Genomic DNA, 56,199 nt, shown 5'->3' with positions numbered 1-56,199 from the left:
CTAGTTGTGGGTTTCGGGTTGTCCGACGTTAACGATATGAAGAAGGCGTTGCTTGCGGGCGCAGATGGGATTGCCATAGGGACTGCATACATAGAGGAAATCGAGAAGCATGGAGTCGAGTCTGCAATTTCCCTCGCTAAGAGTTACAGAGGGATTCTCGATGGAAGCTAGGGAGATCTTGAGGAAACTCACGGAAGGAATATCATTAACTGAAGAGGAGAGCAGGGGGCTAGCTGACATGATAATGGAAGGGTCCATACAAGAGTCGTTAGTTGCAGCCATACTTGTTGCGCTCAAAATGAAGGGAGAGACAGCTGAAGAGATAAAGGGATTTGTGAAATCCATGAGAGAGCATGCCATAAAACTTGATCTTAAAGATACCTTGGATACAGCTGGAACTGGAGGGGATGGTTTCGGAACCATAAATGTTAGTACAGCAGCTGCTTTAGCCATAAGTAACGTCTTCCCGGTTGCTAAACATGGGAATAGGGCCGCCAGTAGTAAAAGCGGAAGTGCGGATTTTCTAGAAACGTTGGGTTACAACATAACCGTTCCCCCAGAAAGGGCTACTCAACTGATTAAACGCGACAACTTCGTTTTTCTTTTCGCTCAACTTTATCACCCTTCCATGAAAAATGTAGCCCCAGTTAGGAAGCTCCTGGGGATAAGGACCATATTCAATCTCCTAGGTCCTCTAGCTAACCCAGCAGGTTCCAAGAGGCAGGTAATGGGAGTTTACTCCCTATCCATAATGAGGAAGATAGCCCAAACCTCAGCAGGTTTAGGTTACTCCAAGCTCTTAATACTGCACGGAGAGCCAGGACTAGATGAGGTCAGTCCACAAGGAAAGACGTACATCACGGAAGTGAAGGGAGATAAAATGGAGGAGATGGATGTAGATTTTAGAGACATTTCCAAAAAGGAAGTCCCTCCGTCGAGGCTACTAGTGTCAGATTCAACAGAATCTGCCGTGAGGGTTTTGAGGGCATGCAGAGGGAAGGATCCGGATGTAAATCATTTTATCAGGATAAACGTGGCTGTTGCCCTTTATGCGGCGGATGTAGTAACAGATTTCAAGGAAGGGTACGAGTTTTCAGAGGAGTTAATCTTGAAATTACCTGAAAAAATAGAAAGTATAGTGAAAAATAATGGTGATCTGTCTAAATTCATGAAAATAAAGGAGATCTCATATGGTTAAGGTAAAGATATGCGGTATATCCATCCTTTCCGACGCTGTAACCATATCCGCTCTAGGGGCGGACATGTTGGGATTCTTAACCGATCCGATCAGTCCTAGATTTGTTAAACCAGAATTTTTGAAAATTGTAAAGAATCAGGTTCCGTCTCCAATTGTATCTGTTAACGTCAAATCTAACCTAGAGGAGATGCTTGTTAGATCAGCCAATGCCGACATTCTTCAAGTTCATAGGGTACTCAACCAAGAGGAGCTTGAGATGATAACTTCCTTCCAAAAGAAGGTAATACTATTTGTTCCAATTTCGGAGAAATATCTTCCATATCTGAAAAAGGCGATAGATTTTACGGAAATGGTTCTCCTGGATCTGGAGAGGAAAGAGGATAGACCAAACATGGAACTAATCTCTAAGGTGTTAAGGGACTACCCAGGTCTTGGGGTAGGTGGGGGAATAACCTTAAGTAACGTTTCCTCATTCGTGGCCTTGGAGCCGGGCTGGATTGACGTTTCGAGGGGTGTAGAATCCTATCCTGGGAAGAAGAACCTAGAGCTCGTGAAGAAACTTTTGGAGGTGGCTAAATGAAGACCTTTCCTATAACCGCTTTTGCCCAGCCCTATGAGGTTTTTCAATGCGTTGAAAAAGATCAGGAAATCGCAGCTCTAATGGAAAGTGTAGAAGGTTCACAAAACAACGCTAGATATAGCGTAATTGCCTGGGGAGTTAAAAGGAAGCTAGTCATATCTAGGGAAGACGATTTGGAGGACTCAATTAATCAATCTTTGAAAGGAACTGAAGAGGGAGAGCTAAGGTTTACGGGAGGCCTATTGGGATACATATCGTACGACGCAGTGAGGAGATGGGAGAGGGTCAAAGACATAAAACCGGTGGCAGAGGACTGGCCTGATGCTGAGTTCTTCATCCCTGAGAACGTCTTAGTCTATGATCATAACTTAGGTAAGGTTTTTGTTGAAGGTGACATGCCGGAAGTTAGTAATTGCGTTAACGATGACCATTTCAAAGTCTCGCCTTACGACGAGTCCATGTCAAAGCCCGAATTTGAATCCGGTGTAAATTCAATATTAGAGCAGATTAGAGCAGGTTACGCTTTCCAGGTGGTGTTATCACGGTTTTACAGGTATTCAATTGAGGGCGATCCCATGAGGTTCTACAGAGCTCTTAGAAAGATAAACCCTTCACCCTACATGTTTTACATGAAGTTTGGGCAAAGAAAATTGATAGGCTCTAGCCCTGAGCTCCTCTTTTCCACGCAGAAGGGAATAGCTGAAACTTTTCCGATAGCAGGAACTAGACCTAGAGGGAAGACTAAGGAGGAAGACTTTGAACTTGAGCAGGAACTTCTCTCATCCGAGAAGGAGATGGCCGAACATCTTATGCTTGTGGATCTAGCTAGAAATGATATGGGTAAGGTCTGCGTACCAGGTACGGTTAAGGTTCCGGAATTTGCCTATGTGGAAAAGTATAGTCACGTTCAGCACATAGTCAGCAAAGTGGTCGGGACTTTAAGAAAGGATGTTAGTTCTATAGACGTGTTGAAATCCATGTTCCCTGCAGGAACGGTCAGTGGGGCGCCAAAGCCGATGGCCATGAATATTATAGAGACACTCGAACCCTACAAGAGAGGACCATACGCCGGAGCTATAGGGTTCCTCTCTAAGAATAGCTCAGAATTTGCAATCACAATAAGATCTGCGTTCATTAACGGTGACCTTTTACGTATCCAGGCCGGAGCCGGAATAGTTTTCGACTCAAACCCTGAGCAAGAATATAGAGAAACCGAGCATAAAATGAGGGCTTTGAAAGTATCGTTAGGTCTGGGGTGATTAGATGGACATCACGTTAATAATTGACAATTATGATAGCTTCGTGTACAACATAGCTCAAAGTGTAGGGGAGTTAGGGAGTTACCCGATAGTTATCAGAAATGATGAGATTTCGGTAAAGGGTGTAGAGAGATTGAGACCGGACAGGATTATCATTTCTCCGGGTCCCGGATCACCTGAAAATCCTGAGGATATAGGGATCGTCCCACAGGTAATTAAGTATCTCGGGAAGAGGACGCCCGTTTTAGGAATTTGCCTAGGACATCAAGCAATAGGCTTCACCTTTGGGGCTAAAATAAGAAGGGCAAAGATCATCTATCACGGCAAGCTAAGTACCATAGAGAAAGTCAACGAGACCCAGCTTTACTCCGGATTACCTTCTCAATTTAAGGCCACTAGGTACCATAGCTTAGTAGTGGACAAAGTATCTTCCCCTCTTGTTGTAGATTCCATTTCAGCAGAGGACAGAGAGATAATGGGGATTCATCATGAGGAGTTCAGGATATTTGGGGTTCAATTTCATCCGGAAAGCATAGGGACATCTAATGGACAAAAAATATTTTACAACTTTCTCAACAGAATCTGACAATGCCAAGATATCTCGAAGGATGGATCAAAGACGTTGTGGAAAATGCCTTAAGGAGACCTTATTTATCTAGAGCTAGAGAAAAACCAGTTTTGCCTTTGATCCCTAGAATTAAAAAAATGAAGGAATCGGGTTTAAACCCCATAATTGCAGAGTTCAAAAGAAGATCCCCCTCTGGTTTTGCCCAGGACAGGGACCCTGTGGAGTATTCCAGGTTGATGGAACAGAATGGAGCAGTTGCAATGAGCGTCATAACTGAAAACACAGTATTCCAAGGATCTTACGATTATCTATACACAGTTGGTAAAACGGTCAAAATACCTGTTCTAATGAAGGACTTTGTTGTTACTGAAAACCAGATTGATACTGCTTATGATCTTGGTGCTGACGTTGTACTCCTCATAGTCAGGATCCTCACTGAGAGGGAACTTAGCGGTTTGTTGGAGTACATTAACTCCTATAACATGGAAGCTCTGGTGGAGGTTCACGACGAGCAGGACTTAGAAATAGCCCTTAGATGCGGAGCTAAGCTAATGGGCGTTAATTCAAGGGATCTGATATCTCTCTCGATCCAGAAGGAAAAGATGATGAAGATCCTGGAGATGCTACCAAGGGATGTAGTTAAAGTCGCAGAAAGTGGGATAGAGACTAAAGAGGAGATAAGCCTACTAAAGGAAAAGGGTGCTGACGCCTTTCTGATCGGCTCGTCCCTGATGAGGGATCCGGATAAGATAAAAGCGTTTGTTAGTGGTTAGTATAGGGAAAAATGGAGAGTTTCGCAAGTTCCCTCTCAAAACTTACGGGAGAGTCCACGCTCCTCTACCAGGAAATTGCCAGGAAGGTTGAGAAGACCAAGGGAATCAAAACTATAAATTTCGGAATAGGCCAACCGGATCTTCCTACTCCTCAAAGGATAAGGGATGAAGCTAAGGTGGCTTTGGAAAAAGGCTACACTGCCTACACACCAGCATTGGGTTTGGATGAGCTCCGATCTAAAATAGCTGAATTCCTTTCACAGAAATATGGCGACAAAATAATAAAGGACGAAATAGCCGTGACTCCTGGAGCCAAAACTGCCCTTTTCTTGGCTTTTCTGGCTTACGTTAACCCAGGCGATGAAGTGATATTATTCGATCCTTCATTTTATTCCTACGCTGAAGTGGTTAAGCTGTTGGGCGGAAAACCTGTCTACGTTCCGCTTCATTTCGATCAAGGGAAGGGTTTTTACTATGTTACAGACGAACTATCATCCAAAATTTCCCCCAAGACCAAAATGATAGTTTACAATAATCCACACAACCCTACAGGGATGACATTTGATGCAGACCTTTCCAAGACCGTAGCAGAAATATCTCAGGAAAGGAAAATAGTTCTTATCTCAGATGAAATCTATGATTACTTTGTGTTTGATAAGAATTTCTGGAGCGTTCTTCAGACTCCCTCCTGGCGGGATAATGTTATTTACATCAATGGATTTAGCAAGACCTTCAGTATGACAGGATGGAGGTTAGGATATATAGTAGCTAGAAAAGAGGTGATAGGAAAAATGGGCATTTTAGCATCAAACATCTATACTTGTCCAACTAGTTTCGCGCAATATGGTGCTCTAGCATCCTTCGACTCCTTTGCTCAGGTTAAGGAAATGATTGATTTGTTCAGAAGAAGGAGAGACGTAATGTACAATGAGCTGTCGGGGGTCAAAGGGATTAAGGTATACAAATCCTCAGGTGCGTTTTACATGTTCCCTGATTTCAGTGAGGTTCTTGGGGCTGGCGGAATGGACTCCAAATCTCTTGCAGTCAAGCTCATAGAGGAAGCTGGAGTAGTCACGATACCGGGAGAGGTGTTTCCTGAACGTGTGGGAAAGAACTTCTTGAGGCTTAGCTTCGCTTTGGGGGAGGAGAAAATTAAAGAAGGTGTTTCAAGAATGAAACTGTTTGTGGAAAAGGTTCTCTCAAGCTGATGAGAAAGTTACTGGGTGACCGATGATCAAAACTCCCATGGTCTGAGCTTAACCAGGGATTATTTCCACTGAGGGCTCTTCACCTTTGTTAAAGGTAATTTCCGTTATCTTTAATGTCTTTTTAATGTCCTCCTCTACGATCCTTATATCATCCAGGAATTTTTCTGGGGCGCTTAGTTTTACCCTTATTGAAGCGTTCATGGGAAGCTTCATATTAACCTTACCCGTCCTTACCAAGGAATTGAATTTCTTTACAGTTTCCCCTACCCTCACGGCATTCTCGTTGACCTCTATATCATCTGTTGACGGCAATCTTTCCATTAATACGGTCTCCTTCTCTCCGAAAAGCCTAGAGTAAATCTCTTCAGTAATGTGCGGTGCTATTGGATGCAGTATTATTATAATATCTCTTAAGATTCTGCTCAGCGTGTAAATAGCCGACAGGTCATCCGCAAATAGTCGGTGTTTGATCAGTTCCAAATACTCGTCTGCCACAGTTTCCCAGAAATAGGAATAGAGCATAGAAAGGACTATGAAGAAGTCCTGGTTTTCGTAAGCAGAAATGGATCTATCCACGAACTCCTTATGTTTCGCTAAAATCCACTGATCAACTACATTTAGTGAGTTAGGCTTGGCTAAGTTTCTCTTAGCGATGAACGGGTACGCAAGTCTGCTGGCGTTCCATAGCTTCTGTAAGAGCAGCTTCTTCCCCTTAACGGTCTCCCACTTGAATGGGAAATCGTCTCCCAAGGACGCATCAAGTAACGTCATCCTTATTGCATCTGCCCCAAACTCGTCTATTTTGTCCATGGGGGATACAACGTTCCCTTTGCTCTTGCTCATCCTTGTCCCGTCAGGACCTAAGACTTGACCGTGAATAACGACCTTTTTGAATGGAACGTCCCCTGCTAACATCAAGGTCCTAAATAACGTGTAGAACAGCCAAGTCCTTATTATATCCGTACCTTGTAGTCTGACGTCCGCAGGGAACGCTTTGGTAAATCTAGCTTTGTTTCCATAGAAACCTGAAAGATAGAGAACAGTTACGCTCGAGTCTATCCAGACGTCAGCTACATGAGTGACAGGTTTTAACTGTAAGCCACATTGCGGACACCTCTCGCTAGGAGGAGCGGTCTTGGTTGGGTCGACCGGGAGTGAATCTTCCTTGGCTGGAACCAAATGAGAGTTGTCGCAGTACCAAAAGGGTAACGGAGTCCCGTACAGCCTCTGCCTGCTTATGTTCCAATCCCACTCTACGCTTTTTATCCAGTCCTCAAGCTTCTCACCCATTCTTTGGGGCTTAAAGACCATCTTTTTAGACTCTTCGAGAAGCTTTCCCTTATACTCCACGACATCAATATAAACCTGTTCTTTTACTAAAAATTCGATTGGTGATAGACAATCGCTTCTTTCAGTGTGGGAGAGAACGTTGTGTTTTAGGGTTTCTACCTTCTTCAGATAGCCTCTCTCTTTGAGAATTTCCACCATTTTCTTTCTTGCATCTTCCACCTTCGTTCCATCTAGAAGACCTGTTCCTTTAATTCTGCCCCTTTCGTCAAGGAGTTCCGTCACTGGAAGGTTATACTTTAATTGCCACCTAATGTCCTGAGGATCACCGTAAGTACTTATCATTACAGCTCCTGTCCCAAATTCCTTTTCTACAGCGTTATCAGCTATAATTTCTACCTCTTTATTGAAAATTGGAATAATAACCTTCTTACCTATTAGGGATTTATAGCGCTCATCCTGCGGGTTCACTGCCACTGCTTGTGTAGCACCGAGTAGTTCTGGTCTAGTTGTAGCAATTACGATCTCTCCACCTTCCTTTAACGGGAAGCTTATGTATGCTAGAATTCCCTGTCTCTCTATATACCCTACCTCGCTTTGTGCCACCGCCGTTTCGCATTTAGGGCACCAATACACTGGTCCCTTTTTCATTTTTACGAGTCCTTTCTCGTGCATGTCAAGTAAACTTTTCTGGATAACCTTCCTATACTCAGGGTTGTACGTTCTATACTCAAACTGTTCCCAGTTGGGTCTATATCCAAGTCTAATCATCGCAGATTTCATTTTTCCTATCATTTCCTCAGTCCATTCAACGCATTTCTTTAGGAACAAATCTCTATTTTCCTTTGGGATTCCAAGTTTATACTGTACCTTTAGCTCTGTTGGAAGGCCCTGGGTATCCCAACCCTGAGGTATAAGCACGTTATAGCCCTGAATTCTTTTGAACCTGGTCATGGCATCAGCTATAGCTACCCAGTATGCATGCCCCATGTGAAGTTCTCCGCTGGTAAATGGTGGAGGTGTATCTATGAAAAATATCGGTTTTTCTGAGTTTTCATCGAACTTGAGAACCTTCTCCCAAAATTGTGGAGTTAGCCATATGGTTTGCCATTTGGGCTCTATTTCCTTAGGATTGTAATGCTTAGGCCATTCCTCCATTTTCTTTAAAATATCTTCCTGGGATAACAATAACAGATCACCGTATGGTAAACAGTTAAAAGGAGTCTTGCAAAGAATCTTTTATACTTTTCGACAATTTTTAAATGATGCTTAAAGTAGCGATTAGAGGTGGAGGCGTAGGAGGGTCCCTGCTTGGCGCCCTCCTTCAAAGCGTGGGGCATGACGTTACCCTATTTGATATCAAGGATAAGTACATAAAACCATGTGGGGATATTGTACCTAACGTTTATAGACCACCTTTTCAATGGGACGTTAAGTACGAGATAAAGGAGTTCGCGTTTTACCTTGATAATGAGAGGTTGTACGACGTTAGATATAGGAGTCCCAAATGGCTTACCATAGATAAGAGTGGTTGGATAAACTCAATGAGAAGTAATCTCAGACAGATAGTTACCAATGAGAGACCTAACCTTGAGAACTATGATCTCTCGATAGACTCCCGAGGTCCCTATCCAATGGATAGAGAAGTGGTTTACACCACGAGGGCATTGGTGAAGGTAGACAAATTCAATCCTGAGGCTATCCTTGAATTCGACACTAAGCTAACTGGGTTCTATTGGATATTTCCTGCCGAGGAAGGGTTGCTCAATGTTGGTTCTGGCTTTCTTGAAAACAAGAACTCCAGAGCTCTCTTGCTTGATTACATGAGGCAGAGGTTTGATAAATTTGAGGTCATAGATCTAAGAGGAGCTCCGATATCCGTTGGGAAGGTCCCGGTTAAGGAAGGAAGGATTGGTGAGGCGCGTGGCCTAGTTTTCCCATTGAGCGGTGAAGGAATAAGGCCGTCAGCCATTTCGGCGGAAATAGCTTTTAGGGCAATTCAGAGAGGAAAGTCCATGGAAGAGGAGTTAAATGAGGGCTTGAGAAGGATAGAGTCCAGAATATGGATCCAACGGCTCCTCTTGGACGCCTATAGGAAATCCAGCTTAGTAATAAGGAAATCTATGCTAAGACATTTCTTAAAGAGTGAGATATTAATAGACGCATTCCTTGAAGATAAATTGGATCTACAAGGGATAAAGGAGTCACTGGAGTTGATCAGAAGTGGTGGAATTAATAGTTGAGCAGTCCAAGAGCAAGACCGGCAAGCACGCTATCAGATCCCTTCTTTTTAAGTGGGAAAACGGCGTAAAGCAGGCGAGTATAAAGGGAACTAGAATCCCACCTGTGTATAAAGAAGGAGATGCCGTTCTGGTTAACTTAAGGGAGAGAGGGACGTTTGTCTATGCAAGGTTCATTAAGAACGTGAAGGGTAGGGTCTTTGGCAAAATTCTGATAATAAAAGACGGTACTATCTCTTTAGAGATGAACTATAGGAAATTGAAATTAAAGAAAGTCTCCGGAGACCCCAGTCTTTACAACGTAGTAAAGGACGTTATGGATTACTTAAAAATACCAGTCAAGAGAGTAAACTTAAAGTGACCTAAGGTGTTTTCTGTAACACTGAGTACCCAAGCTGACCCCCAAAAATTGAGAGAAGTATTTAAGCAGATGGAGGATGTACTAAAGGACGTTTGCCCCCCAGTCAGAATAGGAGCCTCCTATCTATGCTCTCCTTCGTCCAACTCACTGGTAACTGTTTATTTCTCAGATCAAGAGATGCGTCCGCTATTCCTGGCGGTTAGGCTAGAATCGAGAGACTCAGAGGAAATAGTCAGCCTATCTTATAAGATATATTCTAAGCTCAAGGATTATGGAGTACATCCTACCCTGTTGAGTGCAGATAGGATGTCCCGATAGATTTCTTCGGGGGTAGGTTGAGATTGGGAGTTCAACTCCACTACCACGTTGCAGATTATAGTGCCCAGGTCTGTGGGGCATAAAATTATTTTCACAATCTCCCCGTATTCTAGAGCGATTTTCGTATCAATATATTCGATTTCATGGATCTCTTTCTCGCAAAATATGGCCACATCAGCAAAAACTATCCTTCCTTGCTTACCCGGTATCCTTAGGAAGGATACCCCGAAACGATCAACCTTATGACGTTCTATCATACTGCAGGTACCAGTTCGGTGTTACAGTAGGGGCACTTTCCCTTTACCCCTCTCTTGTCAGCTTCGCAGAAATAAGCCTTATATTTCCTTTCGCATTTAGGGCACTTAAAAACTACGTCTATACCCAGTTTTAACGTTCTGTGACATATACTACAGTAAACCTCGAACCACCCTAAGTGACCGTAAGAGTTTGTTCCCTTAAGCCTCAAACTCATTTCTTATCCTTTTTTGAGTGTCACTAACGGTGTTATATATTTTCCTATACCTAAGCTATACATACGGTCACAGTCTAAACCAGACGGCCCAGTATTTTTCTTCTATTCCAGACGAATATGTTTTCAGCTCCATCCACAGAGCGATGAGGAAAAAGATTCTACGACCTGCTGTCAATTAGCTTTCACGGGAAGTTTAATATCGTATTACACCATAGATTAGGTTGATAGAGATTGGACGCTGTCGTTATCCATTACGATGTGGTTCCCTTCGATGTGGTACCAAATGTGAGGTTGTACGGAGTTAGATATGAAAAGGAGGAAAGAATCTCAGTAAATTCTCGAGAAGAGGCTGAGAACATTCAAGTTCCAGGTAAGGTAATTCTAGTTAGGATGAAAGATGACTTTGTGATAAACATTGGTGTCAACATGGCTTACAGTTTTCATAAAATAATTAACGTCAAAGGTATTGCCATACCGGTTAAGATAACTGGAGAAGCTGTTCAACTTAGTTATAAACCTATTTCGGAGGCGTTAGGTTTCATTGGATTAGATATCGAATTCACTCCTGACGTGCCCTTTATAACGATTGAAACCGAGGAAGGTAGTAAGATAATCTCAGTTTCAACTATACGTGATATTAAGCCGGAAATTCCGAGAGATTCTAAAACTCCGGAAAAGAAGAAGAGGAAGAGAGCACGTGCTAAGAAAAGTCGTAAAAGACGCAAGATTAAGAGCAAAGGTTCTAGAAAGAGCTGAAGAATTTAAGCTAAATAACAGTGCGGGAGAATCTACGTGGTATAGGGAACTCGTTCTGTGCATATTAACCTCAAACTCAACTTTCATTTCTGCCTTTTCCGCTCTCCAGTCCTTAAACAACCTAATCTTCGCTGGTACAGTGGATGAGATCTCAGCAGTCCTGAAGAAGGAGGGATACAGGTTTCCCAACCTGAAAGCCAAATACATTGTGAAAAGTAGATCATATCTTGGGCATTTGAAGCGTGACGTCAAGGAACTCGCAGATAAAGACCAGATTGAAGCGAGGGAGTACTTGTTGGAGATCGATGGGATAGGAATGAAGGAGGCGAGCCACTTCTTAAGGAACGTGGGTTACTTTGACGTGGCAATTATTGACAGGCACATTCTGAAGTTCTTTTTTGATTATATAGCTGAAGTAGACAGGAAGTCCCTAAGTAAAAACCAATATTTGTACTATGAAAATATTTTAAAATCTGTGGCTTATAACTTCAATATCCAGGTAGGTATAATGGATCTTTATATTTGGTTTATTAAAACTGGAAAGATCGCCAAATAAACTCTTTAGCAAGGATTCACTGAAAAAAGTATATTAACTAGTATTTTAGGATAAGAGTGACTAAACATGAATAATGAATACAGAACCGGGAACCGTGCTGTTAATTTTAAATTAGCTTTTAGTTCTATTTCTATCTCCAAGCTGGTTCTTTCATCATCACTTTCATCCTGTTAAACATTATTCTAAATGAGGTGAGATGTAATGGAGAAGAACGTTATCAATATTTCTCTATCTAGAGAAAACCTAGCGATCCTAATTACGGATCCAGTTGACGAGTATATGATAAAGGCTTTGAGGTCTAAAGGTATCAAGGTAAATTACAGACCAGATATAGAAAGAGAGGAGTTATTGAAAACCATAGAAGACTACAACGTCCTTGTAGTAAGGAGTAGAACCAAGGTAGATAAGGAGATTATTGAACGGGGAAAGAGCCTCAGAGTGATCGCAAGGGCAGGAATAGGGGTGGACAATATAGACGTAGACGAGGCAGAAAGGAGAAACATTAAGGTAGTTTATGCCCCTGGTGCTTCCACCGAATCCGCCGCAGAACTGACAATTGGGCTGATGATAGCTGGGGCCAGAAATATGTTTACTTCCATGTCTTTGGCTAAATCTGGAATTTATAAGAAAACGGAAGGAGTAGAACTTCATGGAAAGACTATAGGAATTATAGGGTTTGGAAGGATAGGGTATAAAGTGGGCCTCATAGCGAAGGCTATGGGAATGAACGTAATTGCGTATGATGTGGTGGACGTGAGTGCAAAGGCTGCCGAAATAGGTGGTAAGGCAGTTACCTTAGACGAGCTCGTATCTGCGTCTGATGTTATTAGCATCCATGTAACTGTGGGAAAGGATGCCAAGCCTATACTTACAGCTAGGGAGTTTGAAAAGATGAAGAATGGTGTAATCATTGTAAACACAAGCAGGGCTGTAGCAGTGGATGGGAAGGCCCTGCTGAAGTATATAAAGGAAGGCAAGGTTAGATCTTACGCTACCGATGTGTTCTGGCATGAGCCCCCCAAGGAGGAATGGGAAGTCGAACTATTGAGACACGAAAGGGTTACTGTCACTGCGCACATAGGGGCTCAGACTAAAGAAGCTCAATATAGGGTTGCCGTGATGACGACCGAGAATCTGCTAAAGACACTCCAAGATCTCGGTGTTAAACTTTGATGCTAATACCAGGTCCAGTTAACGTCCCCAGGAGCGTTGCCCAAAGTTCCTCTATTATAGTCAATCATAGGTCGGACAAGTTCAGGAGAGTAGTGGAGGACTTAGAACTCTACCTAAGAAAGGCCTTCTTCTCATCTAGAGTTGCACTTTTAACCGGCTCAGGAACCCTCGCTGTGGAATCGATGGTTTTCTCTTTACTAAAGAGAGATGAAAAGGTCATTGTGCTGACTTACGGAGAATTCAGCGAGAGGATGCTTGAGTCCATCGTAAAGAGAGGAGCGCTTCCCATAGTCTTCAGGAAACCTTTAGGACAGATGTTTTCACTGGAGGAGGTTAAGAAAGTTTTAGACAACAACAAGGATGCAACAGCAATTGCGTTTGTGCATAACGAGACTAGCGTAGGGATGGCGTTCAGGGATCTAAAGTCTGTTGTATCTTTAGGTAAACAAAGAGGTCTCAAGGTTCTAGTGGACTCAGTCTCCGGCTTCGGGGCTTATGAATTAAGAGTAAACGATTGGGGGATAGACGCTGTCGCCACAGGAAGTCAGAAGGCGTTGGCTTCAGTCCCAGGACTGGGGTTAGTCGGGCTATCTGAATCTGGGATTAATGAATTGTTGGAAGACGTTCCAAACTACCTTAACCTGAAGCTTCATCTCAAGTTTCAAGATAAAAAGGAGACCCCATTCACACCTGCGGTAGGCGCATTTTTCGCTACGTTGAGGGCTGTCGAAATACTACATGAAGAAGGAGTAGAGAGGAGGTGGAGGAGACATGAGGCTTGTGCAAGGTTCATAAGGGAGATTACTAGGAATGTCGGTTTTAATTTACTCGGAAATGAAGATAATTTCTCAAACACAGTTGTTGCAGGATCTCCTCCCATATCTGCTAAACAGACAATTCTTGAACTTGCGAAAAGGGGAATAGAAATTTCAGGAGGTATGGGGGAGCTCAAAGACAAGATCGTGAGAATAGGTACTTTAGGCGTTGTGGACAGTAGGGCTGTGTCTAGGCTAAAGTACGCGTTATCTGACATTCTGAAGACCGATATACCAGAGGAACCTCCAAAGGAGTGTGAATTACCTGAGTCAATCAGAGAAGAGGTAGACTGGGATAACTAATTTTATTTTAGAGTGGAGATGAAAAAACACCATGAGCCAGACAAGAGAAGGCGTTAATCCTCTTACGTCAACTTTCATAGAAAGCTGGAAGAATAAGCTGACGGCGTACGAAAAGGCGAGAATAATTAGTTCTAGGGCATTACAATTGGCTATGGGCGCCTCACCGTTGATAGATATATCATCCATAGGTCTTACAAGCCCGAGCTCCATAAGAATAGCTGAGGAGGAGTTCAGGAATAATTTACTACCCATAACTGTCAGGAGGAGATTCCCAAACGGTCAAGTGATGCTTTTGTCCATTTTGAAATTGAATAGTTCTGATATGTCCAAATGATCTAACTTATCAGAACTTCAGGGATTAGGCCAGAGCACGCACCTATCTAAATGAAGTGGGGGCATTGATCGGAAAAGCTTTTAGATTTAAATCCTCACAGTAGAGTTGTATTTTGGAAGACATTAGAAAAAACGAAATGATGTGAGTCGTGCCAAATGACCGATGAAGATAAACCCGAGGTATCTGATCAAAGAGCTTTGAACTTTTCATGCCACGCTGCATATGCCTTAAGCATATCTTGATTTACGCTCGGTTTTCTTACCTTCAGAACTTCCTTGAAATCTTCCATGGTGAGAGGTCTTGGCTCCTGCAGACCTCTTTCGAACATCTCCTTTACCACCCTCATGTGAGCCGACTGCACTATGTCCCTTATATCGCTGGCTGTGTATCCATCAGTTAGGTCAGCCAACTCCTCAAGACTTACTCCTTGTTCCAACTTCACCTTTGAGGAGTAGTGCTTAAGTAACTCTAGTCTATGTGCCCTGTCAGGCAGTGTAACATATATCCTCTTCTGGAACCTCCTCAAGAATGGTTCGTCTAACCTCCATGGTTTATTGGTAGCGCCTATCACGTATACTCTAGATACCTCATTTTTATCCAATAAGCCGTCCATCTCCTTTAAGAACTGGTTTCTCACTCTCGCTTCTCCTCCGACCTCTGAGGTGTAGGAGGCTAGGAGAGCGTCAAGCTCGTCAATGAAAATTATTGCTGGTTTATTTTCCTTCTTAGAAATCTCTCTAGCTGTCCTGAACGTTTTAGCCACGTTCTTCTCTGCCTCCCCAAGCCACTTTGACATGATGGAAGCCGCATCCACGTGTATAAATTCCGAGTCCAACTCGTTCGCTACCGCAGCCGCTATCATCGTTTTCCCACAGCCAGGAGGTCCATAAAGAAGTATTCCCCTAGGCCAGCCTAGAGGAAATAGATCCGGTCTTTTGCTTGGATATACTACAGCCTCTTTTAATGCCTCCTTAACATCCTCTAGTCCCACAATTTCGTTAAGCGATACCTTAGGTTTCTCCTTCATCACTATTTCCTCATCCGGCTTTTCTCCTTCATTCCCACCTTCAGGTAAAGCTTGGTTTAGAACCTCCAGTCTCTTCTTGTACTCACTTATCATCTGCTCGTAAGCGTTCCTAGCTATCATATCGGGATACAGCGTGACTATTTGTGTTAGTATTTCTATAGCCTTTTTGTAGTTATTTATTGCGTCCTCCCTTCTACCTTCTTTGTCTGCCCTAACTGCAGCCACAGCGTACTTCCTAGCCATTTCCTCTAACATTACTTGAGCGCTCATGGTAGATCACGCGTCTAGAACGATTAACCCTTTCTTGGCTAAACTATTCAACACATTAATCACATCGTCCTTGTCCACGCCGTATTGGGTTGAGATTGAGTTAACATCTAAAACTCCGCCGCTTCTCTTGATATGGTCCAAGAGTTCATTTTCCGATATCTTGTTGACCTTTATCTTGAACTCTGAGGCAGATGGAGGATGCGGGAACGGAAGGTCAGTGGGGGGATGTGGTAAATCTAGTTTTGGTAACCTCTCGTTTATCTTTGCCTCTGCAGCTTTTCTGGCCTCGTCCAGAATCTTCCTCGCTTCATCGTCAGTCGCAGGTATTATGCTTCTGTCTGTCACCGTAGTTCCGGTCTCTACAGCTATGCTGTTAACACTAGTTGTAATGGAATCCAAAGAAATTGCCACTTCTGGAGCTATTCCTCTTATCTGTTCCTTCAAGTTCTCTAATATCCTTCCTACGGGTGCCAGGACCAAAGAGATGCCTTGTAGTTCGTGAACCGTGTCGAGTTTCAGTCTTACCTTCTCTATGGCTAACCTAGCGGTATAGATTATTTTCATTATTTTCCTTATATCCGATATTTCCTGAGCGTATATTGTAGCCCTGGCAGACTCCCCGTTCATGTGAGATCTAACGGCCTTATCAAACAGATCCTTATCTCTATCCTCCAATCTTCTTAGAGCTTCGTCTAACCTATCTTGTTGATCCTTCAATTTCAAAGAAACTTCCGTTATCTTAGCGGACAAGTCCTCCTTCCTTTTCTTATTGCTAGAAGTGAAAATTGGTAAGCTTATCTTCATTCTAAATAAATAGGTTCATCACTGAGTGTTTAAGACTTTTACAGGTATAGGTGTTGGTAATTCCGCCCTTGGTATATCCGACTTGGCTAACTGCTCAGCTCCGCTAGTTAGGGGCCCAGCTCCTTTTATATCCAAACCACTATCCCTATCACTTAGGTCTAACTTTTCCATGGTCTTCCTTATATCGTCCTTCTCCACAGTATAACTCTCCTTAGCCTGCCTAAGGATCTCTATCGAGTTCTTATATGCAGTTTCGCCAAGTTCAGCAGCTATGTAACTCATTTTAACAGCTATCATTGCTCTATCAATGTGAGCTATTTGATCCTCGACCTCATTAAGCCTATTCTTTAGCTTGCTCTTTATTTTAGCGTAGTCCTCTCTTATTTTTACCATTTCTGCATCTAATTTTCTTTTCATTTCATCATAAGAGGATTTAGGTATTTCCTGTTTGCTATATAGTTCTTCTAAAGCTCTCTGTCTTTTCCTTATTTTTTCCATCTGTAAGATCGATTTCATAGACTCAGCTTTCCAGTCAGGTAAAACTACAAGTACGTCATTGTTTAGGTTGATCTTGGAGGGTTCTATAGTGGAAAAGGAGTTTCCGTAAGCTACCTCCACTCCAGTAACAGTCCCATCGACCTCAGTATATACGTGAACTAGAAACCCAACTTCTCTTCCATAAACATCTTTGACCTTCTGACCTATGAATTTCGTAAGGTTCTCAAACGATATAGACATAGGTAATACTCCTCAAAAGTATTAGCTAACTCTCAAACTGTTTAAAAGCATTAGTGCACCTCAGCTCAGGTCTATCTTCATCTAATACGCGCTTTTAACCATCATCATTGGCGCAAAAATATTGAGCAATAATTCAAATAAAGTTTCCCCGAGCTAATAAGAAGTTTGAACATGACACTACAGACACTCCTAAACGTAACCACACATATATTCCATCCATTGGGCTTTAATGCGGAACCGCTGTCAATAAGCCTAGTAGCAGCAGGCTTAATACTATTGCTTATAGTGGCTGTGGGTGGGATGGCTTACGGGCTCTTTAAGGCAGTTAAAGCTGTACCCAATTTAACCACTAAGCAGTTCATATTGGCATTGCTATTGATTGCAGTATTCATGGTAGTGATAGGAATAATCTTACCATAAATTAATATTTATTTCCACGATATTTCAAGCTATACTCTTCTTCTATTTCTAGAATTCTATTGTATTTAGACGTCCTCTCTCCTCTTGACGGGGCACCAGTTTTAATGAAGTTGCTGTTGAGTCCTACCGCCAGATCCGCGATGAACCCGTCCTCCGTTTCTCCACTTCTATGGCTTACAACAGTCTTAATGGAATTCTCCTTGGCTAGATTGAGAAACTCTATAGTTTCGGTAAGGGTACCGATCTGGTTAGGCTTCACTATTACACCTTTGGTGGCTCCTAGCTCCATTCCCCTTTTAAGGTACTTTATATTCGTGGTATACAGGTCGTCGCCAGTAACGATAACGTCCTTAATCTTCCCCTGAAGTTCAGAGAAGCTTTTTATGTCATTTTCCTCGAACGGATCTTCTAAATAAACCAAGGGGTACCGATTGGCTAGATCTACGTAGAAGTCCATGAGTTGTTGAGTGGTCTTTGTTACGTTATCTATCTCATATATTTGTTTCTTTTCGTTGTAAAAGTCCGAAGCAGCCGCGTCCATGCCAATCATTATCTTCCCTTCCATTCCGGAGTTCTTGATCGCGGTGTAAACTAGGTCTAGAGCGTCTTCCGTTACGCTAAGTGGAGGAGATATCCCGCCTTCGTCTCCCAACGCAGTGTAAATTTTCCCGTACTTCTCAGTTACCAAATTTTTGAGCGTTTTGTAAACAGCTATCGAGCCAAGCAAAGCTTCCTTAAATGTGTCGAACCCTACAGGTACGATAATGAATTCTTGAATTTTGAGCATGTTCCCTGCATGAAGCCCCCCATTTAGTATATTAAGTAAGGGTACTGGAATGTAGTGTGGACCTGCGCCACCTATATATGTAAAAATCTCTACGTCCATGGCTTTGGCTGCAGCCTTCGCTATGGCTATGGACGTAGAAATGGTAGCGTTGGCTCCAAGTCTAGCCTTGTTCTCCGTCCCATCTAGTTCTATCATCATATTGTCAGCGTAAGATTGGTTCCTTGAGTCGACACCTGTTAGGGCCGGAGAAATGTAATAGTTTATTGAGTTTAGAGCGCCCCTGACTGAACCGTTGGGATCCCTAATTTCAACGGCTTCCCTTGTACCTTTGGAAGCTCCCGAAGGGGCGTCTCCTGTAGCCTTAATGCCAGATTCTAATGTGACCTTAGCCCTGACAGTGGGGTTTCCTCTAGAATCGATTATTTCAATCCCTTGTATTCTAGCTATGGAAAATCCGTTCAGCATTTTAATTCGTTGTGTTAGACTACAACTAGGCTAAAATGTTTATGGTGCCTACAATTTTATTCCTATTCTATGGAATTATATCTCCATTGTACTATAGGTTGCTAAAGGGTAAAATAAGTAACAGTGTTGCGTTTACGATAACGTGGGTTACCGCACCTTTCCTGGCCTCCTATCCGTATTTAATATCATCCTATTATCTGTCGTCGTTGATAGTTATTCTAAATCTAATTGGATATATTCTTATCATAAAAAGAAACTATAAATATATATATAACGGGTTATTGTTCTTTAGTGCCTTTGTTATAACGATACTATTTTTTAAACTTTCACCTATCATATAATCTGACATGCCAAAGAGGAAACAAAGTGATCCAGATATTTGTCCCAACTGTGGAACTAAAGCAGAAAAGCCAATAAAGACTTGGAACCTTGTATCTCCTTTGCCTGACGCGTACGGTAGAATAACTATCACGGTAATGGGATCCTACGAATGCTCCAAATGTGGCCACAGATGGCGCACAGTTGTATCCAAAATCAGGGCCGGTGGCTCTGACGTAGAGGTTGAGGGGAAGAAAGGTGTAAAGAAGATAGGCGGAGAAAAGGGAGCAGAGAAACAGGAAGAAGGCGAAGTTATAGAGCTTGATTTAGGGGATTTAGATGAAGATGAAGAAGAGTGACATCGCCATAATTCTTCTTATAGCGCTAATTTACATAGTGTTTTACTCCAATCTAATCAGTTCTGCCAGCGTCGAGGGAGTTTCTATGTACCCGATATTCCAAAACGGAGCAATGACTTTTTATGAATCTCCATCAAATATTCAATACCATTCAATAATAATTTACAAATCACCGCAGTTACATACATATGTGATACATAGAGTGGTAAGGGTGGACGGTGAATTTTACGTTACGCAAGGCGTAGATAAGATCTCTAATCCTCAACCAGACAACGAGATAGGACTAGAGCCTGCCCCAGGGGTACCAGCTAACTATGTCATTGGAAAAGTGGTAGAAGTTAACAATTACGTTATTTCCATACCTTATCTAGGATACCTTTCAATCTTGATATCATCTCTAGCCAAATAAATGGCTATTGAAAGTAAGGAATAGAATTTCTTTATATTTTCAATATACTTTTGTTTCTAAAGAATTCGTATGGAGAGCTCTGATAGAGGTCTGGCAGGATCTTAAACGTCATTCGGTATAACTACTTAGTTATTCTAAAAAGAATTAATTACATCCAATTTATATTAGAGGCTCTAAAATTAATGGGAAGCGCGATAGACGCCTTTCAATAGTATAAATTAACCTTAGAGATAATAAAGCAACTTATAATTTCTTTAGGTTTTTCCTCGTGTCTTAAGCACCTTGAAGGAGGGAGCTAATGTGCTGGGATGATTCGCTTTAACTTGATCTAATCTTGATACAGACGTTTGTTTAGGTGCAGAAGATATTGAAGAGGGATCTGAGTAGGCCTTTTCTATAATCTCCTTCAGAGCGTTAGCGAAGTCATCTATGGTCTCTATGGTCTCGGTCTCCGTGGGCTCTATCATTAAGGCCTCTTCAATGTTAGGCGGGAAATAGATTGTGGGAGCGTAGAAGCCTCTATCCAGTAATGCCTTAGCTATATCGAAGGCAGTTATTCCTGTTTCTTCTGAAACTTTCTTGGCGCTAAACACAACTTCGTGTTTCCTGAACCTATGAGGAGCAATTAACTCTAGTCCCCTTACGTCTCTTAGCTTAGCTATCAGATAGTTAGTAGCTAATGTGCTCATCTTACCTATTAAGGAAACGGCATTCCCGAGCCCTAAGATGTAAGCATATGATCTCATGACATTTCCGAAGTTTCCGTGGAACACTGAAATTTTACCTATGGTTTTTGGGGGCTTGGTCATGGTGTACTTGTCGGTCTTCTTAATAACTGGGTAGGGTAGGTAGTCAACCATTTTTCCTTTGGCGCATGTAGCACCAGCACCAGGGCCTCCTCCTCCGTGGGGAACGCCAAAGGTCTTATGTAGGTTCAGATGGACAATATCAAAACCCATGTCTCCAGGTCTCACCACCCCCAAAATTCCGTTCAAGTTAGCTCCATCATAGTAAAGTACTCCGTCTATGGAATGTACCAAGCCTGCAATTTCCTTGATATTCTCCTCGAAAAGTCCTAGAGTATTTGGATTAGTGATCATAAAGCCTGCTACCTTATCGTTAATTAAAGTCCTGAAGATCTCCATGTCCACGAGCCCTTCTTTGTTGGATTTAACATATACAACCTCAAAATTAGCCATAGCTGCACTTGCTGGGTTGGTTCCGTGGGCGGTGTCCGCGACCAAGACCTCTCTTCTTTGCCTGTCCAAATCTTTATGGTATTTCATCATCATCAGGACACCACTTAGTTCCCCTGCTGATCCTGCAGGAACTTGTAATGTACACTCATCCATGCCAGTGGCTTCTGAGAGCCACCTTTGCATTTCATAAATCGTCTCTAGGTTTCCTTGTACGGTTTCCTCATCCTGTAACGGGTGAACGTTTTCCGTAATCCTTGCGGCTTCCTCCTCTATTTTTGGGTTATACTTCATTGTACAAGATCCAAGAGGCATCATTCCAAGGTCAACCCCGAAGCTCATTTGAGACAGTCTTATGAAGTGTCTTACCACCTCTGGTTCCGATACCTCAGGAAGCTCAGGTTCTTTACCCCGTTTTATTTCTTCAGGTATCCTTACATCTAAGTCTATTTCTTCTTTAGGTATAAGAAACCCCTGCTTACCCTTACCTTTGTATTCGGTTATGAGGGGTTCGTCCCAATAAGCCTGCTTCCACATTTACATGACCTCCTTAATTGAATTTATCAAGTCATCTATAGCCCTTTTAGAATGTACTTCAGTTACGCAGAATAGGGCGTCCCTATCTCCTATTATTAGTCCACCATGAATTCCTTTTTTCAGAAGTGCTCTGTAAATCTTGGGATAATTCGCCTTAAAAGAGAAGGTAAATTCCTCGAAGAAATCCGAATCCCATTTCCTGTAGCCCAGATCGGCTTTCTCCATACTTTCAACTGCGTAGTGAGATCTCTTGTATATCTCAATGGCAAGTTCCTTCAATCCATTTTTTCCCAGCAAAGAAATGTACACCGCATTAATAATAGCTACGAGGGCTTCATTGGTTGTTATATTTGAGGTAGCCTTCTCCCGTCTTGCGAACTGCTCTCTAGTCTGTAGGATCAGGGTGAAGCCTCTCCTTCCTGTGGTGTCCTGAGTCATGCCGACTATGCGACCTGGCATCTGCCTTACGAGCTTCATTTCCATTCTGGTGGCAATAATACCGTTGTATGGTCCGCCGAAGTTTAGCGGAACTCCCAGCTCCTGTCCGTCCCCTACTGCTATATCGAATCCTAACTCTCCTGGGCTTTTGGTTATACTCAATAAGATGGGACTCACACCCATGATGGAAATTACGTTATGTTTTTTGGCCCATTCCGTGACGTATTCCAGCTCAGTTTCCATTACACCGTAGAAATTAGGCTGTTGCACATATATCGAGGATATCTCGTCCGGGTTAATGGACGAGAGAAACTCGAGGTTTAGTTTACCGTCATTTCGCATGGGTATTTTCACTAATTCTATCCCCTTTCCGCTTATCCATGTTCTCAATACCTCTTCATGTAGCGGATTTATAGATTCAGGGACAAGAACCTTTCTCCTACCGTTAATTCTGTTTCCCATGAGCACTGCCTCACTTAGACTACTTCCCCAATCGTAGTGCGAGGAGTTCACTACCTCCATGTCCAGCAGCTCCGCCATAAGGCTCTGATATTCAAAGAGAGCCTGGAGTAATCCTTGGTTAGCCTCAGGTTGATACGGTGTGTATGCTGTGTAGAACTCCGATCTACTAATAATGAACTTCACTGCAGATGGGACAGAGTGAGGATATGCACCTCCACCTAGAAAAGGCGGGTATCTTAACTTGGCGTTGTTGTTACTTATTTGTTCAAGCCTTTCTCTAATTTCTTCCTCTGATAGAGGCTTACCATATCCAATTTTTAGATCCTCCTTTAGAACAAGATCCTCGGGCACGTCTTTAAAAAGGTCCTCTACTTTGTCAACCCCTATTGCTTTCAACATCTCTTGAACTCTGGATAGATTTGGAAGCCAGGGATGCATGTTCATTTAAACTCATTCAGCAAACTATGAATAATAGAAGGCGGTTATGAATGTTTTGTACACCACTAGTTAACTTTGAGGAAAAGTTAAACTCCAGCCTTGGTGAGTTCGCAGGATGGAAAATGCCAATGTCTTATTCTTCTTATCAAGAGGAGCACCTGGCAGTGAGGACAGAGTCAGCTTTTTTCGACCTCTCTCACATGGGAAGGTTAAAAATAAAGGGAAAAATTGAGGAAATTGAAAATCTAGTTGCGAAAAAGGTGGCGGATGCCCCGCAGTATTCGATGATTGGGCCAACTGCGTTTCTTAGTGACAAAGCTGGTTTTATAGATGACGTCATGACTTACAAGGTGTCGGAATCTGAATTCCTCGTGGTTACTAATGCGATAAACAGGGAAAAGGTAATCTCATGGATAAGGAAAAACTCCAGTTTAGACGTAGAGGACTTGACGTTTGGTCTGGTAATGATAGCAATCCAAGGAAAGAAAGTCTGGGACTACATAGAAAAACCAAACCTGCAACCTCTGCAATTTAAACTTAATGTGAATTTTGAGGGACAGGAAGTCTTTCTTTTGAGCCGTTCTGGATGGACAGGAGAGGACGGAGTCGAGTTTTGGGCTAAGCCAGAAGCGGCAGAGGTGATCCTAAATAAGCTAGTATCGAAAGGAGTGAAACCTGCAGGGCTTATGGCTAGGGACAGTCTGAGGCAAGAGATGGGTTTCGTGTTGTATGGGGAGGACATAGGAGAGGAAGTAAACCCAGTGGAAGCCAGGTATTGGGTTTACTCGCTTGAAAAGGAATTTATTGGAAAACAGGCTCTTGTAGAGATATTGAAAAGTGGAGTAGATAAATTAAGGATAGGCATTAAACTCCCCAAGAACTTGAGGGTAATTCCCAGGAACGGTACTAGAATCAAGATAATGGGAGAGGAAATAGGTAAAGTCACCAGTTCTAGTTACTCCCCATTTCTCTCGAGAGTTATAGGAATGGGTTACGTAAACTCAAGGCACTTTCTCCTTGGAGGAAACGCGGACGTTGAAATTAGGGGAAGAGATTATAATATTAAATTATCGGACTTCCCACTATTAAAGTGAGGTCTTTGGAATGACCGAATTTAAGGTCGGGAAATACGTACTTAGGAACGACCTACTTTACACTGAGACCGATGAGTGGATAAAGATAGAGGAAGACAATGCAACTGTGGGGATAACAGACTATGCGCAGAAGAAGCTGAGGGACATAGTCGGGGTGGACTTACCGAAGAAGGGTCAGAAGGTATCTTCAGGAGAAGTCGTGGCTGTGGTGGAATCCGTGAAAGCGGCTGCAGATATATATACCCCACTGAGTGGTGAAATTGTAGAAGTGAATGAGAATCTCATTTCAAGCCCCGAATTAATAAACAAGGATCCATACGGTAATGGTTGGCTATTCAAGATTAAACTATCAAACAAAGAGGAAACTAAAAAGCTGCTCACTCCTGACATGTATACAGAGAGAGTAAAGGGTGATTAAAATGGATGAAAATTTTGACATCGAAGAGAGGTACATTCCAGAACTAAGGAAGCCAGCGTACATGTTAATAGGAATCCCAGATGCTGGACTGGTGGGTGAAATAGTCACCGAGTTCCTCATTTCCAAGGGAATAGTTGAGGAATTCGGGCAGATATTCTCTAGAAAATACTTACCTCCCATACTTCATGTGGATGACGGGGTAGCCAAGTCCCCTTTGAGGCTGTACTATGGAAAGGGGATAAACCTAATAGTGCTTCATGCATGGACAGCACTCCCTGCAAACGCTGCCTACCCCTTGGCAAAACTCGTGACAGATTACGCCTCGAGGTACGGCATTCAAGAAATAATATCGATCACTGGTCTTCCAGTTCCCAATAGGCTTGATTTGGAGAAGCCCAGTGCTTACTGGATAGCCAATTCGAAGGATATGGCTGAGAGCCTGAACGGTTTATCTAATGTGCAAAAGTTTGCGCAGGGATATATTTCTGGACCATATGCGCCCATCCTGTACGAGAGCTCAAAGACGAAGATCAGAAATTTGGCAATAGTTGTAGAATCATTCTTAGACATTCCTGATCCAGAAGCCTCTGCTGTTGCCCTTGAGATCATTAGCAGTTATTTGGGTTTTAAAGTCGATGTTAGCGGTCTTCTTCAGGAAGCCGAGGAAATAAGGTCTAGGATAAGAGGTTTAATGGAACAGACTAAAAAGGAACTCCCAAGTTACTCTTCAGGTAAACCAATGTCTTACGCGTGAAAGACATGCCTGTTTACAAGAGTTTAGAAGAGATGGTTAGAAAGGTCATAGAGTCTGAGATGGAAGAAATGGAACAAATAGTAGAGTCAATGTCTAAACAAATAAGGAGAGTAATGGAGGATCAGAACTTTCTTACGCCACTCTACACAAGATATGCCAAAGGGAAGGATACTATCTACGTCATAGACGTTCCGTATCTAAGAAGCGAGACGGTCTACATAAAGGTAAGCGAAAAGGTTCTCCACTTCTCCTGTACAGATTCCAGGGGATACAAGTATAGGTTACTCATTCCTTTACCAGCCGAATTTCAGAATCCTGATGTCCAAGTTAGTAGGATCAAGGGAAGGGTTATACTAAGATTCCAGACATCAAACTCTTAGCATTAATCTATTTTTCTATATTTTATTTTTAAAATAATATATATGACTCTTATATTGAATCTTGAACCATTGTGCAGTAAATTTTAATCTTCAATAAGTAAAAAGGTAACTCAAGTTAGTCAACACGATCTTAAAATTCTAAGAAGGCCTAAAAATTTTCTTAAGATAATTTTAGTGATCCATACACGGGAGGCGGAGCTTCATTTAAAAGCATAATAAGTCTGCTTTTAAAAGACTTAGAAACAAGTTGCAATATGTTTATAAACAGTGTTTAAGATAACTTACAAAGGGATCAGATTGGAAGAGCTCAACAATACTAAGGACATAGAGACCAGGAAGGTTCAGAAACTAGGTTCGTCTTCGTTATTTATTACACTTCCAAAAAAATGGATAAACAAGTGGAACGTGAAACCTGGGGATAAGATCCTCATAGAACTATCAAATGACGGTTCCTTAAAGCTGGTCGCCGAGAAAATAAAGATGGAAGCTAGTCACAGATCCATAAGGATCGATATAGACTCATTGAAGCAACCAGTCCCTGGTATAATTCCCTGTCTCTACTCCTTGGGTTACGACGAAATTGTCTTGGAGTCAAGGAAGTCTATACTTCCCAAGGACGTAGAGGACATTGTGCAGGTTACGAAACAAATGGTTGGCATAGAGGTCACTGAGGCTTCAGAGACCAGAGTGAAAGTAGAATGTTTGCTGGATACCGAGAAGGTGGGCGTAGAGTCGTTACTTAGAAGGATGCTCAATACTGTTGCCAAAAGAGTCGATGAGGCCATAGCAGTAATATCTAGAGAAACACCAAAGGATAGCTCAGTAAATCATGAGGATCTGAAAAGACTTTACTATATGTTAATGAGGAGAATAATGGGCAGTAAATATGAAACCGCAAAGAACATGACCAAGAATTCTCTTATAGTAATAAACTCTACAGCTCTCCTGAATGTAGGTAAGTTAGTTGACAGAGTCGTGGAATTAGTTAAATCTTACCAGTTGAATGAGAAAGAAACTGAAATAGTTAGGAACGTCTTGAAAAGAGTAAACGACTTATTAGATGAAGTAGTGATGACTGTTCTCTTCCCTAGCACTAAGAGAGTACTAAATGGTCTAAATCTCATTAGAGACTCGAGAAGCGATCTAGCGCATCTCAACGGATCTAACACTGTTCTGCTTATTGAGTACTTAAATCAGATTGTAGATTTTCTAGAGAGCGCCCTGGAGAACTCATCCTGTACCCTTTTCCTGGAGGATATGCCTTGGATAGAAAGAAACTTAACCTAATGTTAAAGAAATAAATAAGTGGTGATAATAATGTCCACATTAAAGGTTGAAAATCTCCATGTCGAGGTCGAGGGTAAGGAAGTCCTTAGAGGGGTTTCCTTTGAGGTTAAGAGCGGTGAAATCCACGCCCTTATGGGTCCTAATGGAAGCGGTAAGACTACTCTTTCCCTTGCCCTTATGGGCCACCCAAAATATAAGATAACTAAAGGTTCAATCATCTTAGACGGTGAAGATATTACTAACTTGGAAACTGACGAGAAGGTGAAGAGAGGGTTATTCCTAGCATTTCAGAATCCAATAGAGATAGGAGGAGTTAAGCTCTCCACACTCCTTGTTGCTGAATATAATCGTTTGTCTGGATCAAACAAGTCTGTTACAGAAATAATAACTAATGTGAGAGAAATGAGTAAAGCAGTTGGTCTTAACGAAACTTTGCTCAATAGGGGAGTATTTGAGGGCTTCAGTGGGGGCGAAAAGAAGAGGACCGAGATACTTCAAATGCTCTTACTAAAACCTAAATTCGCCATATTGGATGAACCGGACTCTGGGGTGGATGTGGATGGTCTCAGGATAATCTCTGATGCTATTAAAAAATTAAAAACCGAAACCAACACGGGATATATAATTATAACCCATTACAGAAGGATTTTAGACTACGTCAATGCAGATAGGGTTCACGTCCTTTATAGAGGAAATATAGTGGCAAGCGGCAGTATGGATCTAGCTAAGCTCATAGACGAAAAGGGATACGATGGAGTAGTTAAATCATTTAACTGATTTTATAACTTTAATTTTCATTTTGCTTAATATACTTAGTGAGATATAATAGAAAGGCTTATAGCTGTTCTTTAACACAGTTAAAGATGGTAAGAAAGATGACTGAAGAGAAACTATCGCTAGATATGAATGAGATTTTGAACGCATCCATCGAGGCAAAGTACGAGAAGCTAAATCAGAATGAGTTCCACAGGAGGATTGTGGAATCGGGCCTAACGAGAAGCACCATAGAAGAGATATCTAAAATTAAGAAAGAGCCAGAGTGGATGTTGAGGCTTAGATTAAAATCGTTGGAACTCTTCGAAAAGATTCCTACTCCCAATTGGCTTCCAGATGTTTTGGGTTCACTTAATGTATCCAATTTAGAGTTATACGTTAAACCTGACGTTGACCAAACTGATAACTGGGATCAGATCCCTAAGGAGATAAGAAACTACTATGACGTTTTGGGAATACCTGAGTCCGAAAAGAAGTATTTAGGCGGGCTAGTAGCAGTGTTTGAGTCTGAGCCAATATACTCCAATGTAAAGGAAGAGCTAGTCAAGAAAGGCGTGGTAATGATGCCTCCAGAAGACGCAATGAGAAAGTACCCCGACGTGTTCAAGGATTACTTCATGAAGATTTTTCCTGCGTCTGACCACAAGTTCGCAGCGCTTCACGGGGCTCTTTGGAGTGGAGGAGTGTTCGTATATGTTCCGAAAGGCGTCAGAATTACTACCCCAGTAGAAGGGTTCTTCATTATAGGTACTGAAATGGAGGGGCAGTTTGAGCATACATTGGTTGTGGCAGATGAAGGTTCGTCCTTACACTTCATTGAGGGATGCAGTGCGCCTCAGCTTAAGAAATATTCATTTCATGATGGGATGGTAGAGTTATATGCAAAAAGAAACGCTAAGATAAAGTTTACTACTATACAAAATTGGAGCAAGAATGTGATTAATTTCAATAATAAGAGAGCTTGGGCCGACGAGAACGCTAATATAGAGTGGGTCGAGGGCTCCCTAGGTTCCAGGTATAGTTTTGTGTACCCCACTACTATACTAAGGGGAAAGAACGCCAGTTCCACTAGTTTAGTAGTGACATTAGCCTCTGGTGAGGGAGAATGGAAGGATAGCGGATCTAAAATGATTCATGCAGCCCCAGGCACCAGGAGCAAGATTGTGAACAAGAACATAGGTTTTGGCGGTGGGGTAAACATCTATAGGGGTCTAATTAAGGTGAATAAGGGCGCTAAGGGATCAAAGGCTTTCGTAAAGTGCGACTCCCTTATGCTCGATGAGAAAACTAAGGCCTACACTTTCCCACATAATCAGGTACTCGAAGACGATGCGGATGTAGCCCACGAGGCACATACCTTTAGGATGAGCGAAGATCAGCTGTTCTATCTGATGAACAGAGGTATTGGTGAGAAGGAGGCTACCTCAATGCTTGTCCTAGGCTTCATAGACGAGATCATGAAAGAACTTCCATTTGAGTACGCTACCATGCTCAACAAGGTTATTAAACTGGAGCTTGACAAGCTTGGAGCAGTGGCTTGAATGCCGATCGTGGATCACGATAATGCCCTAAAGTATATGTCTAGTCTAGGGTTTAAATCTGAGAGAGAAGATATTTTTCAAAAATATCTAGCCTTACCCTATCAGGTAGTCAGTGATTCTCCTACCATAAAGCATTATACGGAATGGTCTATCTTTGAGGGGTTAAACCTTAACGTCAATCAAAATCCTCTCGGTAACGTTAAGGTTCCATTGGAGGGTTATACTACTTTCGTATTTGATAATAACATTCCTCTGGATTTTCAACCGTCGGACTCAGTAAAATGTGGACTAGTTAAGCCTGAAGATCATAAGCTGGTCGCTCTTACTCTTTCTCTGGCCAGGAAGATTTCGCTCAATAAAGGAGGTAAGTATCTGGTCTTTAATAGTTGTAAGGGAAACAACTTCTGTCCCGTCTCTATTGACGTTACAGTCCCAGAGGGAGAAAGTATGGAGGTAATATATTATTCTGACGCCTCTGAAGTAGCTATGCCCAGCTCGGCCATTTCCCTTGACGTACCTAAAGGTTCATCATTGTCATTTTCCATTGTGAACTCGAGTCGTAATTCCTTCGGTTTTGTTTACGCAAAGGCCAGGGTTGAGGGGGAAATAAATTCGTCCATTTTCTCTGTAGGTCAATCTCTTGGGCATACCGAGTATCATGTGAACTTAGAGGAAGAAGCGTTGGCCAACTTTAACGCAAAAGCTCTCGGAATAGGAGATAATAAGGTGAATATACTGGCAAACGTAAATCATAGGGGTAAGAAGAGCGTTAGTAACGGTGTTCTTAAGGCGGTAGCCTCAGGCAGTTCCTTTACCGTGATAAGAGGAGACGCGGTTATAGAGGAGAGTGCTCTAGATTCTTCAACTACCATACTTGGTAAGGCTTTAATAATTGGTGACGACTCCAAAGCTGTTGTGGCTCCAATGCTCGAAGTGAAAACGGGCAAGATAGTCACAGCTAAACACTCTGCGTCGGCCTCAAAGGTTAGCGAGGATCTTATCTTTTACCTTGAAAACAGAGGTTTAGACAAAAGGAGTGCGGAAGGTCTAATCATTCGTGGTTTCCTTTCTGATGATAATGATAACCAGATTATCAGAACTCTAGTCGAAGATGCCATATCTAAAATGGGATATTAATTTTGAGTTTTTCCCAAAAAAGTCATTATATTTAGTGTTTTATGTTTTTATTTCTCAGTTTTTCCTCAAGACGGCCATTCTTTCCTTAGTTATAAGATGATTAAAAACAACCAATGATATTAAGGCAGTCTAACGTCATATTAATGAGGAAAATTTTTAGGTTACAGTAAACGAAAGTTAAGTGCCGCCGTAGCTCAGCCTGGCCAGAGCGCCGGACTCATACGGATTGGGGAAATCCGGTCGTCCGGGGTTCAAATCCCCGCGGCGGCACGAATTAACTCGAAGCGCTGTAAAAGAGTGGGTTCATAGCTTTCTGGGGATATAAATGGTGAGTTACGCGCGTTAGCTTTTAATGGGATCCGAATTAAGGAAATATTATGCCGCTGTAGCTCAGCCTGGCCAGAGCGCCGGCCTTGTAAGGGATACCAAGCTAGCCGGCGGTCGCGGGTTCAAATCCCGCCAGCGGCTTCTAGATACTTCTTTAATGCATCTCTTATTATTTCACTCCTAGCTATCCTTTTGTTAGCTGCATAGAGGTCTAGTTTAAGGAGTAAGTCTTCCTCTGCCTTAAACGTAACGACCCTCATACTATCAGTAATACGGTTTGATCCCCTTAATTTAAGTTTGGTCTTTCCAATTGTATAGGTACAGGGACATTACCGAAACTAATTTGTTAATTAACTTTGGGCAGTGAAAGAATATGGTGGGGTTTTTACAAAATACGGAAAGCCTCGCCCTTTAGGGTGGGGGATGAGGGTATATAAACCCTTTTTCATGCCTATATTTATGGGCAGGAGGGCTAAAAAGAGTGGGAAAGAAATCAGAGCCACGCTCTCTATGAAGATTTCCCCCACCGCCCCTCTGCTCAACCTTGTATCTAGGTTATGAGAGAGGTCTTCGTTTCGTTTTAGGATGTTTAAGAGAGAACAAGCCAAAGAAGTTGTTGAAGGAGACACATAAGGGTACTTATGAAGTGCTAAGGGAAAAGTTTGGACTGCCGTCCAAGGTTGCTATAGACTGTTATAAGGACGCAATCGCAAAGTACAAAGGTTGGTTGAACAACCCTAGACGTGGTAGGTACCCTAGGGTACGTAACGTCTCTGTCTGGTTAACGCCAGTCCTATCCTACTCCGTCAATTTCAACAAGATGACAGTGAGGATAACAGGGGTAGGTGAGCTACCGATCTCGGGGTACCCTAGGAACCTGCCAGAGTATAAGGGCTGGGAAGTAAAGGAAGCTAGGTTGCTGTTGAGGGACGGTAAGGCGTACCTAAAAGTCTCATTCCTGAAGGACTGGAAGGAACCAGAAGCGAAGGTCGGTGTAGCCGTGGACATTAACATGTCTGAACTCGTTGTAGGTAAAGATGATAAACAATACGTTAGGATCCCGACCAGACTAGAGGACGCCCACCACTACAAGTCATTAGCTGAGTCCCCTCATAAGAAGTATGAAAGAAGGTCAAAAGAGAACAAAAGGGTCCTCAACAGGATAAGGTCATACCACAGGAAGGCTAGGAACGTCTTAGAGGACACCGCAAAAAAGGTGGGGAAGTGGGTTGTGGACGTAGCAAACTTGTTCAACGTCTCTGCTATCTTCCTCGAAGACCTCAACAACCTCATAAAGAGGATAAAAAGGCTACCGACACAGTTCAGAGATAAACTCTATCTCATGCAGTACCGTAGAGTACAGTACTGGATTGAGTGGCAGGCTAAGAAACATGGGCTTAAAGTCATCTACGTTGACCCTCATTATTCCTCTACTTCGTGTCCTAAGTGTGGGAAAGAGATGGAGGAAGTGGGATATAGATACTTCCACTGTCCCTGTGGTTATGAGAATGACCGTGACGTCATTGCGGTTATGAACCTCTATGGGAGGGGTTCTCTGAGCCTCTCGACTGCCCCCCACATGAGAGATGTAAACCCGAATCGATGAGGGGAACCCTCGCCAAGCGGGGAGGAAGTCAGATTAGCTTATCCTGGTTTTCTAATACACTATAAAATATGGTAGCCGGGCCCGGATTCGAACCGGGGTCCCAGGGGCCAGAGCCCTGGATCCTTGGCCGCTAGACTACCCGGCTAGGTTTCATGTTAATGATCAAGGTTTTAAAGTTTTTATTATTGTGTGCCCATATCTTACTGAATGCCATGGGGTTTCTTTAGAAACAAGGATAAGCCTAAATTTGAGAGGGATAAGCTGGGCGAATGGGCGTTAGTTACTGCCAATAAAGATCTTTCGTTCCTCACAGAAGTTATATCCAAGTCGCTTTCCAGGTCTGGGTCTAAGAAAAACCAGATTTATATCCTTCAGTTCGGAAAGGATAGCTCTATCCCAGGGCTCTTTAGTATAAAGGGAATGGTTGAGACGTCGCAGAATTTATCCGAAAATTCCTTCCAGGATTCCTTGAGGAAATCCTTTGACGATCTGGGAAATCTCGGAGAGATAAGGACAGTGAAGCTTAGGTTATGTAATGATATTTTTCTGTTCTTTAATTTTAATTTGTTTTTAAAAAGGATTAAAACTGGAAACAGAGAAGTGAAGCTTCTAGTTCCTCCGCTAGGCGTTTCGAGCTCCCAGATACCATACTCACCGGATCGACTCTTCAACACATTGATAGGAGCAGAGAATGACCCTTGTTCAGTGGAATCGGATTTGGTTGACTCAAGGATGATGAGGTTAGTGTTTAACTGCAGAAAGTTTACTTTGGATCACTTTAGAGTCAAGCAATCCTTCTCTTATTTTTTGGATGACATGTTAGGGCTTAGGGTCAAGACCAAAACTACAAGCTCCAACTCGCTAGAATTGGAGGTCGTTCTACTCAACCTTAAGAAGGAGTATCTAATTCCTCTACTCTGGGACAATTTTCTGACCGTATACCCATCCTGCTAAAATTTTAATTCCACCATTCAAAATGTCTAAGGGGATTTAGTCTGATAAAGGTAAATGAGTTGAATATTCCTACTCTTGATGATCTTAATTTCACAAATAGTAAAGTAATGGTAAGAGTTGATATAAACTCCCCTGTGGACGTCAAGAACGGGAAATTGTTAGATGATTCTAGAATTAGAGCTCACGTGGATACAATAAGAGAGCTGGTAAATAAAGGGAATAGCGTCGTGTTAATATCGCATCAGGGAAGACCTGGAGATAATGATTTCACTGATCTTAGCGAGCATTCTAGACTGCTTCAAAAGTATTTGGATTTGGAAGTCGAATTTGTGGACGACGTGATGGGTCCATATGCTAGAGAGAGAATAAAGAACATGAAAAGTGGGTCTGTTATTCTTTTGGATAACATAAGGTTTGTGTCAGAGGAGCTAATAGAGGCGTCCCCCCTTCAACATTCAAGGAGTTTTCTTGTTAAAAGGCTTTCCCCACTATTTCAGGGCTACGTCAACGACGCTTTCGCAACTTCCCATAGGAGCCAAGCCAGCTTGGTAGGTTTCCCTCTGGTCCTTAGATCTAGCGCTGGAAGAGTCATGGAGAGGGAGGTTTCTGCGCTAGCGAAGGTTTTCAACGAAGAAGACTCTCCAAAGATTTTCATAATGGGGGGAGGAAAGGTACTGGACAGCCTAAGGATAATAGAGAACCTAGTTAAGAGGAGGCTTGCCGACAGAATACTCACGGGAGGGCTCATAGCTGAGCTATTTGCTGTTGCTAAAGGGTTAGATTTAGGGAAGGAAAACCTTCAGGTACTAGAAAAGGTTGGTGTCCTTGGCCTCGTTACCAGGGCAAGAAAGTTACTGCTCTCAGGGGCACCGGTGGAAATACCTGTGGATTTCAAGGTGGAGAGAGAAGGGAAGGTGTATGAGGAACCTGCAAACAAGGTTAACGGTGTAATAAAGGATATAGGTTCAGCCACTGTTGGGATTTACTCCTCCTTTATCAGAGATGCTAAAACTATAGTCATGAGAGGGCCCATGGGGATAATTGAAGATGAGAGGTTTAGAGAGTCAAGTAAGATCCTCCTTAGGAACTCCATGGAGAGTCCAGGTTATTTGATAATAGGAGGCGGACATATGATTAGTCTTTTAGGCGGAGATGTGAACGTTAGTAGTTCAAAAATGCACGTATCTACAGGAGGAGGAGCCCTTCTCCTATTTCTTGCTGGGGAGAAGCTGCCAGCATTAGAAGCTTTAGACATTTCCGCTAGAGAGGTGTTAAAGAAATGATTAAAGTTGCGGTAAATGGATACGGGACAATAGGGAAGAGAGTTGCCAGTGCCGTAACGCTTCAGCCAGACATGAGTCTGATTGGAGTTTCGAAAACATCCCCAAATTTTGAAGCGTATCAGGCTCAGAAAGCAGGGTTAAACATTTACGTTACCAATGACTCGCTTAAGGAATTTGAGGAGGCAGGAATTAAGATCAAAGGAACATTAGATGAAATGTTTAAGGAAGCGGATGTGATAGTGGATGCGACCCCCAACGGTGTAGGTGCTCAGTACAAGCAGGTTTACTCCTCGATGGGTAAGAAGGCCTTATTTCAAGGCGGAGAAAAATCTAACGTAGCAGAAGTCTCGTTCTCAGCCTTATGTAATTACGATGAGGCCTTAGGTAAACAATTTGTCAGAGTGGTTTCGTGCAACACTACGGGTTTGCTCAGAACTCTATGCACAATTAATAAAGTGAGTAGGCTACAAAAGGTTAGAGCTACTATCGTAAGGAGGGCAGCAGATCCCAAGGAAACAAAGAAAGGACCAATTAACTCTCTAGTTCCAGATCCAGCTTCAATCCCCAGTCATCACGCCAAAGACGTCAACACAGTAATTAAGGATTTGGACATAGTTACAATGGCAGTAGTAGCGCCCACGACACTGATGCACGTTCATTTGCTGGACATCACATTGTCATCTCAAGTCTCGAGGGAGGACATACTCAATGCGCTGATGAATACACCAAGAATATTGTTGGTGAGCGGGAAATCCAAGGTCGGATCAACAGCGGAGATTATAGAGGTAGCTAGAGATATGGGTAGAAACAGGAACGATCTGTACGAGTTAGTCGTTTTTGAGGACTCCGTATCAGTGAAGGGAAATGAAGCGTTCTTAATGTATGCGGTTCATCAAGAGTCCATAGTAGTTCCTGAAAACATAGACGCCATAAGAGCGGTATCCGGGTTTAAGGAAGGCTTGAAGTCAATGGAAGTTACTAACACAGCAATGGGAATAAGGAAAGGATATCTGGTGTAGGTGACTAAGATGGGTTCTCCAACCTATACGGTGAGCATGTGGTTCAGAAAGATCTTAGTCCCTATAGACGGCTCAGAGAACAGTATGAGGGCGTTGGAGTTGGCAATTGACTTTAGTTTAAGGTATGGTTCTAGAGTTACAATATTTTACGCTTGCGATAGATGTAACGATAAGGAGACTTTGCAAAAGTTAGTGAAGGAGAAAATTGAGGATAGAATCGACTATGAGTTTAGATCGGCTGAGATATCTAGGGATAGTAGTATATCCAATGAAATTCTAAAGGTTCTATCCGAGGGTGTCTTTGACGCTGTAATAATGGGAGCTAGAGGAAACACGACAAATAGTGACATTAATACAGGTTCCAATGCACTTTCAGTGGTAGTCAACGCACCGGTGACTGTTATTGTTGTCAGATGAAGCAGAATCTATGGGATCTTGAGGTCAAATTTTATAAAAAGAAAAGAGTTTTATCACATTATCATCGGAATGACCTTGGAGTTATATTTGGATAGGTCGTAGTTGAGCGCGAATTTTACTTCCAAGAATCTGGATCTTAATTCAATGACCTTTCTCTTTATTTCCTGAATATCTTTCTTTTCCATTAATATTTGTTTCATCAACGTTGCTATTTCCTCCATCTCACCTTCCTTCATTCCGTATCTGGTCATCTCCTGCACTCCAATCCTTATCCCGCTTGGGTCATTTACTGCTTCAGGTGGGTCGTAAGGAAGAAGGTTCTTGTTCACGATTATGTTAGCGCTTTCCAATGTCTTGGCAACAAACGTTCCCCCACCAAGTTTCCTCACATCCACGGCTACTTGATGACTCTTGGTATAGCCTAAGTGTTCCCCTATCACATTAAACCCAAGGGACGCTAAGCTTTCGGCTAAGGCCTTTGAGTTCCTAACTATCTGAGCAGCATATTCTTGCCCGTGGACTTTCATTTCCAATGCAGTAATGGCAGTGGAAGGTAATCTGTGTAAGTGATGGTTGCTCACGAACCACGGGAAGATGGTCCTTGAGACCTTCTTGAACTCATTCTCGTCGTTAGAAAATATAGCTCCACCCTGCGGGCCAGGAAAAGTTTTGTGTGTAGATACGTTCAAGAAGTCTGCACCCTCATCTAGGGGATTGCTCCATACCTTCCCTACCATAAGCCCGTAGACGTGGGCAGCGTCATATACCAATTTAGCTCCTACGGAATGAACATGGGGAGCCAACTCCTTAGTAGGATGGGGAAATAGGTAAAGGCTTCCTCCAAGTACAACAAATTTAGGCTTTACTTCCTCTATCATTTTTACTGCCTTATCCACGTCAACATTCATGTTTTCCTTGTCATAAGGCATCTCTATGTGCTCTATCCCAAGAGCGCCTAAAGTACCAAATTTAGTGTGACTGACGTGGGCACCGGCTTGAACTGGAGCTATTAAGGCCTTATCTCCAGGCTCTGCAAGGATTCTAAAAACTGCTGCATTAGCTAAAGTGCCGCTCGTTGGTCTGAGATCAGAGAACTTACTTCCGGTGATTTCGTTCATTAAATTCATGGCTAAAACTTCAATTTCATCAACGTATTTGGTACCCTGGTAAAACCTTTTGTAGGGTTTACCTTCAGCATACCTCGACATAAAATCGCTCATGTAGAGCGACTCAGCTAATGGACTCATTACATTTTCAGACGCAATGAGATTTATGGCCTCCACTCTTCTCCATTTGTTCTGCTCCCTTGTTAGTTCAATCACTTTTTCTAAATCTTTTTGAACATCCATATTCCCATATTGCCCAGACCATAAATTAAGTCTTTATGAGGGCTTTTGTGTTTTCAACTATAAAGAAATAAAGCGTTACAACTTTGAGGAAAGCCTATTTCATTTAACGTTTCAGCAATCTTTTTAGAAGATTTAAACAATATGATCAGAATGTAAAAAAGCTGCCAAAAGAGTTTAGGATAGACTGTATCTCATGCAGTATCGTCGTTTACAGTGCTGGATAGAGAGGCAGGTAAAAACACGGACTAAGAGTTGTGTACGTAGACCCTCACTACTCCTCTACTTCATGTCCTAAGTGTGGGAAAGAGATGAAAGAGGTCGCTAATAGGTACTACAGCTGTCATGCGGTTATGAAAACGGCCGCGACGTAGTCGCAGTCATGAACTTGTATGGTTCCTTTCCTCTCGACTGCCCCTAAAATGAGGGATGTAAACAAGAATCGAAGAGGTAACCCTCACCTTTTATGGTGGGGAGGAAGTCAGCTAGTTCAATAATTTGTTATAGATAAAAACTTCTAAATTTGTTTGATCTGAGGACAGTTATTGGTTAAGAACCTTTAAGTTTTAATTCCTCTTCCTAGCATCTTATGTGCTTTTCCCAACTCTCTCGTGGAAAGGGCAGATAGTAAGTTGAGTTCTCCAGCTAACACCGCGGCGGCAATTATTTCGGCAAACTTTTTCGCGTTGCTTCCTGGAGGATTTCCACTTCCCTGTACTCCCATTATTGATAGAGCTTCCCTTTGAGTTGGTAGTCTAGTCCCCCCACCTACAGTCCCCACTTCAAGCGAGGGTAACGTGACGGAGATGTATAAATTATCTCCTCTGTTTTCAACCCACGTGAACCCTGTACTACTCTCCACAACTTGGGCCACGTCTTGTCCAGTGGCGATAAATATAGCCGCTATAATGTTGGCAAAGTGAGCGTTGTATTGGAAAATAGTCCCTGCTCTGGCTCCGCCTAACCAGTTTTTTCTTAAGTTAACATCCAGTATTTTCTCCGCAGTCGTCCTCAGTTCTTTTTTTAATATTTCTGATGATATTATTGTTTCAGCTACTACGGTTTTTCCCCTACCCCACAACTCGTTTACCATAGATTGCTTTTTATCACTACAAGCATTTCCGCTGACGGCAACGCATCTAGCACCCTCAAAATTTTGTTCGATATAGGAGCAAGCGGCTTCCGTAGCTATAGTAACCATATTCATTCCCATGGCATCTCCTGTTTCAAATTCAAACCTAAGCCAAACGTTATTGCCTAAGAGAAGAGGCTCTATTTTCTTTAGCTTCCCATGCTTCGAGGTAGATTCTGTAACATTACGTATTGCCTCAAAGTTCTGATTAACCCATTCTATGAACTTCATTGCGCCCACTACACTATCTAACACGAATACTGGGGCCCTAGTCATACCATCTCTTACTATCTTGGTTCTCACAGGACCTGCTTTTCGTAAAACTTTCATACCCCTATTAACGCTGGCTATGAGCGCTCCCTCGGTAGTAGCAAGAGGTACGAAAAAGTTACCCTTAGCGTAATCCCCGTCAATTAGAATGGGTCCTGCTACTCCTAGGGGTATTTGAGTTGCACCTATCACGTTCTCTGCATTCTTATTTTTTATATCATAATAGTCAATAATTGTAGATCCTATACTTGGAAGCCCATTTCCAGTAAGCCTTTCGATCGCTAGTCTTCTTGCGACCATAGCGGCGTTAGCATCTAAAATTTCATCTATTTTGTGAAGTTCAACTTCACCCTTAACTATCTTGTCGACAACGTCCTCTATTCGATTACTCATTTTCAATCAGCCTAAACTTAGTCCCATACTCTATTAGCCCGTTACTAGAGTCAACCCTGAGTCTTCTGATCGTGGCCTCTACCCTTGACCCGTCCTTAGGATCGTCATCCACGTCAACTAGGGGGGCTAGAATCTCTATACCTTCATCTAATCTTATTAGTCCAAAGTAAACGGGGGATTCCTTCTCGTAACCTGTTCTAATTTGGTGAGACTTGGTGAATGAGAGAAGAGTGCCTTTACCACTTAATTTCACTAATTTAACCTTGAAGGAACCGCATTTATTACATGAAGCCCTTGCAGGGAATATTACATTCCCGCATTTCTCACACACGGAAGCTGAGAGAGCGTAGTGAGTATCTTTGTTTCTCCAAATCTTAGGAGGAAGGATTCTCATAACTTTCACCTAGATAAACCTATTGTGATAGCCACTGAGCCGAGCTCGTCTGCTGAGATTACTAAGCCCCTGTTAGCGTCCCTGACCCTCTTCCCCTTGAATATACCTGCAAGTTGCATAAATCCCTCGGCCACTTGATAAACTCCGGTTGCACCACCAGGATACCCTCTAGCTTTAAGACCGCCGGAATAGTTCACTTGGATCTGATCTAGCATGTAAAGTGACTTCCCTCTCTCTAATCCTAACTCCTCCAATATCATGGCAGCTGTCACACTATATGAGTCATGAATCTCGTAAAAGTCTGGCCGAAATTCTCTCCATGGTTTTAAGGCACCCTGTACGGCTTTCAGTTGCCTATAGTCGAAGTGAGAGGTAAACATTTCCACTCCCTCGATCTTTACAGGGGTCTCCGAAATCTTCTTCCCAATCTCATGGTTGGTTATGAGGACTGCCGATGCCCCATCAGATCTTGCAGCTGTGTCAAAGAGTCTCAGGGGCTCAGAAACTATTTGGGATGAAAGGATAGCTTCCTTCTCGACCGGGAACTTCAAGTAGGCAAAGGGGTTCTCAGAGGCATATTTATGCATGTGATAAGGCCATTCAGCAAAATACTCCCTGGGAACTCCGTATTCTTTCATGTACATTTTCATTTGAATGGCTGCATAGGCTTGAGGTACTACACCAGATCTATACGAGAACTCCTCATCCAAGTTCTGGGAAATAATATCGTTAAGATGAGAAGTAGGAAAGTCCGAAAGCTTTTCTGTCCCTACCACAAGAACTGATTTAGCAATCCCTGACTTAACAGCAAGATACGCAGAGTATATTGCTGATCCTCCACTGGAGTCCCCGCTTTCAACTCTAAAAGCCGGTATCTCGTATCCTAGAGTTCTAGCCAATTTGTTTGCCAAAAGAACCTGTTCTTCCGTACTCTCACTATAAGCGTTTGCGAGGAAAAGCATATCAGGCTTTTTTGTTGTTAGCTGATCCTCTAGCTGAGAAACGGCAGCTATAGCTAAGTCTATGGCATTGCTCTCATAATATTTATCCACTTTTATCATGGACGCTCCTGAGACATAAGCGTCTGTCATCCAGCCCACCTACTCATACATCTTGAACTTATGGGTTGTCTTGGCATATTGCGCATAACTAACTATCTTCTTTCTCTGGATGTAGTAATCTACAGTACGGCCTAGCTTCTGTCTCTCTAGAATTTTGTCGCTGACAATAAAGCTATAAGCGTCGCTCCCTGCCCCACTTCCAAAGGGGGCCACCAATATCCTCTCTCCAGGTTTAGCTATGTCTAACACTTTAGCGAAACCCAGAAGTGCAGATGCGTTATACGGGTTACCGATGTACGTTGAAACCATACCTTGTTTGACTTTCTCCAAGGGTATACCCAGTTTTTTAGCTATCTGAAATGGGAACTTGCCGTTGGGTTGGTGGAAGACAAAATAATCAAAATCGGAAATCTTCAAACCAGTATCTTGAAACAGTCTCTCCACAGCCGCTGTAATATGGGCAAAGTAAGCTGGTTCCCCAGTGAAGGCTTCCCCGTGGAGTGGATAAGGCATCCCATCCCTTCTCCAGAAATCAGGAGTATCAGTGACATAGGACGTGCTTGCTTCTATTATAGCTGAAGCCATGTCACTTCTACCAACCAAAAAAGCTACAGCAGCAGCAGCCGAACTCAGCTCCAGCACGTCTCCTGGGTTAGACTGGGCAGTATCTGATCCAATAACTAGAGAGTAATTGACTTTACCACTCTCAACCATAGAAAAAGCCATCCTAAGCCCAGCTGAGGCGGCTCTGCACGCAAACTCTAAGTCAGCTGTCAAGGAATACTTTGAAAGTCCTAATGCGTCAATCAGTATGGCAGATGTAGACTTAACTGCATAAACCTTGGATTCTGAGCCGAAAAGAGCCATCTCTACATCTTTGGGATCAACGGCTGCCCTCTTTAAGGCTTCTCTCCCTGCCTCTATTGCCATCGTTGTTGAATCCTCATCTGCAGCAGGCACAGACTTTTCTGTTAGCCCCAAGGTCTTGACGACGTTCTCCTCCTTTCCCCAGACCGACGCTATCTCACTAACTTTTATCCTATATTTCGGAACGTAAGACCCCCAACCAACAATACCAGCTTGCATCCCAAGTAGTATTTTGTCATGATTATAAAGGTTTTCGGTTATTGCCTATACCCATATAGACAGTTGACTTTACAATTATTAAGAAAACTAAAAAACAAATTTAACTGGAGCTTCTGTCCGCAAAGAATATCTGGTACCTTCTGGGTTTCAGTGCTTCCACTATAAACTTGAAGGCGGCTTGTGGGTCACTGTCCTCCCCGCAAGTATAGACATCTAGTGTGGCATAGTTATATTCGTTCCATGTATGGAGAGCGATGTGGCTCTCTTCTATGAGCGCTATAACCGACACACCGCCCTTCTTACCTCCGAAGCTCCAGGACTTTGCCTCCACCAGATTCATATTCGCGATCTTTACCGCTTGAAGGACAAGTTCCTTAAGCATCTGCTCGTTATTAATATCTTCAGGGTTTATATCATAAAGATTTCCAAAAACGTGTTTTCCTATTATTCTATCTTCAGGGGACTGGAAAATTGCCTGATTAGACATCTCCTGTTCTTGTACCCTCCGTCAATGATTGAACATTTACGATTAATAAATGTAACTAGTGTAGTTCCCCTTACTAGCTAAGTTGACCTAGCGGGGCTTGATACTTATGCTAATCATTGTATCCTTACTTAGAGTATAAAGCAATCTAGATTTTTAAAGAAACTGATTTAAATTTTGTTATCTTTTAGTCAGATCTTCTGCAAATGAATATTTCAAAAACAAAGATATTATCTAGCAATAAATTCGTTCAGGTTAAACATTCTTATACCTTAATCGATTCCAGGCAATTTCAATTCACAAGATAAATATTAGGGCTGTTCTGTTAAGTAACATTTCGACATTTTTTTAATTAAAGGTTTGACCTTTATAGCATATGGGTAAATTAACGATACTTTTGGCTGACAATAGCATGGACAAACTATATCATGGATTGGTGTTAGCTTTGGACGCTAGATCCATAGATTGGACTGTGAAGTTTTTTGTAACTTCTCAGGCTGTGGCAATTTTCACCAAAAAATTCTCAGGGAGAGCTAAACTGAGGCTTGGCTTTTTCGCCAGATTATTTGTATCAATGGAAATGAAAAGGATGAAGCTACCTGATGTCGAACTCCTCATTCAGGAGGCTATCAAGGAGGGCGTTGAATTTTACATCGATGAGGTAGGACTTAAGATAGCCCATTTAGGAAAGGAAGATCTAATGGATAACATAAAACTCTCCGGTGGGATAACTTACCTTAAGGAGGCACAAGATTCGGATGTGGTGGTAACCCTATGAGGGTAATAGAAACTAATGAGGTTTGCCCTGTAGTAATTCTGAAGGTTATGAGGGAATGGCGGACTGTGAAAGGTGAAGAGGAGATTTTGATAAAAACCCCATGGGAAGCTACTGCACAAGAGCTAGAAAAATGGTGCAATGAGACCGGTAATCAATATCTTGGGTGCACCAGAGAGAAAGGAAGATTTATCATCAAGTTAAAACTGAAAAGATAGATTATTATACCTCGTTTCTACCTTATTCACCGGGTAGATGCGTATTGTGTATACAAATAATAAAGTATATGAAAACCCCATCCAGCTACTAGAAGATAATTGGCCTACTCCCCTTCTTAAGCTAGATATAGGAGAAGATGTATGGGCAAAACTGGAGTTTTACAACCCTTTTAGCAGGAGCATAAAGGACAGGACTGCGTGGTTCCTATTTAGGGAGGCTCTGAAATCCGAGGCGAAAGAAATTACTGAAGCCACTTCCGGAAATGTGGGAGTAGCACTATCTTCTCTTTCTGCTATCTATAAGAGAAAGTTCGTAGCATTTATTCCAACCTCTGCTCCCAAGTCATTCAAATCTGCAATGAAAATATTAGGAACGACTGTGATCGAGGCAGGCAAGTCCACTAATGATTTAATTCCCTTAGTAAAGAGTTTCTCGATGACCTCTGGAAGCTATCACTTAAATCAATTCAATAATCCAATCAACGTAAAGGCGCACTTTGAGACCACCGCAAAAGAGATAGATGAGCAATTGAATTCTGTGGGCAAAACCCCAGAGAGGATTATTGCTACCATGGGGACAGGGGGACATATCGCCGGAATTTCCAAGTATTTTAAGGAGAAGTATGGAGACGCCGTTGAGATAATCGGGGTTCAGCCAGCTGAAAATGATAGGATACCTGGAATTAAGAGGCAAACCGGAGATACTCTTTCATCAGGTGCAAAGATAGACAGGATCATGGATATAACCTCGAAGGAGGCAGTCTCTGGAGTCTTAAGTGTAGCCAGATCTTCTGGGATCCTAATTGGAATAAGCTCCGGCGCTACTGTGGCAGCATATGAGAAGATATCTGATCAGAAGACGTCGATATTGATATTCCCAGATGACGGTTTTAAGTATCTTGATGAGATCGAATCAATGATAGGAAAAACTTAAATTGTGTGTAAGTATGTTCATGTTTCATGAGTGAAGTAATTCTAATTTATAATAAGAATGGAGAACTATTGGATTTTTCCCCTCGTAATATAAAAATGAGGAAATTTAGTCAGAACGATTTTAAGGAAATCTATGACGATGGAGAATTAATAAGGATCAAGTTAAATCTAAATCCTAATGAAACTGGATGAGGTATTGAGGTTACTGTATAGCCAAAGTCGAGTTATGAAGAACGAAGGGCAGCGGTACGTGGTAAAGTGTTACGGGTCTAGCGTAGGTCTTAAGTGGTACTTCATTTCCTCAGCCTTTAGGACTTTTCCATACGTTGCGAGCCCAGAAACTAGAATGAGGAGAGAATTGGAATTTTTAACTTATCCATGGACTGAAATCAAGGTGCCTAGGCTTATAGATTTTGATTTAGAGGAGAAATGTATCGTAAGGGAGTACATAGAAGGAAATTTACCTGAGTCTCCTGAAAGCATCTCTACACTGGGTAAAGTGATAAGGTATATCCATGATAACAGCTTCGTGTTAGGAGATACTAAGCTGGAGAATTTTCTAGTCGCTGATAATATATACGTTATTGATGCGGAAGAGGCTATCGTTAGCGACGATTTAACGCTCAAGGCTTGGGATATCCTTGTTTTTGCCCTCTTTATTTCATATAAATATATACAAGATCTAAAGCTATTTGAAAAAACTATGCAAGATTTCTTAAGATTTTATAACCCATCGCATGAGGTCGCGTTGAATATAATGAGTGTGAGAAACTTTCAGTTACTCTCCCTATTTCCTCCAATTCATCTTAATATTATGAGAAAAATTATATCTGAATTTTAATTATAGTGTCTGAGTTATTTCGGATTATTGATATTTGTGAATCTACCAATTTAGTTCCACATGCTGGACATTTATAGAAATATTTAATTGTCTTCCTCTCGTTAGTAGCCTCAGCTTCCGATATGAATTCCATTCTAACTCCGCATCTAGGGCACATTACGTCTTTCATATTCGAGTTTATAAGGGCTGAATAGGGTATAAAGTTTAATGATTGATAGATATGGAAGACCTCTTGAAGATTTGAGAATTACTTTAACTCATGCCTGTAATTTCGAGTGCTTTTTCTGTCACATGGAGGGGGAGGATACCCATGTTATGGAAGGTTTGAGTCCATATCAGATTGGGCTTGTGACGCAGGTAGCCACTAAGTTTGGAGTTAGATCAGTAAAACTCACTGGAGGGGAACCGACACTAAGAAGAGATCTACCAGAGATTATATCCTCAATTAGACGGGCAGGAGTTAGGGACGTGTCTATGACAACTAATGCCTTTCTTTTGAAAAATATCGCCGGTAAACTGAAGGATGCGGGGTTGACTAGGATAAATATTAGCCTCCACGCCCTATCTAAGGAAAAATTTAAAGAGGTTACAGGTGTTGACGGGCTCTCCAGAGTAATTGAGGGGATACGCGAGGCTAGATATCAGGGATTCAGACCCATCAAGATAAACTATGTATTGACTAAGAGAAATGTTGAGGAAGCAAAGAAGATCATAGAATTTAGTGAGAAAAGCGGTATAGATGAGCTACACTTAATTGAAATGCATCCTGTAGGCTTAGGTAAGACTTCCTTCTCTTTCCATCAAAGTCTTGAAAACTTGGAGGCAGAAATAGCAAAGATGGCCATAAGGTCGGAAATTAGGGAGAAGCACTTCAGGCCTAGGTACGTGCTTCCCTCAGGTCTGATTGTAGAGATGGTGAAACCTTATGCAAATCCAATCTTCTGTGCTGGTTGTAACAGGATAAGATTGACAGTCGATGGAAAGCTAAAGACCTGTCTTTATAGAGATGACAAGGAGATTGACATCATGTATGCGTTGAATAACGAAAAATTGAGTGAAGAAGATAGGCTGACTTTGATTTCTCACGCTTTTGAAGTAGCAATATCTATTAGGGAGCCTAACTTCAAGTACATGATGAGGCGTGAGACTAGATAAGCTAGATCAGATCGTAGAGAAAGCTGGAGTCAAAAACGCTCTGATTCTGGGTGAACCCAATCTATTTTACTTTTCGGGCTACAGGGGAGTTGGTGGTTTGCTCAACTGTGATGGAAGGAGGACTTTACTTGTGCCGTTGTTAGAGAAATATCGTGGTAGAAAAGCAGAGAGCAGCGAAATTGACCTGAAGGTCTACTATCCCGTTAAACTAACCGACGATGTGATAGAAGGGAACATGGTAACAGCAATAGAGAAGTTATGCCAACCTGGCATCAACTCGAAGTTACTTGTGGATGTGGGATATATTCCCGTGGATATGTACTTGCAACTTAAGACAAGGTTTGATGTTGTAGATGTCACCCGTCATATCCTAAACGTCAGGTCAATAAAGGAGGGCTCAGAACTCGAGGCTATCAAGAGAGCCCAAAGAGCCACTGCGGTAGCCATGGAAAAAGTGAGGGATGAATTGAAGGAAAACATGACAGAGGTTGAATTAGCAGGAACTATCGACATGAATATGAGGAAAGGGGGTGCAGAAGATTACGCATTTCCATCCATCGTTGCGTTTGGTGAAAATGGGTCAGAACCTCACCATGTCCCAGGTTACAGAGGGCTGAGGCCAGGGGACGAAGTAGTGATTGACATAGGGGCAAAATTCGATGGTTACTCCTTTGATAGCACCAGGACTTTCCTCTTCGGACCAACCACAGGGAAAATGAAAGCAGTCTACGAAATTGTTTTAGAGGCCCAACTGGAGGCTATAGATTCCATTAACGATGGGGTGGTAGCATCGGAAATTGATAAAGTAGCTAGGAGAAGAATTGAGAGATCTGGATATGGACAGTTCTTCATACACTCTACCGGTCACGGTGTAGGCATTGAGGTTCATGAATCTCCATCAATTTCTATGAAATCAGACGATATCTTGAAAGAAAATATGGTAATAACTGTGGAACCAGGAATTTACCTCGACGGTGAATTTGGGGTAAGGATAGAGGATACAATTATTGTGAGGAAAGGTAAAGCGGAGGTTCTAGAGACCACTTATAAAACGATGTAAGATTGTTTAATATAAGGATATTTAGTTGATCCTTTCTATTTGATTTGTTGTAAAATGGAAACGTCGTTAAACAAAGAAAAGCTAGAAGAAGAGATAGCCAAAAGAGTTAAAGAAATTCTAGAACTTATAGGTGAGAACCCTGATAGAGAGGGACTAATTGAGACGCCCAAGAGGGTAGCTAGAGCGTTCCTGGAGATGACTTCAAGTCTAAGGGAAGGTCAGCCTGAAATTAAGGTGTTTAGTCTTGGGGAAGATGGAGTAGCTTATGAAGATAACCAGTTAGTATTGGCATCAGACATTCAATTTTCCTCCTTGTGCGAACACCATCTTTTGCCTTTTGTGGGCAAGATCCATGTAGCCTACGTAGTTGGAGATGAGAAGAAAGTAGCGGGTTTCAGCAAGATTATAAGATTAGTTAATTACTATTCATCAAAACCACAGATCCAGGAGAGGCTGGTTAATGAGATTTCTGAAGCCCTTATGAATAGTGATCTTAAACCAAAAGGAGTTATGGTAATAGGAGAAGCTATTCACATGTGTTCCTACGTTAGGGGAGTTAAGGATAGGGAAGCTAAATTACTCTCTGTGGCAACAAGAGGGGTCTTCAAAACTAGTAGAAGCCTTAGAAACCACGTCTTTAAGATGCTAGAATTATCTAATAAAAATGAAAAACTAATATAGATATATTTTTAACATAACGTGAAAATTAAGTGTCTAGATAATAGTATATTTCCATAGGATGCGGGTACATCTGTAGAGTTCTTGCCTCATCTCTCTTTAGGTCAATATAAGTCTCTAGAATAGACGAATTGAAGATTGGTTTAAGGAATTCCATGTCTGACTCAAGTTCGTCAAGGGCTTCGTCCAGAGATCTAGGTAGTTCCTTTATTCCTAGTTCTTTCCTTTTCTCCGAGGTTAAATGATAAATATTAGTATCAACAGGGTTTCCTGGATCAATTTTCTTTTTTATCCCATCTAGTGCTGCGGCAGCTATTGCTGCGAAGGCTAGATAAGGATTGGTGGATGGATCAGGTGCTCTGTATTCGATTCTTTTAGCCTTTTCCATGCCTTTATAGTAGGATGGAACTCGTATCACTGCGCTTCTGTTCCCTTTGCTCCACGCTATGTAAACTGGTGCCTCAAAACCCGGGATTAGTCTTCTGTAACTGTTGACTGTAGGTGAGACTATAGCTGAAAGGGATCTGGCATGGGATAAGATTCCACCAATAACATACCTTCCTATCTGGCTTATTTCAGCGTAATCGTCATTCGGATCATACATTAAGTTTTTGCCTTCTTGAGTCCACAAACTGAAATGCGTATGCATCCCAGTACCGTTGTCCCCAAACATGGGCTTGGGCATGAAGGTAGCCACTAGGCCATGCTTAGACGCGACGTTCCTAATTACATATTTAAGGGTCTGCAGTTTATCCGCAGTTTCTACCATAGTGGAAAACCTGAAATCAATCTCCCCTTGTCCGGCGGTGGCCACTTCGTGGTGAGCAGCCTCTACAGCGAAATCGAAGTACTTGGTCAAGGTCTGTACTATATCTAACCTCACGTCCATGAGTTGATCTACAGGAGGAGCGGGATAGTAACCCTCCTTATACCTTATAATAAAGTTTCCACTTGAGCTCCACGGTGCTTCCCTGGCAGTTATTTTGTAACCAGTTCCGCTTTGCGGTGTTTTGACATCTACATCTACCCTATCAAAGAGGAAGAACTCCAACTCAGGTCCATAGTAGGATACGTAACCGTCCCCTGCCAATGTCCTTTCTGCCGTTTCCGCTATGTATCTAGGATCTCTTTCAAATCTACCCTTTCCTCCCCCCCAATACACTTTGGTGAGGACTCTAGCAACGGAAGGTGACCAAGGTAAAGCATTCAACGTCTCTAAAACTGGATGGAGAACCATATCACTCTCGAATATCGTGGTGAAGCCCTTTATGCTACTTCCGTCTAATTTTCCAAATCCCGCTTCGATATCCTTGACGGTAAAATCGCTCGCTGGAATGGTGACGTGCTGTAGCCTGCCTGGAAGATCGGTAAATTGTAGGTCAATCCATTCTATCTTCTTATCCTTTACATATTGAACCGCTTCTTCTGGCGTCTTTGGCATGCGTAGGACTAATATTAATGGGTATAAAAGCCTGAAGTATGTTTATTATGAATATAATTTAATAACATAAGTAAAGTTTTGAACGATATTCAATATGCTACGATAATAATAATGGTATTCTCTAGAATCTTTTTAATAGACTTCCATCTCTCATCATATAGTGATGTTGAGCGTACTTTGTCATCTCTAAGTCCTGGGTAGTGAATATCAAATCCATCCTGTGATAGTTCTCTATAAATTCTAGTAAGTTTTTAATAAAATCTTTACTATCACTAATATTTGAAAAACTTTCGTCTACAAGAAGTAAAGAAGGTTTGGACAGCAAAGCAGTAACGATCGACACTCTTTCCCTTTGACCTAGGCTAAGATTTCTCATCTTTCCATCGAATGTGATTTGGAACATCTTTCTTATGTCGCTTAATTCTGTTTCGCCAATCCTATACCCGGCTAATTTTGCTCCAAAGCGAAGGTGTTTACTTACATCGAGGGATGGGATATAGGAGTCTGGTGTAACTAGTACAACGCCCCTCTTCTCAGGTGGAAAGAATGAGACATCTCTTCCAGCTATTATAACTCTTCCATCATCTTGTTTAATGAAACCAGCTATTATGTTGAGGAAAGTGGACTTACCAGATCCGTTTGGACCAGTTATGGATATTATTCCTTCATCCTTCAAATCCGCATTTAGAACGAAGTTGGCAAAGCTTTTTTTCACTCTCGCCTCGAGCACGCATCTAGTTACCAAAACTTAAAAATAAACTTTTCCTTAAAATAATATATCTTTATATTTACATTTCAAATAATATAATTATAATTGTAAAAATTCTAATTCAAGTATTTTTTTAATGAACTTTCTAGAGTCTCTTCGTCTACGGCTCCTACGAGCGTATCTGCCACTTTGCCTTCCACTATGATAAGGGTAGTCGGAATGTTCATTATACCATAAGCGTCGGCGATCTTGGGATTTTCATCGACGTTAACTCTCCCAAAAAGGGCTTTCCCCGAGTATCTTGAGGCAACTCTCTTGAAAACTGGTTCATAAAGATGACATGGAGCACACCATTGGGCCCAAAAATCTATTACAACTATCCTGTTTTTAGACAGTAGATCTTGAATATTATCATCGGTTATGGTCATCAGGTTGGTGTCTTGCTTCTTCTCCAACTGCGAAGCCTTTTTATTTAAACGTTCGCTGATTTCTTTTGCGAGTTGTTCAAGTTCATTCAAGTCTGTTCACTATTATCACTTTCTTTAACCTCTTATAAAATGCTACCTTAGAATTAACGTAGTTTATGAGTTCCTCTTCGTTGGTTTTAGCTCCATCTCTCAATACTACATGGGCCACTGGTTGCTGTCCAATATTTCCCATATCTTCTCCCAGGACCTTAGCGTCCTTCACTTCTGGGTGTTGTAATAGGATTAACTCTAAGTCCCTCGGAAAGATGGGGTACCCCTTATACTTTAGCATTCTCTTTTTAATTCCTCTGAAATATAAAAGTCCGTTAGAGTCTAACGATACTATATCTCCTGTCCTCAACCAGCCGTCCCTCCAAATTCCCTGGTTCTCGTTCTTATCCTTGTAACCCAACATTAGCCAAGGGGCCATAACCCAGAGTTCTCCAGGTTCACCTTCCTTCGCCTCCTTCCCATCCTCTTTAATCACCTTTACACGCACTTCTTTGAGAGGTTTACCTATAGTGATAATTCCTGCAGTCTCCTTAGGCTGCAGAGTCAATACGAGTCCCTCGGTAAAGCCATATTGCTGAATTATATCCTTCCCAAATTTCTCCTTGAAGCCTTTTACGGTGCTCGGGAAGAGAGGAGCTGCCGTGCTTATGCATACTTCTAGTGTTGAGAGCCCATGTCCTTTCTCTATAAGGGAATCATAAACCATAGGTACAGTAGCTAAAAAGTTCATTTCGTACTTTACGATGAGGTCTGAAGCTTCTGCAGGATCAAATTTTTTCATTGGAACTAGCAAACCCCCGCTTTCCAGTGTAACGCCAAGTACGCTATTCCCTAACACGTGTGCTACAGGTACGGTTAGGAGTGTAGAAATTGTCTGAAGACCTATTGCCTCATAAAGAGCTCTAGAGTTCAACCACACCCTATATCCGCTATGTATAACCTCCATTGTTCTTCCGGCAATTCCAGCGTAATAGTAGGATAGCCCAGGAGTCCCATCTTCATAATAAAAAGGAGGCTTCCGGTTAGTCCCTGAGAACGTAGGGATTTTAACTTTGAAGTCCTTTAGGATATCCTTTTCCCTTTTTAATGTCTCCTCATCAACGAAAACAACGTCTGGTTTCGAATCTTCGAGTATGAACCTAAGATCCTCCGCAGATGTGAGTGGATCGACAGCTACAACTTTTCCGCCTGCCCAAAACACTGCTAAATAAGCTAGGATCGATTCTACAGAATTGAACATAAAGTGGACTACAGTGCTTCCTTCAGATAGCTGAGAAGCAAGAGACGCGGATTTCTCTGCAGCCTGCGAATAAGTCAGCGTCTGTGGTACAAAGTAGCTATAAGGCCTTTCTCTGCCCCATTTCTCCAGAACAGTTGCCAGACTCATAACAATCACTTTAATTTCGCTTCTCTATCTCAATAATAAGGATAATGCTAAGGATCATTGGACTTTCTAGGATACATATCACCCTCTTTGATATGGAGGGTAAACACGGAAGGATTGATGGGGGAATGGGAATTGGGTTAAAGAGACCAAGAATTGTATTGAGATCCGGGGACTGCACCAATCTTAACATAAGAGGGCTTTCAACAGTTAGCTTTTGTATCGAGGAAGACTACGAAGAGCATATAGGTTTAGGACACACAACACAGTTTTTGCTCTCTGCCGCAAAACTCCATTCAGAACTAAACCTTGAAAAAATGAGCGCAGTGGAGCTAGCTTCTAAGGTGGGGAGAGGAGGTACATCAGGGGTAGGGGTTCATCTATTTGATAACGGTGGATTTGTAGTAGACGGTGGGCACTCTACACGAATAAAGCATATTCCCTTACCTTCAGACTTTTCAAATGCTCCTCCTCCACCCCTTCTACTAAGGGTAAATTTTCCGTGGTATATTTACGTAAATGTGCCTAACGGAGGGAAGATATTTGGAAGCACTGAATTGGACATTTTTAGGAAATATTCCCCTTCGCAAATAGGTGAACTCACAAGAGTTGTTCTGATGGAATTCATTCCTTCAGTTGTGGAGAAGGATATTTCCAGCGCCTTAGACGGTCTATGGAAGATTCAGGGATTGGGGTTTAAGAAAGTGGAAGTAGAGCTTCAGTCAAATGAAGTCAAGGACATGATGATAAAGCTGTACAAGAATGGATTCCCCTCGGGTCTTTCGTCTTTCGGACCTGCCATTTTTACCTTTACTGCGACTCGAAGGGAAGGGGAGGAGTTGGTGTCTAGATTCGGAGGATGGTTAACGGAACCAAATAATAGAGGCGTTGACGTTGAGTGGTCATAATTATCAACCAGAATTATATTATGATGAAGATTTAATTACAGAGCTAAAAATAGTTTATGGTAGTTACTTTAGCGACTTTTTAACCTCTTTAGGAAGACCTAACCCAAGGTTATACCTAAGGCTGAACACTTTACGCTGGGATGAGATACATGAGGCAGATTTGAGCATTTTCAATAGGGATGAAGATTTTGAGGAAGCCATCTATGTGAATGTAATTGGTCCCACGAAGCTGGAGGAATACAGTTCAAGGATAATAGTTGATAAGAAAACAGCGGAGAGTGCGATAATAGGCTCTAATGTCTATCAACCAGGGATAAAGAAAATTGAAGGGAATGGGCCCATATACTCTATTTTTTCAGAGAACGGCGTACACGTCGCCAACGGTAAGCTAAGAGCGGAATCGGAAATCCTTGTGGAGAATGTGGAGTCGATTTACAGGTCTGTTAAGATTTCAGAGCTAGATGTTATAAAAAAGGGTTTAGCGATTTCTCAGGGTAAGTCATCAATGTATGTTGCAAGAATGCTTGATCCGAGACCAGCGGAGACAATTGTGGACATGAACGCCTACCCTGGGGGCAAGTTAACTCATATATATCAGCTGGAACCCAGGGCAAAAATTATTGGATTTGATCATACTAATAAGAAAGTACAGAAACTACGAGAAGTCCTAGTTGCATTAAGAATGAAAGTACCAGTGGTAGTTGGCGACTCTCGATATCTTTATGAGGATTTCAATATAAGGGAAGTCGATAAGGTTCTTATAGATCCACCATGTTCTGCAATAGGTGTAAGGCCAAAAATATACGATAGGAAGACGATCGGAGAAATAAAGAACTTTCAGATATATCAGAAACAATTTCTTAATTCTGCATTTAAAATTTTGAAGAAAAAAGGAGTAGTAATATACTCTACCTGTACAGTAACTTTAAAAGAAAACGAAGAAGTAGTGTCAGACCCTAGGTTTGAAATAGAGAGAATCGTGAGATTTCATCCCAACCTTCATGAGACAACTGGTTTTTTTATAGCAAAGTTAGTGAAGAGATAATATGCCCATAGAGGAGTTTAATGGAAAGAAGCCTAGACTATCCCCCTCAGTTTACGTGCACCCTACGGCATACGTTATTGGGGACGTGAATATCGGCGATCTCTCGAGCATTTGGCATTACGCGGTAATAAGAGGCGATAACGATAGCATTGTTATAGGTAGAAAAACAAATATTCAGGAAAACTCATCCCTTCATACGGATAAAGGTTTCAAGATAGAGATAGGCGACCTGGTGTCTGTAGGTCATAATGCAGTTATTCATGGAGCGAGGGTAGGCAATAACGTGATAGTCGGCATCGGAGCCATAGTCCTCAATGGAGCTAAGATAGGTAATAACGTAATTATAGGAGCTGGAGCAGTAGTTACAGAAGGAAAAGAGATCCCAGATAATAGTTTAGCATTAGGAGTTCCAGCTAAGGTAGTGAGGAAACTCAACGAGGAGGAAATAAAAGGAATAGAGAATAACGCTCTAGAATACGTTAGTGAGGTTCAATTATTGAAATGATTTTATTTTTACTAAATTAAATATCTTTATTTGTTAATTATACTTAACTTATCGGTAAGCTAGTTACTCCTCGATCAAGATATTTAAGGAAAATCACGTTTTTAGATACCTTCCTGGACTTGTGTTATTCTTCTCCAAATATTAGTGGTTAAGTCTTAGAATTAACCAAGACTTATAACGAAAAAGAAAACCCCGCCCTATAGGGTGGGGAGGAGGTCAATCGCAGCCAAAGTCATTGGGTCATCTTATAGAGGTAGGGTTTAAAGTGAGGGCTCTATGAGAGGAACTCTAACCATGAGTTCAAAGACTACATATCTGACTTCCTCCCAGCCATAATTGGCGGGTCTCCCCTCAACTTTGTAATTATTAACTTACTGACGTTGTATTTCATCTCATAGTACGGTTATGGTAGATTTGGAATGAGATACTCAACTTTCAAATGCGGTTTTATATGCCTTCTCCAGATCTTCAGTTACAAGGTGAGTATATATTTGGGTAGTCTTTATGTCCTTGTGTCCTAGGAGTCTCTGAACAACTGGTAAGGGTAATCCTTTCTTTATGGCTTTAGTTGCAAACGTATGCCTGAGTATGTGTGGTCTTAGCCAGTCAATTCCAGTCTTCTCACCTAACCTCCTTATTAGTTTATATAAGGCTTGGTAGGACATGTCAAACAATAGGTCCTCTGGGTTCTTTTTGTATACTTTCAGATAACGTTCTAGGAGAACCGCGGTCCTGGTCGTAAACAAGACTATCCTTTCTTCACCGTTCTTTGTTTCAATGACCTTTATCAATTTCCTGTTTAGGTTGATATCTTTGACTTTAATTGATAATATCTCCGATGAACGTAAGCCAGTATCTATGAGTAACGATATAATTACCTTGTCTCTTAATTTTCTACAATTCGATAGAAGAATTTCAATATCCTCGTCTCTTAGTGCTTTCCTATCCGGATTCTTTGTCCTAGGGATAGGAGGTTTTACGTTAACTCCTAACCATCTTAGGAATCGCCTAACTGCGATTACATAGATTCTCACGGTCGAGATTCTCCCTCTCCTATTGTCTATCAGTTTACCCTTACGAGAACTAAGCTCGTTTATCCAATTGATTAAGTCTTGGTTAGTAGCCATTCTAGGATCTTTCTTAATAAAGCTGAGAAAATCCCGAACTGCAGTGGAATAGATTTTTACAGTACCGCTACCTGCTCCTGAGAATTTAAGTGCATTAACAAAATATTCATAAGGGTCAGCATCGTTTGGAGGGTCACCTAGTTGAAGTTTCATGTATGATGACTTAATCTAATAGAAGTTTTAAGACGTTAGGGTTTAAAGTCTGTCATTCAGGGATTTGAGTAGAGATTTTGTTTTTATATTAGAAAACATTTTGTTAAAACTATGAAAAATTTAGCTAGGCAGAAATAGCTCCTATCATGTTAACCGAAATTATATCCATTAGACAAAAAGTAAAATGTCTCTAAACATACCAATTATTATGTTGCGTTGACATTAAGGTATAGATTAGTTCCCATAGATAGGGGCAACGAAATGGTATAGATCTCGTTTTTATTTAGGGAAGCTTCTCCCTCAGTGGCACCAAAGTAGAATGTGTAGGTATGAATTCCCGGTTGAATTATTAAAGGTTGATCTTCCAATGAGAATGCGTTCCAATACCCTATATAATACTGGTTGCCACTAAAGTCTACAGGCTCTGCTAATACATCGGTTCCGAATGTTGAGTCTAGGGTAACGTTCACCTTGTAGAAGTAGAGGTATTCTCCAAAAAGCTGATCATATACTCCGGTGTTTATTTCTGAGATGCACCCAGTTCCCAACTGGATTACTGTACCGTTGGGTGGATTTAAGGCTATGGAACTGCCCAATTGCAATGAAGATAGTAATATTACAGGTCTTCCATTTATCTCATAATTACCGTAATTGACAGGAGTTCCTGCAGGTAAATTAACTACAGCCTCTCCATGAATTAGATGTACTGGGAAAAACGCCGTATCATAGAGCGTTTTACCGTATCCCTGGATTTCGTTAAAT

General features: G+C 41.9%; 62 protein-coding genes, 3 tRNA genes and 2 pseudogenes (2 of these 67 cut by a window edge). 44 read left to right on the top strand and 23 right to left on the bottom strand.

The window, feature by feature from the left end:
• The 7 genes in view from trpA to GWK48_RS02040 are tightly spaced (at most 11 nt apart) and all read left to right on the top strand, a layout consistent with a single transcriptional unit that may run on beyond the window.
• On the top strand, positions 1–171 hold the 3' end of the coding sequence (gene trpA, locus GWK48_RS02070) for a tryptophan synthase subunit alpha (RefSeq protein WP_174629146.1). 564 nt of this gene lie to the left of the window's left edge; 171 of the gene's 735 nt are visible here — the last part of the coding sequence; its start codon lies off the left edge, out of view; the stop codon is at positions 169–171.
• On the top strand, positions 161–1,198 hold the full coding sequence (gene trpD, locus GWK48_RS02065) for an anthranilate phosphoribosyltransferase (protein ID WP_174629144.1): 1,038 nt from the start codon (positions 161–163) through the stop codon (positions 1,196–1,198). Before trpA ends, trpD begins: the two co-directional genes overlap by 11 nt.
• Positions 1,191–1,778, top strand: a complete 588-nt coding sequence (locus tag GWK48_RS02060; RefSeq protein WP_174629142.1) for a phosphoribosylanthranilate isomerase — start codon at positions 1,191–1,193, stop codon at positions 1,776–1,778. The genes trpD and GWK48_RS02060 overlap by 8 nt, the downstream gene beginning before the upstream one ends.
• Positions 1,775–3,037, top strand: coding sequence for an anthranilate synthase component I (locus tag GWK48_RS02055; protein WP_174629140.1), 1,263 nt, complete (start codon positions 1,775–1,777; stop codon positions 3,035–3,037). Before GWK48_RS02060 ends, GWK48_RS02055 begins: the two co-directional genes overlap by 4 nt.
• A 4-nt stretch (positions 3,038–3,041) precedes the next feature.
• Positions 3,042–3,623 (top strand): anthranilate synthase component II, encoded by a 582-nt coding sequence (locus GWK48_RS02050; protein ID WP_174629138.1) that lies wholly within the window; start codon positions 3,042–3,044, stop codon positions 3,621–3,623.
• A 2-nt stretch (positions 3,624–3,625) separates the two neighbouring features.
• Complete coding sequence (gene trpC, locus GWK48_RS02045) at positions 3,626–4,378, top strand: indole-3-glycerol phosphate synthase TrpC (protein ID WP_174629136.1); 753 nt, start codon at positions 3,626–3,628, stop codon at positions 4,376–4,378.
• 11 nt (positions 4,379–4,389) lie between these two features.
• A complete protein-coding gene (locus GWK48_RS02040; RefSeq protein ID WP_174629134.1) occupies positions 4,390–5,586 on the top strand; it encodes a pyridoxal phosphate-dependent aminotransferase in 1,197 nt (398 codons plus the stop codon).
• A gap of 48 nt (positions 5,587–5,634) precedes the next feature.
• On the opposite strand, the gene GWK48_RS02035 is transcribed toward GWK48_RS02040, so the two are convergent.
• Positions 5,635–8,031: a valine--tRNA ligase gene (locus GWK48_RS02035; RefSeq protein ID WP_174632433.1), complete on the bottom strand. Its 2,397-nt coding sequence runs from the start codon at positions 8,029–8,031 to the stop codon at positions 5,635–5,637.
• 107 nt (positions 8,032–8,138) lie between these two features.
• Here GWK48_RS02035 and GWK48_RS02030 point away from each other — a divergent pair, with 107 nt between their 5' ends.
• Both GWK48_RS02030 and GWK48_RS02025 read left to right on the top strand, forming a co-directional pair.
• Entirely contained in the window at positions 8,139–9,116 is a 978-nt protein-coding gene (locus GWK48_RS02030; protein ID WP_174632431.1) for a geranylgeranyl reductase family protein, read from the top strand.
• Positions 9,100–9,474 carry a hypothetical protein gene (locus GWK48_RS02025; RefSeq protein WP_246263872.1) on the top strand — a complete coding sequence of 125 codons (375 nt, stop codon included), beginning with the start codon at positions 9,100–9,102 and terminating at the stop codon, positions 9,472–9,474. The genes GWK48_RS02030 and GWK48_RS02025 overlap by 17 nt, the downstream gene beginning before the upstream one ends.
• Before the next feature lie 269 nt (positions 9,475–9,743).
• Here the strand turns inward: GWK48_RS02025 and GWK48_RS02020 are convergent, their stop codons facing one another.
• On the bottom strand, positions 9,744–10,049 hold the full coding sequence (locus GWK48_RS02020; RefSeq protein WP_174629130.1) for a hypothetical protein: 306 nt from the start codon (positions 10,047–10,049) through the stop codon (positions 9,744–9,746).
• The gene (locus tag GWK48_RS02015) at positions 10,046–10,264 is read right to left on the bottom strand and encodes a hypothetical protein (protein ID WP_174629128.1); all 219 of its coding nucleotides are present in this window, start codon (positions 10,262–10,264) and stop codon (positions 10,046–10,048) included. The genes GWK48_RS02020 and GWK48_RS02015 overlap by 4 nt, the downstream gene beginning before the upstream one ends.
• A 231-nt stretch (positions 10,265–10,495) precedes the next feature.
• Here GWK48_RS02015 and GWK48_RS02010 point away from each other — a divergent pair, with 231 nt between their 5' ends.
• The 5 genes from GWK48_RS02010 to GWK48_RS01990 all read left to right on the top strand — a co-directional run bounded on the left by GWK48_RS02010 (position 10,496) and on the right by GWK48_RS01990 (position 14,201).
• Positions 10,496–11,020 (top strand): hypothetical protein, encoded by a 525-nt coding sequence (locus tag GWK48_RS02010; RefSeq protein ID WP_174629126.1) that lies wholly within the window; start codon positions 10,496–10,498, stop codon positions 11,018–11,020.
• On the top strand, positions 10,962–11,576 hold the full coding sequence (locus tag GWK48_RS02005; RefSeq protein ID WP_174629124.1) for an N-glycosylase/DNA lyase: 615 nt from the start codon (positions 10,962–10,964) through the stop codon (positions 11,574–11,576). The genes GWK48_RS02010 and GWK48_RS02005 overlap by 59 nt, the downstream gene beginning before the upstream one ends.
• Before the next feature lie 201 nt (positions 11,577–11,777).
• On the top strand, positions 11,778–12,749 hold the full coding sequence (locus tag GWK48_RS02000) for an NAD(P)-dependent oxidoreductase (RefSeq protein WP_174629123.1): 972 nt from the start codon (positions 11,778–11,780) through the stop codon (positions 12,747–12,749).
• Positions 12,746–13,867, top strand: a complete 1,122-nt coding sequence (locus GWK48_RS01995; protein ID WP_174629121.1) for a pyridoxal-phosphate-dependent aminotransferase family protein — start codon at positions 12,746–12,748, stop codon at positions 13,865–13,867. Before GWK48_RS02000 ends, GWK48_RS01995 begins: the two co-directional genes overlap by 4 nt.
• Positions 13,868–13,898: 31 nt before the next feature.
• Positions 13,899–14,201, top strand: coding sequence for a DNA-directed RNA polymerase subunit K (locus GWK48_RS01990; protein WP_174629119.1), 303 nt, complete (start codon positions 13,899–13,901; stop codon positions 14,199–14,201).
• Between the two features lie 187 nt (positions 14,202–14,388).
• On the opposite strand, the gene cdvC is transcribed toward GWK48_RS01990, so the two are convergent.
• The 3 genes from cdvC to cdvA are packed head-to-tail and all read right to left on the bottom strand — an operon-like array spanning position 14,389 to position 17,040.
• Positions 14,389–15,498 carry a cell division protein CdvC gene (gene cdvC, locus GWK48_RS01985; protein ID WP_174629117.1) on the bottom strand — a complete coding sequence of 370 codons (1,110 nt, stop codon included), beginning with the start codon at positions 15,496–15,498 and terminating at the stop codon, positions 14,389–14,391.
• 6 nt (positions 15,499–15,504) lie between these two features.
• Positions 15,505–16,302: a cell division protein CdvB gene (cdvB, locus tag GWK48_RS01980; protein WP_174629115.1), complete on the bottom strand. Its 798-nt coding sequence runs from the start codon at positions 16,300–16,302 to the stop codon at positions 15,505–15,507.
• Between the two features lie 18 nt (positions 16,303–16,320).
• Positions 16,321–17,040: a cell division protein CdvA gene (gene cdvA / locus GWK48_RS01975; protein WP_174629113.1), complete on the bottom strand. Its 720-nt coding sequence runs from the start codon at positions 17,038–17,040 to the stop codon at positions 16,321–16,323.
• A 171-nt stretch (positions 17,041–17,211) separates the two neighbouring features.
• Here cdvA and GWK48_RS01970 point away from each other — a divergent pair, with 171 nt between their 5' ends.
• The gene (locus tag GWK48_RS01970; RefSeq protein WP_174629112.1) at positions 17,212–17,460 is read left to right on the top strand and encodes a hypothetical protein; all 249 of its coding nucleotides are present in this window, start codon (positions 17,212–17,214) and stop codon (positions 17,458–17,460) included.
• A 1-nt stretch (position 17,461) separates the two neighbouring features.
• On the opposite strand, the gene eno is transcribed toward GWK48_RS01970, so the two are convergent.
• The gene (eno, locus tag GWK48_RS01965; protein ID WP_174629110.1) at positions 17,462–18,712 is read right to left on the bottom strand and encodes a phosphopyruvate hydratase; all 1,251 of its coding nucleotides are present in this window, start codon (positions 18,710–18,712) and stop codon (positions 17,462–17,464) included.
• A 347-nt stretch (positions 18,713–19,059) separates the two neighbouring features.
• Here eno and GWK48_RS01960 point away from each other — a divergent pair, with 347 nt between their 5' ends.
• Both GWK48_RS01960 and GWK48_RS01955 read left to right on the top strand, forming a co-directional pair.
• The gene (locus GWK48_RS01960) at positions 19,060–19,389 is read left to right on the top strand and encodes a chromatin protein Cren7 (protein WP_174629108.1); all 330 of its coding nucleotides are present in this window, start codon (positions 19,060–19,062) and stop codon (positions 19,387–19,389) included.
• Positions 19,370–19,798: a signal peptidase I gene (locus tag GWK48_RS01955; protein WP_174629106.1), complete on the top strand. Its 429-nt coding sequence runs from the start codon at positions 19,370–19,372 to the stop codon at positions 19,796–19,798. Before GWK48_RS01960 ends, GWK48_RS01955 begins: the two co-directional genes overlap by 20 nt.
• Before the next feature lie 254 nt (positions 19,799–20,052).
• Here the strand turns inward: GWK48_RS01955 and gcvPB are convergent, their stop codons facing one another.
• Positions 20,053–21,531, bottom strand: a complete 1,479-nt coding sequence (gene gcvPB, locus GWK48_RS01950; RefSeq protein WP_174629104.1) for an aminomethyl-transferring glycine dehydrogenase subunit GcvPB — start codon at positions 21,529–21,531, stop codon at positions 20,053–20,055.
• Positions 21,532–22,875 (bottom strand): aminomethyl-transferring glycine dehydrogenase subunit GcvPA, encoded by a 1,344-nt coding sequence (gcvPA, locus tag GWK48_RS01945; RefSeq protein WP_174629102.1) that lies wholly within the window; start codon positions 22,873–22,875, stop codon positions 21,532–21,534. It lies immediately after the preceding gene.
• Positions 22,876–22,919: 44 nt separating this feature from the next.
• On the opposite strand from gcvPA, the gene gcvT reads away from it, so the two are divergent.
• The 10 genes from gcvT (at position 22,920) to GWK48_RS01895 (ending at position 30,722) form a co-directional block, all read left to right on the top strand.
• Positions 22,920–23,963: a glycine cleavage system aminomethyltransferase GcvT gene (gene gcvT, locus GWK48_RS01940; RefSeq protein WP_174629100.1), complete on the top strand. Its 1,044-nt coding sequence runs from the start codon at positions 22,920–22,922 to the stop codon at positions 23,961–23,963.
• A gap of 10 nt (positions 23,964–23,973) precedes the next feature.
• Entirely contained in the window at positions 23,974–24,381 is a 408-nt protein-coding gene (gene gcvH / locus GWK48_RS01935) for a glycine cleavage system protein GcvH (RefSeq protein WP_174629098.1), read from the top strand.
• Complete coding sequence (locus tag GWK48_RS01930; RefSeq protein ID WP_174629096.1) at positions 24,374–25,135, top strand: proteasome assembly chaperone family protein; 762 nt, start codon at positions 24,374–24,376, stop codon at positions 25,133–25,135. Before gcvH ends, GWK48_RS01930 begins: the two co-directional genes overlap by 8 nt.
• A gap of 68 nt (positions 25,136–25,203) precedes the next feature.
• On the top strand, positions 25,204–25,515 hold the full coding sequence (locus GWK48_RS01925; protein ID WP_246263871.1) for a hypothetical protein: 312 nt from the start codon (positions 25,204–25,206) through the stop codon (positions 25,513–25,515).
• Between the two features lie 297 nt (positions 25,516–25,812).
• The gene (locus tag GWK48_RS01920; RefSeq protein WP_174632429.1) at positions 25,813–26,802 is read left to right on the top strand and encodes an AbrB/MazE/SpoVT family DNA-binding domain-containing protein; all 990 of its coding nucleotides are present in this window, start codon (positions 25,813–25,815) and stop codon (positions 26,800–26,802) included.
• A 30-nt stretch (positions 26,803–26,832) separates the two neighbouring features.
• Entirely contained in the window at positions 26,833–27,579 is a 747-nt protein-coding gene (sufC, locus tag GWK48_RS01915; protein WP_174629092.1) for a Fe-S cluster assembly ATPase SufC, read from the top strand.
• A gap of 98 nt (positions 27,580–27,677) precedes the next feature.
• Positions 27,678–29,117: a Fe-S cluster assembly protein SufB gene (gene sufB / locus GWK48_RS01910; protein ID WP_174632428.1), complete on the top strand. Its 1,440-nt coding sequence runs from the start codon at positions 27,678–27,680 to the stop codon at positions 29,115–29,117.
• Positions 29,118–30,254 (top strand): SufB/SufD family protein, encoded by a 1,137-nt coding sequence (locus GWK48_RS01905; RefSeq protein ID WP_174629090.1) that lies wholly within the window; start codon positions 29,118–29,120, stop codon positions 30,252–30,254. It begins immediately after the preceding gene.
• Between the two features lie 183 nt (positions 30,255–30,437).
• Positions 30,438–30,524, top strand: a tRNA-Met gene (locus tag GWK48_RS01900).
• Between the two features lie 109 nt (positions 30,525–30,633).
• Positions 30,634–30,722, top strand: a tRNA-Thr gene (locus tag GWK48_RS01895).
• Here GWK48_RS01895 and ccr1 read toward each other — a convergent pair.
• Positions 30,704–30,841: an aCcr1 family cell cycle regulator gene (gene ccr1 / locus GWK48_RS01890; RefSeq protein ID WP_174632426.1), complete on the bottom strand. Its 138-nt coding sequence runs from the start codon at positions 30,839–30,841 to the stop codon at positions 30,704–30,706. The genes GWK48_RS01895 and ccr1 overlap by 19 nt on opposite strands.
• A 199-nt stretch (positions 30,842–31,040) precedes the next feature.
• On the opposite strand from ccr1, the pseudogene GWK48_RS01885 reads away from it, so the two are divergent.
• Positions 31,041–32,187, top strand: a pseudogene (locus GWK48_RS01885) (RNA-guided endonuclease TnpB family protein).
• Positions 32,188–32,256: 69 nt separating this feature from the next.
• Here GWK48_RS01885 and GWK48_RS01880 read toward each other — a convergent pair.
• Positions 32,257–32,332: transfer RNA gene (locus GWK48_RS01880), tRNA-Gln, on the bottom strand.
• 62 nt (positions 32,333–32,394) lie between these two features.
• On the opposite strand from GWK48_RS01880, the gene GWK48_RS01875 reads away from it, so the two are divergent.
• The 4 genes from GWK48_RS01875 to GWK48_RS01860 are packed head-to-tail and all read left to right on the top strand — an operon-like array spanning position 32,395 to position 35,860.
• Positions 32,395–33,141 carry a hypothetical protein gene (locus GWK48_RS01875; protein WP_174629087.1) on the top strand — a complete coding sequence of 249 codons (747 nt, stop codon included), beginning with the start codon at positions 32,395–32,397 and terminating at the stop codon, positions 33,139–33,141.
• A gap of 41 nt (positions 33,142–33,182) precedes the next feature.
• Positions 33,183–34,424 (top strand): phosphoglycerate kinase, encoded by a 1,242-nt coding sequence (locus GWK48_RS01870; protein ID WP_174632424.1) that lies wholly within the window; start codon positions 33,183–33,185, stop codon positions 34,422–34,424.
• Complete coding sequence (locus tag GWK48_RS01865; protein ID WP_174629085.1) at positions 34,421–35,443, top strand: phosphorylating glyceraldehyde-3-phosphate dehydrogenase; 1,023 nt, start codon at positions 34,421–34,423, stop codon at positions 35,441–35,443. Before GWK48_RS01870 ends, GWK48_RS01865 begins: the two co-directional genes overlap by 4 nt.
• Before the next feature lie 9 nt (positions 35,444–35,452).
• Positions 35,453–35,860, top strand: a complete 408-nt coding sequence (locus GWK48_RS01860) for a universal stress protein (protein ID WP_174629083.1) — start codon at positions 35,453–35,455, stop codon at positions 35,858–35,860.
• Between the two features lie 53 nt (positions 35,861–35,913).
• On the opposite strand, the gene glyA is transcribed toward GWK48_RS01860, so the two are convergent.
• Positions 35,914–37,209, bottom strand: coding sequence for a serine hydroxymethyltransferase (glyA, locus tag GWK48_RS01855; RefSeq protein ID WP_174629081.1), 1,296 nt, complete (start codon positions 37,207–37,209; stop codon positions 35,914–35,916).
• A gap of 108 nt (positions 37,210–37,317) precedes the next feature.
• On the opposite strand from glyA, the pseudogene GWK48_RS01850 reads away from it, so the two are divergent.
• Positions 37,318–37,703, top strand: a pseudogene (locus GWK48_RS01850) (zinc ribbon domain-containing protein); the annotation flags it as partial.
• Between the two features lie 62 nt (positions 37,704–37,765).
• Here GWK48_RS01850 and hmgA read toward each other — a convergent pair.
• The 5 genes from hmgA to speD form a co-directional block, all read right to left on the bottom strand.
• Entirely contained in the window at positions 37,766–39,001 is a 1,236-nt protein-coding gene (gene hmgA, locus GWK48_RS01845) for a hydroxymethylglutaryl-CoA reductase (NADPH) (protein ID WP_174629080.1), read from the bottom strand.
• Positions 38,994–39,395, bottom strand: a complete 402-nt coding sequence (locus tag GWK48_RS01840; RefSeq protein ID WP_174629078.1) for a Zn-ribbon domain-containing OB-fold protein — start codon at positions 39,393–39,395, stop codon at positions 38,994–38,996. Before GWK48_RS01840 ends, hmgA begins: the two co-directional genes overlap by 8 nt.
• Positions 39,396–39,400: 5 nt before the next feature.
• Positions 39,401–40,486, bottom strand: a complete 1,086-nt coding sequence (locus GWK48_RS01835; RefSeq protein ID WP_174629076.1) for a thiolase family protein — start codon at positions 40,484–40,486, stop codon at positions 39,401–39,403.
• 9 nt (positions 40,487–40,495) lie between these two features.
• Positions 40,496–41,542, bottom strand: coding sequence for a hydroxymethylglutaryl-CoA synthase (locus tag GWK48_RS01830; protein ID WP_174629074.1), 1,047 nt, complete (start codon positions 41,540–41,542; stop codon positions 40,496–40,498).
• Positions 41,543–41,642: 100 nt separating this feature from the next.
• Positions 41,643–42,029: an adenosylmethionine decarboxylase gene (gene speD, locus GWK48_RS01825; RefSeq protein WP_174629072.1), complete on the bottom strand. Its 387-nt coding sequence runs from the start codon at positions 42,027–42,029 to the stop codon at positions 41,643–41,645.
• Positions 42,030–42,402: 373 nt separating this feature from the next.
• Here speD and GWK48_RS01820 point away from each other — a divergent pair, with 373 nt between their 5' ends.
• The 8 genes from GWK48_RS01820 (at position 42,403) to folE (ending at position 47,689) form a co-directional block, all read left to right on the top strand.
• Positions 42,403–42,804, top strand: coding sequence for a DsrE family protein (locus tag GWK48_RS01820; RefSeq protein WP_174629070.1), 402 nt, complete (start codon positions 42,403–42,405; stop codon positions 42,802–42,804).
• The gene (locus GWK48_RS01815) at positions 42,801–43,019 is read left to right on the top strand and encodes a sulfurtransferase TusA family protein (protein ID WP_174629068.1); all 219 of its coding nucleotides are present in this window, start codon (positions 42,801–42,803) and stop codon (positions 43,017–43,019) included. Before GWK48_RS01820 ends, GWK48_RS01815 begins: the two co-directional genes overlap by 4 nt.
• A 37-nt stretch (positions 43,020–43,056) precedes the next feature.
• Entirely contained in the window at positions 43,057–43,953 is an 897-nt protein-coding gene (locus GWK48_RS01810) for a cysteine synthase family protein (protein WP_174629066.1), read from the top strand.
• A 26-nt stretch (positions 43,954–43,979) separates the two neighbouring features.
• Positions 43,980–44,144: a hypothetical protein gene (locus tag GWK48_RS01805; protein WP_174629064.1), complete on the top strand. Its 165-nt coding sequence runs from the start codon at positions 43,980–43,982 to the stop codon at positions 44,142–44,144.
• On the top strand, positions 44,131–44,793 hold the full coding sequence (locus GWK48_RS01800; protein WP_174629062.1) for a BUD32 family EKC/KEOPS complex subunit: 663 nt from the start codon (positions 44,131–44,133) through the stop codon (positions 44,791–44,793). Before GWK48_RS01805 ends, GWK48_RS01800 begins: the two co-directional genes overlap by 14 nt.
• 207 nt (positions 44,794–45,000) lie before the next feature.
• Positions 45,001–45,948 carry a GTP 3',8-cyclase MoaA gene (gene moaA / locus GWK48_RS01795; protein WP_174629059.1) on the top strand — a complete coding sequence of 316 codons (948 nt, stop codon included), beginning with the start codon at positions 45,001–45,003 and terminating at the stop codon, positions 45,946–45,948.
• Positions 45,935–47,008, top strand: a complete 1,074-nt coding sequence (locus GWK48_RS01790; protein WP_174629058.1) for an aminopeptidase P family protein — start codon at positions 45,935–45,937, stop codon at positions 47,006–47,008. Before moaA ends, GWK48_RS01790 begins: the two co-directional genes overlap by 14 nt.
• A gap of 54 nt (positions 47,009–47,062) precedes the next feature.
• A complete protein-coding gene (folE, locus tag GWK48_RS01785; RefSeq protein WP_174629055.1) occupies positions 47,063–47,689 on the top strand; it encodes a GTP cyclohydrolase I in 627 nt (208 codons plus the stop codon).
• A 25-nt stretch (positions 47,690–47,714) separates the two neighbouring features.
• Here the strand turns inward: folE and glnA are convergent, their stop codons facing one another.
• From glnA to GWK48_RS01765, 4 genes are all read right to left on the bottom strand, one after another.
• Positions 47,715–49,127, bottom strand: coding sequence for a type I glutamate--ammonia ligase (gene glnA / locus GWK48_RS01780; protein WP_174629053.1), 1,413 nt, complete (start codon positions 49,125–49,127; stop codon positions 47,715–47,717).
• 121 nt (positions 49,128–49,248) lie between these two features.
• Positions 49,249–49,857, bottom strand: a complete 609-nt coding sequence (locus GWK48_RS01775; protein WP_174629051.1) for an ATP-binding cassette domain-containing protein — start codon at positions 49,855–49,857, stop codon at positions 49,249–49,251.
• Between the two features lie 95 nt (positions 49,858–49,952).
• Positions 49,953–50,354 (bottom strand): thioredoxin, encoded by a 402-nt coding sequence (gene trxA, locus GWK48_RS01770; RefSeq protein WP_174629049.1) that lies wholly within the window; start codon positions 50,352–50,354, stop codon positions 49,953–49,955.
• On the bottom strand, positions 50,347–51,702 hold the full coding sequence (locus GWK48_RS01765; protein ID WP_174629047.1) for a class I adenylate-forming enzyme family protein: 1,356 nt from the start codon (positions 51,700–51,702) through the stop codon (positions 50,347–50,349). Before GWK48_RS01765 ends, trxA begins: the two co-directional genes overlap by 8 nt.
• Before the next feature lie 44 nt (positions 51,703–51,746).
• Between GWK48_RS01765 and GWK48_RS01760 the strand changes: the two genes are divergently transcribed.
• Genes GWK48_RS01760 through GWK48_RS01750 form a run of 3 tightly spaced genes read left to right on the top strand, consistent with a single transcriptional unit; the run spans position 51,747 to position 54,157 of the window.
• Positions 51,747–52,607, top strand: coding sequence for a beta-ribofuranosylaminobenzene 5'-phosphate synthase family protein (locus GWK48_RS01760; RefSeq protein WP_174629045.1), 861 nt, complete (start codon positions 51,747–51,749; stop codon positions 52,605–52,607).
• Positions 52,594–53,652 carry an RsmB/NOP family class I SAM-dependent RNA methyltransferase gene (locus GWK48_RS01755; RefSeq protein ID WP_246263869.1) on the top strand — a complete coding sequence of 353 codons (1,059 nt, stop codon included), beginning with the start codon at positions 52,594–52,596 and terminating at the stop codon, positions 53,650–53,652. The genes GWK48_RS01760 and GWK48_RS01755 overlap by 14 nt, the downstream gene beginning before the upstream one ends.
• 1 nt (position 53,653) lies before the next feature.
• The gene (locus GWK48_RS01750) at positions 53,654–54,157 is read left to right on the top strand and encodes a gamma carbonic anhydrase family protein (protein WP_174629043.1); all 504 of its coding nucleotides are present in this window, start codon (positions 53,654–53,656) and stop codon (positions 54,155–54,157) included.
• A gap of 428 nt (positions 54,158–54,585) precedes the next feature.
• Here GWK48_RS01750 and xerA read toward each other — a convergent pair whose 3' ends face one another.
• Both xerA and GWK48_RS01740 read right to left on the bottom strand, forming a co-directional pair.
• On the bottom strand, positions 54,586–55,437 hold the full coding sequence (gene xerA / locus GWK48_RS01745) for a site-specific tyrosine recombinase/integron integrase (protein WP_174629042.1): 852 nt from the start codon (positions 55,435–55,437) through the stop codon (positions 54,586–54,588).
• A gap of 206 nt (positions 55,438–55,643) precedes the next feature.
• Positions 55,644–56,199 carry the final stretch of a hypothetical protein gene (locus GWK48_RS01740; protein WP_174629039.1) on the bottom strand. 1,070 nt of this gene lie beyond the right edge of the window, so the window shows 556 of its 1,626 coding nt (coding positions 1,071–1,626); its start codon lies off the right edge, out of view — the gene reads right to left on this strand; the stop codon is at positions 55,644–55,646.

The sequence above is a fragment of the Metallosphaera tengchongensis genome (assembly GCF_013343295.1).
Lineage (GTDB): Archaea > Thermoproteota > Thermoprotei_A > Sulfolobales > Sulfolobaceae > Metallosphaera > Metallosphaera tengchongensis.
This window is presented reverse-complemented; position numbering and strand designations above follow the sequence as displayed.

Bases quoted from the DNA above. Each gene is read 5' to 3' on its own strand.
- trpD (WP_174629144.1), top strand. From the start codon at position 161: ATGGAAGCTAGGGAGATCTTGAGGAAACTCACGGAAGGAATATCATTA.
- GWK48_RS02060 (WP_174629142.1), top strand. From the start codon at position 1,191: ATGGTTAAGGTAAAGATATGCGGTATATCCATCCTTTCCGACGCTGTA.
- GWK48_RS02055 (WP_174629140.1), top strand. From the start codon at position 1,775: ATGAAGACCTTTCCTATAACCGCTTTTGCCCAGCCCTATGAGGTTTTT.
- GWK48_RS02050 (WP_174629138.1), top strand. From the start codon at position 3,042: ATGGACATCACGTTAATAATTGACAATTATGATAGCTTCGTGTACAAC.
- trpC (WP_174629136.1), top strand. From the start codon at position 3,626: ATGCCAAGATATCTCGAAGGATGGATCAAAGACGTTGTGGAAAATGCC.
- GWK48_RS02040 (WP_174629134.1), top strand. From the start codon at position 4,390: ATGGAGAGTTTCGCAAGTTCCCTCTCAAAACTTACGGGAGAGTCCACG.
- GWK48_RS02035 (WP_174632433.1), bottom strand. From the start codon at position 8,031: ATGGAGGAATGGCCTAAGCATTACAATCCTAAGGAAATAGAGCCCAAA.
- GWK48_RS02030 (WP_174632431.1), top strand. From the start codon at position 8,139: ATGCTTAAAGTAGCGATTAGAGGTGGAGGCGTAGGAGGGTCCCTGCTT.
- GWK48_RS02020 (WP_174629130.1), bottom strand. From the start codon at position 10,049: ATGATAGAACGTCATAAGGTTGATCGTTTCGGGGTATCCTTCCTAAGG.
- GWK48_RS02015 (WP_174629128.1), bottom strand. From the start codon at position 10,264: ATGAGTTTGAGGCTTAAGGGAACAAACTCTTACGGTCACTTAGGGTGG.
- GWK48_RS02000 (WP_174629123.1), top strand. From the start codon at position 11,778: ATGGAGAAGAACGTTATCAATATTTCTCTATCTAGAGAAAACCTAGCG.
- GWK48_RS01990 (WP_174629119.1), top strand. From the start codon at position 13,899: ATGAGCCAGACAAGAGAAGGCGTTAATCCTCTTACGTCAACTTTCATA.
- cdvC (WP_174629117.1), bottom strand. From the start codon at position 15,498: ATGAGCGCTCAAGTAATGTTAGAGGAAATGGCTAGGAAGTACGCTGTG.
- cdvB (WP_174629115.1), bottom strand. From the start codon at position 16,302: ATGAAGATAAGCTTACCAATTTTCACTTCTAGCAATAAGAAAAGGAAG.
- cdvA (WP_174629113.1), bottom strand. From the start codon at position 17,040: ATGTCTATATCGTTTGAGAACCTTACGAAATTCATAGGTCAGAAGGTC.
- GWK48_RS01970 (WP_174629112.1), top strand. From the start codon at position 17,212: ATGACACTACAGACACTCCTAAACGTAACCACACATATATTCCATCCA.
- eno (WP_174629110.1), bottom strand. From the start codon at position 18,712: ATGCTGAACGGATTTTCCATAGCTAGAATACAAGGGATTGAAATAATC.
- GWK48_RS01960 (WP_174629108.1), top strand. From the start codon at position 19,060: ATGCCAAAGAGGAAACAAAGTGATCCAGATATTTGTCCCAACTGTGGA.
- GWK48_RS01955 (WP_174629106.1), top strand. From the start codon at position 19,370: ATGAAGATGAAGAAGAGTGACATCGCCATAATTCTTCTTATAGCGCTA.
- gcvPB (WP_174629104.1), bottom strand. From the start codon at position 21,531: ATGTGGAAGCAGGCTTATTGGGACGAACCCCTCATAACCGAATACAAA.
- gcvPA (WP_174629102.1), bottom strand. From the start codon at position 22,875: ATGAACATGCATCCCTGGCTTCCAAATCTATCCAGAGTTCAAGAGATG.
- gcvT (WP_174629100.1), top strand. From the start codon at position 22,920: ATGTTTTGTACACCACTAGTTAACTTTGAGGAAAAGTTAAACTCCAGC.
- gcvH (WP_174629098.1), top strand. From the start codon at position 23,974: ATGACCGAATTTAAGGTCGGGAAATACGTACTTAGGAACGACCTACTT.
- GWK48_RS01925 (WP_246263871.1), top strand. From the start codon at position 25,204: ATGGAACAAATAGTAGAGTCAATGTCTAAACAAATAAGGAGAGTAATG.
- sufC (WP_174629092.1), top strand. From the start codon at position 26,833: ATGTCCACATTAAAGGTTGAAAATCTCCATGTCGAGGTCGAGGGTAAG.
- sufB (WP_174632428.1), top strand. From the start codon at position 27,678: ATGACTGAAGAGAAACTATCGCTAGATATGAATGAGATTTTGAACGCA.
- GWK48_RS01905 (WP_174629090.1), top strand. From the start codon at position 29,118: ATGCCGATCGTGGATCACGATAATGCCCTAAAGTATATGTCTAGTCTA.
- ccr1 (WP_174632426.1), bottom strand. From the start codon at position 30,841: ATGAGGGTCGTTACGTTTAAGGCAGAGGAAGACTTACTCCTTAAACTA.
- GWK48_RS01875 (WP_174629087.1), top strand. From the start codon at position 32,395: ATGCCATGGGGTTTCTTTAGAAACAAGGATAAGCCTAAATTTGAGAGG.
- GWK48_RS01865 (WP_174629085.1), top strand. From the start codon at position 34,421: ATGATTAAAGTTGCGGTAAATGGATACGGGACAATAGGGAAGAGAGTT.
- GWK48_RS01860 (WP_174629083.1), top strand. From the start codon at position 35,453: ATGGGTTCTCCAACCTATACGGTGAGCATGTGGTTCAGAAAGATCTTA.
- glyA (WP_174629081.1), bottom strand. From the start codon at position 37,209: ATGGATGTTCAAAAAGATTTAGAAAAAGTGATTGAACTAACAAGGGAG.
- hmgA (WP_174629080.1), bottom strand. From the start codon at position 39,001: ATGAGTAATCGAATAGAGGACGTTGTCGACAAGATAGTTAAGGGTGAA.
- GWK48_RS01840 (WP_174629078.1), bottom strand. From the start codon at position 39,395: ATGAGAATCCTTCCTCCTAAGATTTGGAGAAACAAAGATACTCACTAC.
- GWK48_RS01835 (WP_174629076.1), bottom strand. From the start codon at position 40,486: ATGACAGACGCTTATGTCTCAGGAGCGTCCATGATAAAAGTGGATAAA.
- GWK48_RS01830 (WP_174629074.1), bottom strand. From the start codon at position 41,542: ATGCAAGCTGGTATTGTTGGTTGGGGGTCTTACGTTCCGAAATATAGG.
- speD (WP_174629072.1), bottom strand. From the start codon at position 42,029: ATGTCTAATCAGGCAATTTTCCAGTCCCCTGAAGATAGAATAATAGGA.
- GWK48_RS01820 (WP_174629070.1), top strand. From the start codon at position 42,403: ATGGGTAAATTAACGATACTTTTGGCTGACAATAGCATGGACAAACTA.
- GWK48_RS01815 (WP_174629068.1), top strand. From the start codon at position 42,801: ATGAGGGTAATAGAAACTAATGAGGTTTGCCCTGTAGTAATTCTGAAG.
- GWK48_RS01810 (WP_174629066.1), top strand. From the start codon at position 43,057: ATGCGTATTGTGTATACAAATAATAAAGTATATGAAAACCCCATCCAG.
- GWK48_RS01805 (WP_174629064.1), top strand. From the start codon at position 43,980: ATGAGTGAAGTAATTCTAATTTATAATAAGAATGGAGAACTATTGGAT.
- GWK48_RS01800 (WP_174629062.1), top strand. From the start codon at position 44,131: ATGAAACTGGATGAGGTATTGAGGTTACTGTATAGCCAAAGTCGAGTT.
- moaA (WP_174629059.1), top strand. From the start codon at position 45,001: ATGATTGATAGATATGGAAGACCTCTTGAAGATTTGAGAATTACTTTA.
- folE (WP_174629055.1), top strand. From the start codon at position 47,063: ATGGAAACGTCGTTAAACAAAGAAAAGCTAGAAGAAGAGATAGCCAAA.
- glnA (WP_174629053.1), bottom strand. From the start codon at position 49,127: ATGCCAAAGACGCCAGAAGAAGCGGTTCAATATGTAAAGGATAAGAAG.
- GWK48_RS01765 (WP_174629047.1), bottom strand. From the start codon at position 51,702: ATGAGTCTGGCAACTGTTCTGGAGAAATGGGGCAGAGAAAGGCCTTAT.
- GWK48_RS01760 (WP_174629045.1), top strand. From the start codon at position 51,747: ATGCTAAGGATCATTGGACTTTCTAGGATACATATCACCCTCTTTGAT.
- GWK48_RS01750 (WP_174629043.1), top strand. From the start codon at position 53,654: ATGCCCATAGAGGAGTTTAATGGAAAGAAGCCTAGACTATCCCCCTCA.
- xerA (WP_174629042.1), bottom strand. From the start codon at position 55,437: ATGAAACTTCAACTAGGTGACCCTCCAAACGATGCTGACCCTTATGAA.